Origin of the sequence: Aeromonas sp. QDB54 (assembly GCF_027707385.1) — a bacterium.
Classification (GTDB): domain Bacteria; phylum Pseudomonadota; class Gammaproteobacteria; order Enterobacterales; family Aeromonadaceae; genus Aeromonas; species Aeromonas hydrophila.
Genome location: NZ_JAPCIT010000010.1, coordinates 115343 through 169336, shown reverse-complemented (window position 1 = coordinate 169336; position 53994 = coordinate 115343). Strand labels below are relative to the sequence as shown.

43 protein-coding genes, 3 tRNA genes and 2 pseudogenes are annotated in these 53994 nt (G+C 59.4%); 21 read left to right on the top strand and 27 right to left on the bottom strand.

Annotation, left to right across the window (positions count from 1 at the left end; all coding sequences use genetic code 11):
- Positions 1 to 180: 180 nt before the first annotated feature.
- Positions 181 to 399, bottom strand: a pseudogene (locus tag PG881_RS12390) (DUF6444 domain-containing protein); the annotation flags it as partial.
- 259 nt (positions 400 to 658) lie between these two features.
- Here PG881_RS12390 and PG881_RS12385 point away from each other — a divergent pair.
- From PG881_RS12385 to PG881_RS12370, 4 genes are all read left to right on the top strand, one after another.
- Entirely contained in the window at positions 659 to 1786 is a 1128-nt protein-coding gene (locus tag PG881_RS12385; protein ID WP_270800297.1) for a hypothetical protein, read from the top strand.
- 87 nt (positions 1787 to 1873) lie between these two features.
- Positions 1874 to 3037: a site-specific integrase gene (locus tag PG881_RS12380; protein ID WP_270800295.1), complete on the top strand. Its 1164-nt coding sequence runs from the start codon at positions 1874 to 1876 to the stop codon at positions 3035 to 3037.
- Positions 3038 to 3390: 353 nt separating this feature from the next.
- Positions 3391 to 3846, top strand: coding sequence for a hypothetical protein (locus tag PG881_RS12375; protein ID WP_270800293.1), 456 nt, complete (start codon positions 3391 to 3393; stop codon positions 3844 to 3846).
- Positions 3847 to 3905: 59 nt separating this feature from the next.
- Positions 3906 to 6794, top strand: a complete 2889-nt coding sequence (locus PG881_RS12370) for a hypothetical protein (protein WP_270800287.1) — start codon at positions 3906 to 3908, stop codon at positions 6792 to 6794.
- Positions 6795 to 6901: 107 nt separating this feature from the next.
- Here PG881_RS12370 and PG881_RS24040 read toward each other — a convergent pair whose 3' ends face one another.
- From PG881_RS24040 to PG881_RS12280, 19 genes and pseudogenes are all read right to left on the bottom strand, one after another.
- Complete coding sequence (locus tag PG881_RS24040; RefSeq protein WP_418133783.1) at positions 6902 to 8248, bottom strand: helicase-related protein; 1347 nt, start codon at positions 8246 to 8248, stop codon at positions 6902 to 6904.
- Between the two features lie 453 nt (positions 8249 to 8701).
- Positions 8702 to 9301, bottom strand: a pseudogene (locus tag PG881_RS24035) (DEAD/DEAH box helicase); the annotation flags it as partial.
- Between the two features lie 421 nt (positions 9302 to 9722).
- Positions 9723 to 11648: a hypothetical protein gene (locus PG881_RS12360; protein ID WP_270800282.1), complete on the bottom strand. Its 1926-nt coding sequence runs from the start codon at positions 11646 to 11648 to the stop codon at positions 9723 to 9725.
- Positions 11649 to 12446: 798 nt separating this feature from the next.
- Positions 12447 to 12866 (bottom strand): DUF2787 family protein, encoded by a 420-nt coding sequence (locus PG881_RS12355; RefSeq protein ID WP_042014322.1) that lies wholly within the window; start codon positions 12864 to 12866, stop codon positions 12447 to 12449.
- A gap of 62 nt (positions 12867 to 12928) precedes the next feature.
- Complete coding sequence (locus PG881_RS12350) at positions 12929 to 13534, bottom strand: hypothetical protein (protein WP_106886410.1); 606 nt, start codon at positions 13532 to 13534, stop codon at positions 12929 to 12931.
- 122 nt (positions 13535 to 13656) lie between these two features.
- Positions 13657 to 13959 (bottom strand): YkvA family protein, encoded by a 303-nt coding sequence (locus PG881_RS12345; RefSeq protein WP_025201450.1) that lies wholly within the window; start codon positions 13957 to 13959, stop codon positions 13657 to 13659.
- Positions 13952 to 14308, bottom strand: a complete 357-nt coding sequence (locus tag PG881_RS12340; protein WP_042014323.1) for a hypothetical protein — start codon at positions 14306 to 14308, stop codon at positions 13952 to 13954. The genes PG881_RS12345 and PG881_RS12340 overlap by 8 nt, the downstream gene beginning before the upstream one ends.
- 147 nt (positions 14309 to 14455) lie before the next feature.
- Positions 14456 to 15661, bottom strand: coding sequence for a tyrosine-type recombinase/integrase (locus PG881_RS12335; protein WP_270800275.1), 1206 nt, complete (start codon positions 15659 to 15661; stop codon positions 14456 to 14458).
- A gap of 351 nt (positions 15662 to 16012) precedes the next feature.
- Positions 16013 to 16099, bottom strand: a tRNA-Leu gene (locus PG881_RS12330).
- A gap of 41 nt (positions 16100 to 16140) precedes the next feature.
- Positions 16141 to 16214 (bottom strand) — tRNA-Cys (locus PG881_RS12325).
- A 34-nt stretch (positions 16215 to 16248) separates the two neighbouring features.
- Positions 16249 to 16324, bottom strand: a tRNA-Gly gene (locus PG881_RS12320).
- A 181-nt stretch (positions 16325 to 16505) separates the two neighbouring features.
- Entirely contained in the window at positions 16506 to 17060 is a 555-nt protein-coding gene (pgsA, locus tag PG881_RS12315; protein ID WP_011706577.1) for a CDP-diacylglycerol--glycerol-3-phosphate 3-phosphatidyltransferase, read from the bottom strand.
- Between the two features lie 303 nt (positions 17061 to 17363).
- On the bottom strand, positions 17364 to 19214 hold the full coding sequence (uvrC, locus tag PG881_RS12310; protein WP_118880880.1) for an excinuclease ABC subunit UvrC: 1851 nt from the start codon (positions 19212 to 19214) through the stop codon (positions 17364 to 17366).
- Positions 19215 to 19402: 188 nt separating this feature from the next.
- Positions 19403 to 20047, bottom strand: a complete 645-nt coding sequence (uvrY, locus tag PG881_RS12305; protein WP_011706579.1) for a UvrY/SirA/GacA family response regulator transcription factor — start codon at positions 20045 to 20047, stop codon at positions 19403 to 19405.
- A 212-nt stretch (positions 20048 to 20259) separates the two neighbouring features.
- Positions 20260 to 21021, bottom strand: a complete 762-nt coding sequence (gene kdsB, locus PG881_RS12300) for a 3-deoxy-manno-octulosonate cytidylyltransferase (RefSeq protein WP_024944871.1) — start codon at positions 21019 to 21021, stop codon at positions 20260 to 20262.
- On the bottom strand, positions 21018 to 21206 hold the full coding sequence (locus PG881_RS12295; RefSeq protein ID WP_011706581.1) for a Trm112 family protein: 189 nt from the start codon (positions 21204 to 21206) through the stop codon (positions 21018 to 21020). Before PG881_RS12295 ends, kdsB begins: the two co-directional genes overlap by 4 nt.
- Positions 21207 to 21327: 121 nt before the next feature.
- A complete protein-coding gene (gene lpxK, locus PG881_RS12290; protein ID WP_118880879.1) occupies positions 21328 to 22329 on the bottom strand; it encodes a tetraacyldisaccharide 4'-kinase in 1002 nt (333 codons plus the stop codon).
- The gene (gene msbA / locus PG881_RS12285) at positions 22329 to 24098 is read right to left on the bottom strand and encodes a lipid A ABC transporter ATP-binding protein/permease MsbA (RefSeq protein WP_118880878.1); all 1770 of its coding nucleotides are present in this window, start codon (positions 24096 to 24098) and stop codon (positions 22329 to 22331) included. Before msbA ends, lpxK begins: the two co-directional genes overlap by 1 nt.
- A gap of 198 nt (positions 24099 to 24296) precedes the next feature.
- Positions 24297 to 26588 carry a DNA internalization-related competence protein ComEC/Rec2 gene (locus tag PG881_RS12280; protein ID WP_205421755.1) on the bottom strand — a complete coding sequence of 764 codons (2292 nt, stop codon included), beginning with the start codon at positions 26586 to 26588 and terminating at the stop codon, positions 24297 to 24299.
- On the opposite strand from PG881_RS12280, the gene PG881_RS12275 reads away from it, so the two are divergent.
- From PG881_RS12275 to PG881_RS12265, 3 genes are all read left to right on the top strand, one after another.
- Complete coding sequence (locus tag PG881_RS12275; protein ID WP_011706585.1) at positions 26526 to 27044, top strand: DUF2062 domain-containing protein; 519 nt, start codon at positions 26526 to 26528, stop codon at positions 27042 to 27044. The two genes, PG881_RS12280 and PG881_RS12275, sit on opposite strands and share 63 nt — an antisense overlap.
- A complete protein-coding gene (locus tag PG881_RS12270; protein ID WP_045527395.1) occupies positions 27038 to 27532 on the top strand; it encodes a DUF2062 domain-containing protein in 495 nt (164 codons plus the stop codon). The genes PG881_RS12275 and PG881_RS12270 overlap by 7 nt, the downstream gene beginning before the upstream one ends.
- Before the next feature lie 122 nt (positions 27533 to 27654).
- The gene (locus PG881_RS12265; RefSeq protein WP_118880877.1) at positions 27655 to 29163 is read left to right on the top strand and encodes a helicase HerA-like domain-containing protein; all 1509 of its coding nucleotides are present in this window, start codon (positions 27655 to 27657) and stop codon (positions 29161 to 29163) included.
- Positions 29164 to 29240: 77 nt separating this feature from the next.
- Here PG881_RS12265 and PG881_RS12260 read toward each other — a convergent pair whose 3' ends face one another.
- From PG881_RS12260 to PG881_RS12250, 3 genes are all read right to left on the bottom strand, one after another.
- Complete coding sequence (locus PG881_RS12260; protein WP_106552881.1) at positions 29241 to 30431, bottom strand: amino acid aminotransferase; 1191 nt, start codon at positions 30429 to 30431, stop codon at positions 29241 to 29243.
- Positions 30432 to 30606: 175 nt separating this feature from the next.
- Positions 30607 to 31548 carry a hypothetical protein gene (locus tag PG881_RS12255; RefSeq protein WP_162901871.1) on the bottom strand — a complete coding sequence of 314 codons (942 nt, stop codon included), beginning with the start codon at positions 31546 to 31548 and terminating at the stop codon, positions 30607 to 30609.
- Positions 31549 to 31778: 230 nt separating this feature from the next.
- A complete protein-coding gene (locus tag PG881_RS12250) occupies positions 31779 to 32831 on the bottom strand; it encodes a porin (protein WP_043165869.1) in 1053 nt (350 codons plus the stop codon).
- Between the two features lie 381 nt (positions 32832 to 33212).
- On the opposite strand from PG881_RS12250, the gene dinG reads away from it, so the two are divergent.
- The 3 genes from dinG to PG881_RS12235 all read left to right on the top strand — a co-directional run bounded on the left by dinG (position 33213) and on the right by PG881_RS12235 (position 37099).
- Positions 33213 to 35285 carry an ATP-dependent DNA helicase DinG gene (dinG, locus tag PG881_RS12245; protein WP_270800261.1) on the top strand — a complete coding sequence of 691 codons (2073 nt, stop codon included), beginning with the start codon at positions 33213 to 33215 and terminating at the stop codon, positions 35283 to 35285.
- Positions 35286 to 35458: 173 nt separating this feature from the next.
- The gene (locus PG881_RS12240) at positions 35459 to 36118 is read left to right on the top strand and encodes a YccT family protein (RefSeq protein ID WP_065478240.1); all 660 of its coding nucleotides are present in this window, start codon (positions 35459 to 35461) and stop codon (positions 36116 to 36118) included.
- 84 nt (positions 36119 to 36202) lie between these two features.
- Complete coding sequence (locus PG881_RS12235) at positions 36203 to 37099, top strand: histone deacetylase family protein (RefSeq protein ID WP_162901869.1); 897 nt, start codon at positions 36203 to 36205, stop codon at positions 37097 to 37099.
- Positions 37100 to 37277: 178 nt separating this feature from the next.
- On the opposite strand, the gene PG881_RS12230 is transcribed toward PG881_RS12235, so the two are convergent.
- On the bottom strand, positions 37278 to 38426 hold the full coding sequence (locus PG881_RS12230; protein WP_118880874.1) for an MFS transporter: 1149 nt from the start codon (positions 38424 to 38426) through the stop codon (positions 37278 to 37280).
- A 400-nt stretch (positions 38427 to 38826) separates the two neighbouring features.
- Positions 38827 to 39777 (bottom strand): ribosome biogenesis GTPase YlqF, encoded by a 951-nt coding sequence (ylqF, locus tag PG881_RS12225; RefSeq protein WP_016351290.1) that lies wholly within the window; start codon positions 39775 to 39777, stop codon positions 38827 to 38829.
- Between the two features lie 332 nt (positions 39778 to 40109).
- On the opposite strand from ylqF, the gene PG881_RS12220 reads away from it, so the two are divergent.
- From PG881_RS12220 to PG881_RS12185, 8 genes are all read left to right on the top strand, one after another.
- Positions 40110 to 41501: an alkaline phosphatase gene (locus PG881_RS12220; RefSeq protein ID WP_118880873.1), complete on the top strand. Its 1392-nt coding sequence runs from the start codon at positions 40110 to 40112 to the stop codon at positions 41499 to 41501.
- 11 nt (positions 41502 to 41512) lie between these two features.
- Positions 41513 to 42919 (top strand): alkaline phosphatase, encoded by a 1407-nt coding sequence (locus tag PG881_RS12215; protein ID WP_118880872.1) that lies wholly within the window; start codon positions 41513 to 41515, stop codon positions 42917 to 42919.
- 52 nt (positions 42920 to 42971) lie between these two features.
- Positions 42972 to 43652, top strand: coding sequence for a hypothetical protein (locus PG881_RS12210; protein ID WP_118880871.1), 681 nt, complete (start codon positions 42972 to 42974; stop codon positions 43650 to 43652).
- A gap of 53 nt (positions 43653 to 43705) precedes the next feature.
- The gene (locus PG881_RS12205; protein WP_118880870.1) at positions 43706 to 44464 is read left to right on the top strand and encodes a substrate-binding periplasmic protein; all 759 of its coding nucleotides are present in this window, start codon (positions 43706 to 43708) and stop codon (positions 44462 to 44464) included.
- A gap of 231 nt (positions 44465 to 44695) precedes the next feature.
- Positions 44696 to 45091 carry a nucleoside diphosphate kinase regulator gene (rnk, locus tag PG881_RS12200; protein ID WP_011706600.1) on the top strand — a complete coding sequence of 132 codons (396 nt, stop codon included), beginning with the start codon at positions 44696 to 44698 and terminating at the stop codon, positions 45089 to 45091.
- 190 nt (positions 45092 to 45281) lie between these two features.
- Positions 45282 to 45872 carry a transcriptional regulator UhpA gene (uhpA, locus tag PG881_RS12195; protein WP_011706601.1) on the top strand — a complete coding sequence of 197 codons (591 nt, stop codon included), beginning with the start codon at positions 45282 to 45284 and terminating at the stop codon, positions 45870 to 45872.
- Positions 45869 to 47389 carry a signal transduction histidine-protein kinase/phosphatase UhpB gene (gene uhpB, locus PG881_RS12190; protein WP_029303961.1) on the top strand — a complete coding sequence of 507 codons (1521 nt, stop codon included), beginning with the start codon at positions 45869 to 45871 and terminating at the stop codon, positions 47387 to 47389. The genes uhpA and uhpB overlap by 4 nt, the downstream gene beginning before the upstream one ends.
- Before the next feature lie 27 nt (positions 47390 to 47416).
- A complete protein-coding gene (locus PG881_RS12185; protein WP_118880869.1) occupies positions 47417 to 48745 on the top strand; it encodes an MFS transporter in 1329 nt (442 codons plus the stop codon).
- Between the two features lie 4 nt (positions 48746 to 48749).
- Here the strand turns inward: PG881_RS12185 and PG881_RS12180 are convergent, their stop codons facing one another.
- The gene (locus PG881_RS12180) at positions 48750 to 49889 is read right to left on the bottom strand and encodes a GGDEF domain-containing protein (RefSeq protein WP_118880868.1); all 1140 of its coding nucleotides are present in this window, start codon (positions 49887 to 49889) and stop codon (positions 48750 to 48752) included.
- A gap of 501 nt (positions 49890 to 50390) precedes the next feature.
- Between PG881_RS12180 and PG881_RS12175 the strand changes: the two genes are divergently transcribed.
- From PG881_RS12175 to PG881_RS12165, 3 genes are all read left to right on the top strand, one after another.
- Positions 50391 to 51179, top strand: a complete 789-nt coding sequence (locus tag PG881_RS12175; RefSeq protein WP_162901867.1) for a transporter substrate-binding domain-containing protein — start codon at positions 50391 to 50393, stop codon at positions 51177 to 51179.
- A 90-nt stretch (positions 51180 to 51269) separates the two neighbouring features.
- Positions 51270 to 52229: an amino acid ABC transporter permease gene (locus PG881_RS12170; protein WP_016351299.1), complete on the top strand. Its 960-nt coding sequence runs from the start codon at positions 51270 to 51272 to the stop codon at positions 52227 to 52229.
- Positions 52213 to 52956, top strand: coding sequence for an amino acid ABC transporter ATP-binding protein (locus PG881_RS12165; RefSeq protein WP_011706607.1), 744 nt, complete (start codon positions 52213 to 52215; stop codon positions 52954 to 52956). The genes PG881_RS12170 and PG881_RS12165 overlap by 17 nt, the downstream gene beginning before the upstream one ends.
- 103 nt (positions 52957 to 53059) lie before the next feature.
- Here PG881_RS12165 and PG881_RS12160 read toward each other — a convergent pair whose 3' ends face one another.
- The gene (locus PG881_RS12160; protein ID WP_118880866.1) at positions 53060 to 53827 is read right to left on the bottom strand and encodes a substrate-binding periplasmic protein; all 768 of its coding nucleotides are present in this window, start codon (positions 53825 to 53827) and stop codon (positions 53060 to 53062) included.
- Between the last annotated feature and the right edge of the window lie 167 nt (positions 53828 to 53994).

The following is a 53994-nucleotide window of genomic DNA, read 5'->3' as shown; positions in this document are numbered from 1 at the left end:
ACTCATGATGAACCCTGTTCCATGGCTCCAGATGACAAACATGATCTCATATCAGGGACTTGTTCGCACCTTCCCTATCCCTCTGGTTGGAGAGACCAACGAAGAAGCCCACCGTACTGGTGGGCCTAGATAATCAAGCGCTTGAAGATTCGGTCCATCGTGGAATTTGAGTCAAAAGAGGCCGGGTTGGGCTCCGCGCTTCTTGCCGGAAGCAGGCCGCTTGCGAACAGGCGGAACAACCTCAGGACCATCGCTTGAAGGCGGCTTGGAAGAGTTGCCACTGTTCTGTTTGAGGCGATCCTCCAGTTCGGCAACACTATCGAGGAGCTTGCCAATCAGTTCGTTGGCCTGCTCCTGGGTGGATGGTACGCCTGATGGAGGTATGGTGATTTTGCTCATAGATGCAGCGTGCCTGACGGACGGGATCAAGCAAGCAGGTAAGTGGGATCAAGAGACGATCGTCCCACTTTTTGTTGTGTCAACGCGGTCTCGGTGAACGCTTACGAACTAGGTGGATGTCCTGAGGGATGATTTAGGAAGCAACGTCATGGTAGCTGCTTACCCTTCAATGCTATACCAGCTCTTGCAGCGATTTGAGGATCATGGATAATCAGGAAAAATACTATTAGAAGCTGTTATTCTCACCTTAGGATTTTTTATGCAGCACAAATATCTAATTGATGATAACGACCCAGATATCGCATATGTTCTTGAAAATCACCCTGATTATTCACCTGATCTCGTATTTGACGTCACTGGCGATAACGTTACGTTAAAAAAGCAGTCCATATATATTTACTCTAAAAGTAAAACTTCTCGTCTAGAACAATACTACAACTTAGAGCTACTTAGTAAATACCTGCACTACCTTCATGCCGAAAGTGTTAAAAAGACTAATGTGCAGGCAAAAACTCTCGAAAATTTAATTTCTTTTTGCTTAAGCCTTTTTGGAAAAACTGACGTAAGAGAAAGTTTAACTGGAGAAACTAAACGCTTGTACGTTGCACTATTAGATGAGTTTGAAAAGTGCGACCAAGTTTATAAATCAACAACGGATGCCTATTATTATCCTGAGCATAATGAACTCACCGAATACGCAACAAACCTTTCCACCCTGCTGATATCACTCTTAGATAGAGTAGACATTCCCTCATATATTAAAATTAAAAGTGATCAAACAAAGAGAATGAAAATAAAAGCGCACTTTGCTCGAGGACTGTTTATTGAGCATGCGATTCGTGTGCTAGCTAAGATAGATGTAAACACTTCCACTGCCTACGCAATTGATAAAGCCGGGTTTATAGGAACGGTTTTTAGCATCGCAGCTTTCCAGGTTCTGACAAAAATCGCCGATGTTGGGAAACTTCAAGACCACAGGTCGCGGATTAAATCCCCTGATGCATATGCAATTTCAAACATGAGGAACGAGCGATTCCATGGAACAAAAATACCCAACAGTGCCGTTCGAACCATCACAAGAAACCTATACATCAAGTTAGTCATATATTATTTGGAAAGAAATTGGGATCACGTCTCCGCACTATACAGTACGCCGGGGAAGCCCTTTACATACACTATAAACAACCTATTACTTGTTTTGATAAGCATTTGTGATGATGTTTTTACTTGTCATGGTGCCCCACTAATCGACCCATCTACTAGACCGAAACTAGAAAGCCTTGCAACCAAGCATGAAAAAAGAGTGATGCTACGCACCCTTAATAAGATTATCGGAAAAGATGGACCGCTCCTGTCTGAGCCGACAAATAATGAGAATGCTACTTAACAAAAATAGCATTTCCTGAATGCATGTGATGTCAATGATGTAACCACCCCAATGACCTAGCATCCTCCTTTTTCTGAAGGAGGACCTATGTCCATTACTAATCTGAAACTGACAAAACGAGCACTTGAGACCCTACCACCGCCAGCCAATGGCAAGCAGCAGGTATATCGTGATGCTGACGTAAGGCAGCTATACGTGTACCGGTACGCTCTATCTACGTCTTTCGTCTTCGACACAACCCATCGTTACAAACGGGTCTTCGAGACCATTGGCCCCTATCCGCAGATCTCCATACAAGAGGCCAGGGATGAGGTACATGCGAGGCTCCATAAACTTGCCCGCAATACGTATCCCCTGGGGCAAAACAAAACCCTCCAAGAGATCTTTGAAACCGCCTACCTCGACGATCTGCAGCTGCATAAGCGCAATACGCAGTCAGAGCTGTCCAAGGTCAGAAAACACATTCTGCCAGAGTTTGGAAGCCGTCGTCTAAAAACACTGGATCGCCAAACCATTGTGGCCTTCCAAAGGCGACTTGCTGAACACCTCAAGCCTGCCACTGTGAACAAGATCTTGTCTGCCCTGTCGAGGATGCTGACCTTGGCCGTGGAGCACGGATACCTCTCTGTCTCACCGATGAATGGGTTACGGCAACTCAAGGAAAATAATGAACGCAAGCGGATCCTGAGCCTTGATGAACGGTCACGTTTTATCGATGCATGTTATGCCCAAAACTCGGAAGCAAGTCGGTCGCTATTACTGTCTCTCTACACAGGGATGCGAATTGGGGAGGTGTGCTCCATAGAACAAGCCCACTTGCACCTCGATGAGGCTTACCTGATCCTGCCTACGACCAAGAATGGATTACCTCACCAAGTGGCCCTGACGTCTCATGCCATCAGGCTCATCGAAACACAGCAATTACTGGTCAACAAACAGAGGTTTCTTTTCCCCTCCTCCCAATCCTCTTCAGGGTACATGAGCTACCCACGGCATGCCTTTCAGCGGATTTGTGCTACAGCAGGGATCAGTGACCTTTGCATTCATGATCTCCGCCGAACCTTTGCCACGGAACTGATGCTACAGACGGGTGACATTGCCATGGTTGCACAGGCCCTGAACCACTCATCACTACAGATGGCGATGCGATATCAGCAACGCACCACGACCCACTTACTCCCTCATATCAATGCCACTCAACAGCAATGGCTCTCTGAAGACATACCACTGCCCACAGCGTGTTGCAGTTGAGTTGCGCGGAACATCATTAAGACCCATTAGAAACCAAAACACACAAAATTCCGCAATGCATGTGTTGTCAATGCTTTGGGGGGTCAACTTCTGAATACTGCAATCCAGTCGCACGAACAGGCAAACGAGAGGTAGTGATGGACGGTGTACATATGTTGACACGAAGCGAGTTAGCGCTGCGGTGGCGCATCTCAAAAAGCTGGCTGGACAAGCAAATGATCATCGCACCCGAGACACTACCCGCATTTGTCACCATCGGGCGGCAAACCCGGTTCCCACTAAGTGAAGTGGAGAAGTGGGAACGTAAACAACTGCAAAACCTAAATTAACAACCCTAACTACAGGAGGCTCTCATGAGCACAAATAGCACTCAACACACCGCTACCTATCAAATCGTAGGTGCATTCATCAAAGTGAACGATGGTTTGACGAACCTCGGCACGATCAGCCGCGTTGCACACATGCAGCTCAATGATCCCGACCAGCCACATGCGCTGATGGCATGGTCCGACAGCAACTCATACCCGGCCATTATGTACAGGAGCAGTGACCGACAAGAAATCGAGGAGCGCTTCAAAGAGGTCTCTAGTCTCGTGCTCAAGCGAAAGAAGCGCAAGTTCATCCGAACCAAGAAGTTACTGGTCGCAACAGACCTGATTGCCGGTTGCACCCCGATCGTAAAAGACGCCAATGTCTGGATCAGTATTTCCCTTCTGTTGCCGGACACCAAGCCCCTGTGGGTTACATGCGACTCTAAAGAAGAACTTGATGAGGACATGGAGGCTATCGAACGCCAGCTAAGCGCCTAACCGTATTCCTCTTCAATAAAGGGTCTCCAAGGAGGCCCTTTTTTTACGAGCCAACACACATGAAAAGACAAGAAAAACCTACACATAATGCTGGAGACACGGCGGTGAGCTTTCCCTACGCAGATACCGACCTGCTGCCGGAGCTTAATAACAGCCCCCTTCCCGATGACTACGGCATGCTCAACGACGAGCAACACCAGAGTGCATTGGCGCTCGCGATTGAAAGCGCACTCGACCCCTGCCAGTACATGAATGCTCCCTCACGCCTTCCTGACTGGATGATAGATGGCCTGAGTTCTGATGTGATTGCGGGAGACCCCGACATACCTGATTACCTGCTACCCGTGCAGGAGAATTCTACCAACAAGGCACTGCGGTTACGCACTCAGCATTATCTCAAACCGGGAGAGACAGTAACCCCGGCCAAAGGGGCTAGGCTCCATATCGGCATAGACAGCGAATACGTTTACAATCCCGCGACAAAGCGTAACGACATTCTCTCCTACCAGTTCTTTGCTATGACAGAGAAAGGAGAACATTCAGACATCATTTACCCCGCATCCAATCGGACATCTGATCGCCTGAGTTTCGATAAATTCCTCGGCCACATCGTAGTGGTATGTAAGGAAAAAGGGATACTCACGGAGTGGCCCAAACATGTCTTTGTGTATGCCCATTTCCTAAGAGCAGACCTTGCCTCATTTGGCGACTTCTGGCGGTTCAAAACCCAGGTTAATGGCATTCGCCGAACAGTGGCGTCAGTAAACAATGCCTATGGCATCGATCTTGAGAACGTCTTGCACCGTCAAGCAAAACCGGCCCCGCTGATTTTGCGAGACAAGCAGCGTAAAGCACAAAGAACCTTGATCACCTTTGTCGATACTATGTTACACACCCCTGGTGGTGCGGGCCTTGCAGCCGTTGGTGAACTCATTGGCTTACCCAAATTGTCTCTCCCTGCGGGTCAGTCTATTGATCGCATGGATGAACTACTTGCCAGCAACAAGGCAGCCTTTGAAGCTTATGCCCTGCGCGATGCCGAAATTGCAGTCAAATATGGCCTTCAACTCCATGCATTCGCTAAGACACTGGGGCTTTCATCCCTGCCAAAGACGATTGGAGGCTGTGCCACATCGGTGTTCCTGAAACATCTGCGCGAAACGGGCCAAGACCGGGATCAGCTATTTGGAACTCATGAGGTGGTGCAAACTGGATGGAACAAGAATGCATCCAGACCTGTGACCAAGAAGGCCCGGGAAATGGCCCCTGAAGCAAAGCTATTCGAGGGTTTTGCCATCGATTGCTACCACGGTGGACGAAATGAATGCTTTTGGGGTGGCCCGACCCCACTATCGCTCTTCAACGATTTTGACCTCAGCGGAGCCTATACCACAGGGCTTGTTGACCTTTTTCCCCTTGATTATGAGCGAGGGCGAATGACCACCAACACAGCCGAGTTCTGTGGCCATGTCTTTGGTCTTGCTCGCGTTAAATATAGATTTCCATACGGGACACGTTATCCCAGCCTACCGGTGCGTACTGAAATTGGCCTGCTGTTTCCCCTCACTGGTGAATCTTTCTGTACCGCACCAGAGATCGAGGTCGCACTCCGCATGGGTTGCCAGATTGAGATACATCAGGGTGTCATCATCCCTTGGGCAGATACGACGCAGCGCCTGTTTGAGCCCTTTGTCTCGCAGGTTCGGGAAAAACGCCAATCGTATGTGAAGAAATCCTTCGAAGAGCTGCTTTGGAAAGAAATTGGTAACTCTCTCTATGGCAAGCTGGCACAAGGTCTGAGGGGCAAGTCAGCCTTCGATACATCCAGTGGATTGAGCAAGCCCATTGAGCGCTCCGCCATCACCAACGCATTCTTTGCCGCGCATACGACCGGCCTGATCCGTGCCGTACTCGGAGAAGTCTTGGCCTCCATCCCCGCTCACCGAACAGTGGTGAGCGTCACGACAGATGGCTTCCTCACCGATGCTACATATGACGAACTTGTGTTGACTGGCCCGATATGCCGCCGCTTTCAGGAACTGGGCGAGCGACTGGATGGCCCTGGCTTTCGGATGCTGGAGCAAAAACATCAGGTTAAACAGGTCATCGCGATGAAGACTCGTGGTCAACTCACCTCAGAAGGCGTTGAGGGTCAGCCCCAGATCCTGGCCAAGGCTGGGGTTAAGCCCCCCTGCACTAAGGAGCTGCATCAGGCGTACATGCTTGACCTGTATCTGAATCGTGCCCCCGGCCAAAAAGTCGATAGTGACCATTTAATATCTACGACTGAAATGTGGATCAATGAACGCGATCTCGTATCCGTGAGCAGGTCAAAGACCCTGAATCTTGAGTTCGACTTCAAGCGGCAACCCATGCTGCCATCAATGCAGAGTGTGCTAGGCACCGAGCATATTTGTTTTGATACACGCCCCTGGTCGACGGTAGCTGCCGCTATGGAGCAACGTGTGGTATTCGATAACTGGCGGCGAACGAACTGCCTGAAGACCCTCAATGACTGGGAGAGCTGGGAGGATTACTTCGTCTGCAAGACGTCGATAAAAGGATTGCCAATGCGTGTGACGGATGAAGGTTCGCTTGGCATCCTAAAGCGGGTTTTCCTGCGTGCTTATACCCAGTCCGCTTTCGGTATGACGAAAACGATGGGGTACGATGAGCTGGCCGAATGGCTGACCATCAATGGCTGCCCAACCAGTGTTGATGACTGTAAGTCCGCCAAACGCGCCAAGCTGGTCGGGCAGTGTGTACCGGTGACGACACGCACCGTCCGCCTGGTGCGGGTGATCCTGCAAGAGTGTCCGGGGTTAGATCTGGGGGCGATGTTCAAGCCCGAGGACATACTTCAGCTCCAAGACAGACTGAACAGAGCCAAGGCAAGGATGGCGCAAATCACGCAGGATGCGCCGAGCCATGAAATGATAACTGATTGATTTATATATTAATATCTGGCTGGTGTAATAAAGCGATTGGGGAAACAACATAGTGGTTGCTTCCCCCTTCTCTTTACGTGGCACTGATAAGATGCACTACAGATTCCTTAAATCGTCCAGCCGGCGCTGGCCCATTGCAGGCTTTCCGGAATTATGTAGCGGTTACTGACATTGGCGAGCCGTTGATTGACGGCACTTTCAGCATCTGCAAACAGCGCCTTGCAGTGCTCTGACATCGGTTTTAGCTCGGCAGGTTGCGCTGGCTGCAGCAACCACTGCCCAATGGCTTCGGTATTCAACTGCGCGCCCCCCTCATTGACCTGAATGGTCACGAACTCCTGGCGCATACGTTTTCCCTGCAATCCTTGCCAGCGCAGCATGGCACCAAACAGCGCTCCTTCACCTAGCTCATCTCCCTGCACCACTGCAGCCAGGCCACCAAAGTCGTAGTCACGTGCCTTGTTGAGCAGGTACTGCATGAGTGGCGAGTTGAGATCGAGCATTTGGGTATCCGGCCGATGGGCCGCTAGCTCGCGATCCAGGGTGACATCCATACGCGGTGACGCCTTGGACGACATGCCTAGCTCGCGCATCACTAGCTCCGGCAAGCGGATACGCAGCATCTTGCTCTTGTGGGTGCGTTCGACGACGTCTATACCTAGCTGATAACACATACCCAGCACGAAGCTGAGCAGGTGTTCTTGAGTGATTTCCAGCTCATCACGCAACTCGTTAGCATCACTTCTGGCCGCATACTCGAACAGTTCACGCTGCTTGGCGATTGCTGTATGCGCTTGGTGCAGGGCTTCATCAATGCGCTCGCGAGTGCGCTCGATCCCCTGCAGTGTGGCCGCCTGCAGGATATCCTCGACATCAATGAGCTCAGCCAGTTCCCCGAGGATCTCGTCTTTCAGGCCCTCGTTGAATTCATCTTTCTGTACCACAGCCATGTCATGAACCACAGAGTCGATGCGGTCGTACAACAGGTCGATGATCTGCTGATCCATGGTGTCAGGCTGGTGGATGTTGAAGACCACTACCTTTTTCTTCTGGCCGTAGCGATAGAGGCGACCGATCCGCTGAACTAGACGCATGGGGTTCCAGGGTAGATCGAAGTTAATCATGATATGGCATTGTCGCTGCAGGTTGATACCTTCGCCACCGGCCTCGGTGGAGATCAAGAACTGGCCTTGATCCTCAAATCGGGTAATGGCCTCTCGGCGCTCAGTATGCCCCATCGAGCCATTTATAAGCTCGACTTTGTCTGCGCCGAAATGACACCGCAAGGTCTCGCACAGGTAATCTTGTGTCGTGCGGTACTCGGTGAAGATCAACACCTTTTCTACGGGGTTGGCTGCAAGAATCTTGCGGATGACCTCATCGATGAAGAGCTGGAGTTTGCGGTCGTTATGCTTGAGCTGTTCAGCTTCCTCGATCAGATCATTTAGCAGCATAATTTCCCCGGCGAAGAACTCCTTGGCGTTTGTTGCCAGCTGCTCTTCCCATTCGCCGAAGTAGCGCTCGTCGACCGGCTCATCTGTTCCATGCTCGCCGTTGAGTTTCTTTTCCAAGCGAGCCAGGCGATTGCAGAGCGCGTTGAGGATTGCCGCCGAGCTGGATGCAGCCAGCTTGCGATAGACCGTCATCACGAAGCCGATAGCGTTACCTGTGCGCCCCATCTCCACACTAGCTGCGTAGCCACGGCGTAAGTAATCCTGCAGGCCCTTATCAAAAGTCTGTGATTCCTCGCTAGCAGGCACTTTCATCGCGCGCGTGATCTTCCCTTGGAAGATGAAGTTACCCTCAGCATCGGTCACATCCGCTTTGTGGTTGCGGTAGACCATGTCATGGAGGATTTCCGGTTTGAGGTTGAGCATCAGCAGCTCGCGACGACGCTTGGGACGCAACAGTTCGAGCAAGGCGATGAACTTGTCCTGCATGCCCTGGTGAGGCGTGGCACTAAGCAGCAACATATGCTCAGTTTTTCCGCGCAGACTGGCTGCCAACGAGTAACGATCAGAACTGTCGAGCTTTTGCCCGTACTGGCGGCGACTGAGGCGATGCCCTTCATCGAAAATGATCAGGTCCCAATCCTCGGCCTGCAGCAGACTTGCCAAGTGGTCTTCCTGCTTGAAGCGATCCATGGAGCCGATCACGTGGTCATGCATCTTCCACTGACGCGGCTCGTTGATGGAGAAGTCTTCTCCGTAGATCTCGAACTCATCCAGCTTGAACTTGTCGTAGAGCTCCTCCTGCCATTGTTTGGTCAGCCCAGCTGGAGTTATCAGCAGAACCCGCTTGATCTGTCGACGCTGATGCAAGGCATGCAAGAGCATGCCGGTTTCGATGGTTTTACCGAGCCCCACGTCATCGGCAATCAGCCAGTTGAAATTGCCTGAGGCCAAGATGTGGTGAACCAAGTTGATCTGGTGTGGTAAGGGCTCGATATCCAGATGCGAGAGCGCCCCTGTGTTCTCGTTCCAGGTCTCGATGGCATGCGCGAGCATGCGCAAGCGCATGCGCTCTGCATCCAGTTCCTTGCCTGTGGCTGCTGTGATAAAGCGGTGCTTGGCGCCTTTCACTTGGCGCAGGTGCTGATAGGGCAACCAGTGCCGCTCTCCACTCTCCGGAAAATCGACCAGCACTTGCTGAGAGCCCGCCAGGATACGCTGCTGCATGATGCTGCCAATACCCAGCGAGCGCACACCTGTACCGGGAGTCGCATCCTGAACATCCATGCCGTTCTGGAAACCAGAGCCAACCAAGCTGGCGTCAACCATGCCTTGGGAGCGCTCAGGCATGAACCAACTCACCTGCAATTGGGAGCCACTGTCTCCGTGAGCCATCTTGACCATGCCGTAACGGTACTTTTCGCCGCTGGGCAGGGGTTGGCTAACCCAGCAGCCGGTAACATGGGTAAGACTTTGATCAGACATCGATTGAGATCTCCTTGCTCGTTTGCGTGGCCATTGAATACGCATCTACAGGAATGGGCTTGTCACTCGCATAGCAGCTAGGTTCCTGGGGGTGTTTGGTTTGAAACACACCGTAAGCACGTAGCTTGGTTGTCTGTTCGATCACCAGCAGATCACTAATCCCAAGGTCGCTGTACTCCTCGACAGGTAATTCATGAGGACTGCAAAAGTTGAATGGCAGACTGGCGGGTAAACAGCCAGGTAGGTTACAAATCCGAAACCAGAGGAAACGGTTGAACGAGCGGAATGCTCGACGGAGGCTAGACCTGTCGTACCAGTACTCAAACAACGATTCGATGAACTGCTCGATTTCCTCTATTTGCGGCAATGATTCAAAGGCTCGAATCAGCATCAAGGCTGTCGGCCATGACATAACATACTGTGACAAGTTGCTTGAACCGTTCCTGTCATAGGCAATCCAGTAGTAGTCATTCTCAGCCCAAAGTGCTTTCACATGAGCAGCCAGGATCAGCTCATCTGGGCTCATACCTTTGTCAATTTCTCGCTCCAATGCTAGCCGAGTGGCACCCCACCCGTTCATCACAAAAATCTGCTGAACTAAGGGAAGCATCGATAATGACCAGCCCGCTCGGCTAATCAGCTCTACTGCTTTCTGCAGAGCTCGATCTTCACGGCTAAGTCTTTCATCAAACAGCTCAGTATCAGAATCGAAGCTACCTTGGCTGTCATACACGTCGTCGGGATCAAAGGCATAAGCCGCAAATTCGTCGTCATTTTGGTCATCATGAATGTCAAGTTCATCAGCTACACCAAAATAGAGATCATCCTGCTCGACCAATATCTCATCATTGTCGAAGAAGTCATCCTCAGGCTCATAACTATCAGGCTGATTGACTTGATACCCTTCAAAATCGAGGGCGAATTCATGTGGATCGCAAAAATCTATACCACCAACCAACTCTTGAATATGGCTATCGCTGTAGTAGCTCTCTGAACCAGAAGGCCACTGATAATCAATTATTGCTTCCTTAGGTGTCTGAGGCAGTTGAGGGATTGCTTCACAGAGAACGTCGTCCACCGTTACAGATACCTGTGTTGAGTGTGACGGGACTACTTTGAAGTGGGGGGCATGGCTCACTAAGGTCTTGGGCCCCTGCGCCGTTGACGCCACATCCACAGGCTTACATGTACGAGCTAAGGATAGGGTTTCGCGCTCATTGGCAGAAATAACTCGCGTATCCTCAGTTACTGACAATGGAACCGGCAAAATAACCGTTTCATAGACTTCGTCCCGCAAACAGGGGAAGGGGTCTAGCCCGACAAAAACACTGGCATCAGCGGTAATGTATTCCAAATCAGTAGCTGTGATCGTCTCATCATCCCTCTCTGAGACGACATCGACTTCTGGAGACAGATCAAGAAAGGCGCTCTGTTGCCTTTTCGCCAGAAAAGCCTGTTGCATCAAAGCCGCCGCCTGCTTTGGACGGCTCTGTAGTATGTAGACTCGTCCTAAGAGATCTAGCAGCTCAGGATCTTCGTTTTCAGCAAGTTCTTCTTCAAGCAACTCTTCTGCGGCAACTAGCTTTCCGGAGCTCACCAGGACGTTGACTGATTGAAGCAGTTGTTCACGGTTGCGGGTTTTGTGAGCTGGCAAATGAGCAGCCTTGTGACGATCGCATAGGCTTTTCAGCTCAAGATTTCTAATAATGTCTAGTAGATCCGGATGGTCTCGCAGAATATCGCAGGCCACAATCTTGGCCTGATCCAGTTGCCAATCATCTAGGGTCTGACCACGCGAGTACAACTCATTATCGGTTGTACGCTCCTTCAACAGATCCAGAACATGTTTTTCCGACTCTGTGCTGCCACGTTGAGCCAGCAAGTCCCTCAGGCTATGCAGCAGGTCTTCCCAATCCATCAACAACTCCAAATGACCCTTAGCCTTATGGACAATGCAAACCTCAGTCTATGGACCGCTCTTGTTATCCGTTCGAAACAGACTATGGCAATTCTGTGGTCTCCAGTAGCCAGATACCGAGCAGTGCCACACGTATTTACGTTGGCGGATGCCATATAGTATGAGCGCCCCAAACACGCTTCATACTTATGCAATGCAATGCAATGCAATGCAATGCACGATCTCGTTGCTCTAATGTGGCAATCAACGCTGCCATCCTGGCTGTCGCTACCAGATTGCTCAGACCTCAGGTTGTGACAAACACTAACTCATGATGCGAGGGAGTCCTACCTTATCACCTCATTGAGCTGATGGACATTTGCGGCCATCACACAATGAGAAGATGCTCGAACTTTCTTTGTTGTCGACGTTCAATGGACAGAGACGCTTTGGGACTGACTGCGCAGCCGCCCCCTGTTGCATAAGATGATGACCACATAACTAACTGATAATTAATGTAAATCAGGCTTGGTGGAATAACGCTATTGGGGATACACACATATCTGTCTTTCTCCCTCCCCGCCGATGACAAAAAAACAAGCCTCCCAGCCACAGGCCGGGGGATACTTGTTTTGGGGATGGTGGCTGAGAGAGACACCTGAAGCAGCCGAAGGATGGACTAACCTACTGAGCCGCTGACCGGTTTCGTGTTGGGTTAGTCCATGGCTCTTTGCCCCGCATGGAAAGGTAAACACAGCAGCACCGCTGCCAGAACCAAACCGCCGCTGATTCCTGTTCCTCTCCTGTCCGGTGCGACGGTTACGCAGCCACTGAGACGGTAAACACGCCCATCTGGTAGTAACTGACGAAGTTCGACTCCCACATCGTATAGAGCTCCCTGGCCGACGCGGGTCCCATCTGGCCGTAACGGAGCAGGTAGTATTCTTCGCTCAAAAAGTTGAAGTCGATCTCTTTGACCAGCTCCGCCATATCCTCCGGCCCCTGATAGCTAAAGTCCGTCACGTAATCGAACTGCCACTGGTCTTTACGCTTTAGCAGCCGTATTTCTACCGGATGGAACCCACCACGAACCGGGCCGTAATCCGGGTCTCGGAAGTTGAAGACCAGACTGGATTTTCCCTTCAGCACCATTCCAGATCTAACCAGTTCCTGATCCAGAATACTCATCAACGCCTGACTGACAGGCAGGGCAAAATCGCCCGCAAATGGGATCGTCATAATCACCTCAGATTGGTTGTTTGGGGGGGCTCACCCTTGGGCAGGTGAGCACTATGCAGGGGTTATTCGATGGTAGAAGTTACGGTACAGAGCTCATTGGTTAGCGAACCCAAGCGCTCAAGGTAATCAGGCACCAGTTCGTGCAGCATCGGATTGCCGTCTGCCTTCTGGATCAACTTCAGACCATCCGAACGCAGAATGGCTGATAAGAATCCGGCGTTATTGGCGCTGCCACCATTAAACAGTCGCTTCATGACGCTGGATTTAAACGGCTTGTCTGCGGGCAAGGAGCGCAACACATCGTCAATCGCCGACAGCGCAATCCACTCCTTGCTATGCAGACCCCCACCCTGATTGCCTGTAATTTTCAGGAACAGCTCGCCACTCTCTTCATGACGACCGATGGCATAGAAAATCAGCCCTTCTGATCGGGCACTGAGTTTCTCGGCGGTATGGTTGAGCAAGGCGTGTATGGGGGCAGGACCGCCGGGCACGGAGTCTGCGGTGTCGCCGGGTCCAGGCCTGGCCTTGTCGGCGTCAGCCGCAAGGGCTGGCGAGAGAGGCTCGGCGCAGCCGCTTGCTCCAGATGTGAGAGGGCTCTCGTCGGCTGGCGTGGTGCTGGCGGGTTTAGGGGTCTCTTCAACGCGGTGTTTACGGGGTCTTGCCATGATAGTTTCCTTACAACGTCGTTAGATAACCGGAGATTGCGATCTCCAGTTCATCGGTAGATGGGTCATAGATAAAGGGTCATAGAAAACGCGATAGCGCGATAGGACCGACTCCATCACTGTCACAGTGATCTCATCCGATCCTTGGCAGATTGACGGTGATGTGACTTAACCGGTAATGCGGCTAATGCCGAGGTGATGACTGATAAGTCATCCAGATAACCGGCAAATGGAATGGGGTCTGGTACCACGTCGAACGGGTTTACCAGATAAGCCAGCGCACCGATGATGAGCGCATAGCACCAGACCGGCAGATCGCCATCCGTGAGCAGGACATACAAGAGCACGGCCTTCTCCAGCAGCTCCTTAATCCCCTTGATCTCTTTTAACTTGCGCATGATGTCGCTATGGCTGGGATTACTCATGGTGCATCACCTCCAGGGTGGGAAGCAGCGGTGCATTTGAGTGGATCAGCAGGTAAATCCCCGCCCCCTCATCGTTGAGAATGGCCAGCAGCAGGCGCCAGTCTTCGGATATGGCGAATTCTTGCTCCGGGTAACGCAAACCGAACATCACCTGATTCTGGGTATGCTGTGGCATGGCCTGGAACTCATTCACCGAGTCCGTCATCTCGATAATGACCAGACTACAACCGGTCGTGTCCCAGAATGCCCTCGCCTCCTCTACTGATGAAAAGGGCTCGATAATTTGCTCCATGACCAGTGAGTAAATGTCCGGGTAGGCCGCGAGCAATGTCTCCTCCGGCCATTCCATACAAGTTTTCATCGTGTTTCTCTCCAACTAAAAGGCCCTTAAGCTCAGATGAACTTAAGGGCCTGGGAACTGTGACATGTGGACCAACAGCCGATGTGACAGCGCTGTCTGGTTATTAATATCTGTTTATAAACAATACCTTTTCGGTCACTCCGCCTGGATCATAGACGAGAGACCTTCGCTGATATTGCGACTGCGCTCAGAGGTCAGCTTTGCATACCGCTGGGAGGATTGAATGCTGGCGTGGGCTAGTTGTGCCTTGACGTCATACAGGCTGTATTGCCCGGAAGAGACCAAGGCACTGGCGACCGAATGGCGAGCTGTATGGAAGCAGACCTCATCGCGGTCTTCGATACCGGCTTTCTGCAACACCCGTTCATAGGCACATCTGGGTTCACCGATGGGCTTGCCCTGACATCGAATATGCTGGCTCGCGAATACATAGGGATTACCGGCTATTCTGGGGAGCTTCTCCAGAATATCGATAGCCAATGTGCTCAGGTAAATGATCCGGCTCTTGCCATTCTTGGTCAGGGGTACGAACAGCGTCTTATCCTCCCAGTTCACATGTTCCCATTTAGCGAGTAACACCTCTGACTTTCTCGCCCCCGTCAGGTAGAGCATCGCGATGAAGCTGCCTGCGGCTTGATTGCGATCCTGCAATGCCACCTCAATGACCCGTTTCATCTCTTCAATCGATAGGAAACGCGTCCTGGCATTGTCCTCCTTCAACAGCTTGATCTTGGCCGCCTCGTTGGTGTCCAGAATGCCCCAGCGCACCGCATAGCTGCCCATGGTCTTTAACTGGGCCAATACCCTGTTGGCGGTACTCGGCGCGTAGGCCGTCTGCTGAGGGTTGTTAGGGTGAACCATCTCCGATTGCAACTGCAGGACATCCATCGCCTTGAGCTGTCGGTAACGCATGGCCCCAAAGCGTGGTTCTATGTTGTGTTTGAACCGCTGAATGTCACTGTTGATCGACCGCTTGCCGATGGTCTTGAGGTGCGGCAAAAAGGTCTGCCAGAAGAACTCCGAAAGGGTGGGCTCAGTTTTGTAGCTATCCCGCTCTGCTACCGGGTCGATGCCTTCTGCCAGCATCGCCTTGTACTTGCGGGCAATGGTCCTGGCTTGGCTCACATCGATATCGCCGAATCGTCCCAAAGCGATGCTGCGCTTCTTGCCCTGGAGGGTATAGCGCAGTAGGAAACGCTTACTGCCCTGGCTTTTTCCTGACAAGAGTTTTAAGCCAATGAGCTCTGTATCGGAGAACTCCAGTTCAGTAGCGCCTGCGTCTCGTTGTTGTGCGGGCAAAGCCTTGATGGCTGCATTGGTAAAGCGAAATTTGGTCTGCATAGATACCTCCGATGATGGGTTAGATCATGGGATTAATATCTGTTTCAAAGAGGATTCAATGCGGGTTTAGGAGGGGGTGAAGCGGAAGGGGTAACGGTGAGCGGCACTTGTGTCAGCACCAGAGACAGACCCCGGAAAGGCCCGGAGCGCAGGCTAACCACGTGTCCTTGGCTATGTTGGGGCGAAGCGCAGGTTGTTCGCAACAAGTCGCAGGAAGTAGTAAGTCGCTTAGACAAGAAATGGACAAGAAAGGAAAAGTTGGAGAGAAATCTTGGAGAGAGTTAAAAACAAAAACGACGCAATAAAGCGTCGTATCTGTTTAATCTGAAAGGCTTTTTTCTTTAATCTTAATGGTGCCCGAGGCCGGAATCGAACCGGCACGACGCGAACGTCGAGGGATTTTAAATCCCTTGTGTCTACCGATTTCACCACTCGGGCACCGTAATCGGTATCAAGCTCGCGCCGCGGGCTTGTCAATATGGAGGCACGTTCCGGAGTCGAACCGGACTAAACGGATTTGCAATCCGCTGCATAACCGCTTTGCTAACGCGCCATGCAAAAGAGAGAAGCTCTCTATTGTCTGAATTTGGAGCGGGAAACGAGACTCGAACTCGCGACCCCGACCTTGGCAAGGTCGTGCTCTACCAACTGAGCTATTCCCGCAATGGTCTGGCTGACTGCCTGACTACGAGGACGCATTCTAGCGATGTTCCTCGCCCAGTCAACCAAAAATGTTTAATACCCTGATCGTTCGAGTGTTTTTTGCCCTTTTCCTGCATTTTCAACGTTCACGACCGTTTCCCTGCCCCAAGTGCGGGGAAACGGTGCTTAGTACAAACGCAGACTAGAAGCGGGAGTGGTAGGTCAGATCGCCCCAGGCGGCTTTCATGTACTGGAACATGGACCAGAAGGTGAGCACGGTGGCCACATAGAGCAGCACATAGGCCAGCCACACCATCCAGATGTCGTACTGCCAGATGAGACCGGTGAGCGACACCATCTGGATCATGGTCTTCCATTTGCCAATCCAGCTGACCGCCACCGAGGAGCGCTTGCCAAGCTCGGCCATCCACTCGCGCAGGGCGGAGATGATGATCTCGCGGCCAATCATGGTCATGGCAGGAATGGTCACCCAGATGGTGTTGTAGTGCTCGACGATCACCACCAGCGCCGCCGCCACCATGATCTTGTCGGCCACCGGATCGAGGAAAGCGCCGAAGGCAGTGGACTGGTTCAGCTTGCGGGCAAGGTAGCCGTCAAACCAGTCAGTCGCCGCCGCCAGGATGAAGACGATGGCCGCCGCCAGATAGGACCACTGATAGGGAAGGTAGAACAGGATGACGAAGACGGGGATGAGCAAGATCCGAAAAAACGTCAGCAGATTAGGAATATTTGTCATTATTTTCAGCCACTTCTTGTATGCCGCTACATGGTAGCCCCAAGCCGATCACGGATGCAACCGGACAGGCGCCCGCCTTGGTCTATGAATCCATCAACAACCTCAGGATGCGGGCCATTATGGCATTTACGGCCCCCCTGCGTCACGGCTCTTGTGTGCCGGGATCCCCGAAGTGAATGAACCCAGAGTGAATGATGTGACTCAACTCGCCCCTTGCCGATACCTTGGGCGACAACCCCTGTTCGCCATCAGGGCAAACAGGGGCAACATGGAGGCGCATTCACCCCGTCTCGGCTACCAATGCTAGAGCGAGTGCAGGGCGTCGTGGATGGACTGGGCCAGCTCCTGGCTGATGCCGGGCACCTTGGCGAGCTCCTCCACCCCGGCTTTTTTCACCTCCTGCAGCCCACCCAGGTACTTGAGCAGCGCCTGCCGCCGTTTCGGCCCCACCCCCGGAATGTCCTCCAGGGTACTGGTGGTGCGGGCTTTCGCCCGTCTGGCGCGGTGGCCGGTGATGGCAAAACGGTGGGATTCATCGCGAATGTGCTGAATCAGGTGCAAGGCGGGCATATCTGCCGGCAAATGCAGCTCTTCGTGGCTCTCCCCCAGGATCAGGGTCTCCAGCCCCGCCTTGCGGGTCACCCCCTTGGCGATGCCCACCAGCAGCGGATATTTGCCCCCCAGAAACTCCAGCTGACGGGCCAGGATCTCCTCGGCGCGGCGCAGTTGGCCAAGGCCGCCATCGATAAACAGCACGTCAGGCACCTTGTCCGGCTCCTGCTGCTTGCCAAAGCGACGCTCCAGCGCCTGCTCCATGGCGGCGTAGTCATCCCCGCCGGTGATACCGTCGATGTTGAAGCGGCGGTATTCCGAGGAGAGCGGCCCTTCCCGGTTGAACACCACGCAGGAGGCCACGGTGCGCTCCCCCATGGTGTGGGAGATATCGAAGCACTCCATGCGGGCGATGGGGCGCTCCAGCTCCAGCAGCTCCTCCAGCTGGTCATAGCGGGCGGTGGTGGTGCTCTTGTGGGCGAGCCGCGAGCGCAGCGCGGTCTGGGCGTTGATGGAGGCAAGCTTGATGAAGCGGGCCCGTTCGGCGCGGGTACGACTCACCACCCGCACCTTGTAGCCGGCGGTCTGGGTCAAGGTCTCGGCGATGACGTTCTCGTCTTCGAGCGCCACGTCGAGCAATACCTCGCTCGGGATCTGCCGCCCCCCCTGCCCCGACAGATAGAACTGCAGCAGGAAGGATTGCACCACCTCGTCGAGCTGGGTATCGGCCGGCACTTTCGGGAAGTAGCTGCGCGAGCCCAGCACCTTGCCCTGGCGGATGAAGAGCACGTGGATGCAGGCGGTCCCCTGCTCGAAGGCCACCCCCACCACGTCGAGCTCGTCCAGCACGTTGCCGCTCACCGACTGCTGCTCGGTCACCCGGCGCAGCGCCTGGATCTGATCCCGGTAGCGGGCCGCCTCCTCGAAACGCAGATCGCCGCTGGCGGACTCCATCTTGCCCACCAATTCGCCTATCACCTGCTGGTTCTTGCCCGCCAGAAACAGCTTGGCCAGCTCCACCTGCTGGGCATACTCGGCCTCGCTCACCAGCCCGGCCACGCAGGGGCCGGCGCAGCGCTTGAGCTGGTAGAGCAGGCAGGGGCGGCTGCGGTTGGCATAGACCGCATCCTCGCACTGACGCACCGGGAAGATCTTCTGCATCAGGTGCAGGCTCTCGCGCACCGCACCGCCGGAGGGGTACGGGCCGAAGTACTCCCCCTTCACCTTGCGGGCACCGCGATGAACACCGATGCGCGGGTGCTGGTGCGCGGTGATGATGATCCAGGGGTAGGATTTGTCGTCGCGCAGCAGCACGTTGTAGCGAGGCTGGTACTGCTTGATGAGGTTGTGCTCGAGGATCAGCGCCTCAGTTTCGGTGTGGGTGACCGTCACCTGCACGTCGGCGATCTGGCGCACCAGGGTGCGGGTCTTGATGCTGTCGACGTTGGCCCGAAAGTAGGAGGCGAGCCGTTTTTTCAGATCCTTGGCCTTGCCCACGTAGATGACGGTGCCGCCGCTGTCATACATGCGGTAGACGCCGCTCTGGTGGGTGACGGCACTGAGAAACGCCTTGCTGTCGAAGAGAGGTTCAGACGAGGTCATGCTGGCTCCGGCAACGGGGATCGAGGTGCTGGATCTGGGGGATCGCGGCAAACGGAAGATCGAAAGAGAGGCTCATCGGCAACTCGGCTCAACGGATGAAAGCAGAAGACGGCACAGAGCATACTGCGCCAGACCGGCAAAAAGCAAAAAGGCGGCACAGGCCGCCTTTGATGGCTACACGCCGCCCGTTACAGGGTATCGGCATCCAGCATGCCATAGCGAATGGCCAGATGGGTAAGCTCCACATCGCCATTGATGTTGAGCTTGCTGAACAGCCGATAGCGGTAGCTGTTGACCGTCTTTGGGCTCAGGTTGAGCTGTTCGGAAATATCGGTCACCTTCTGCCCCTTGGTGATCATCATCATGATCTGCAGCTCGCGCTCGGAGAGGGACTTGAAGGGGTTCTCGTCGGCCGAGGCAAACTGGCTCAGGGCCATCTGCTGGGCGATCTCCGGGGAGATGTAACGCTGACCGGAGTGGACCAGGCGAATGGCGTGGATCATCTCGTCCGGCGCAGCGCCCTTGGTGAGATAGCCGGCGGCACCCGCCTGCATCACCTTGGTCGGGAACGGATTTTCTGAATGAATGGTCAGCACTATGATACGCACATCGGGCCGGATCCGCAGGATCTTGCGGGTCGCCTCCAGGCCGCCGATGCCCGGCATGTTCATGTCCATCAGGATCACGTCGGGATGGTGCTGACGACAGAAAGTGACTGCGGTTTCCCCGCTCTGCGCCTCGCCCACCACCTTGATCCCGCGGACATCTTCCAGAATGCGTCTTATCCCTGTACGCACCAACTCATGATCATCGACCAGGAATACATTAATCACCCAAACACCCCGTTTTTTATCTCGTTATATGCCAGTTAGGGTTAACACGGCGTCTTGCATCATAACCAAACTCGCTGATTTGGCAAACCATGGCCGGGAAAAGTTTGAAAGTGCTCATAAATGGTGTTTTGAATCAAATAATTATATAAAGATTAAACACAAAAAACGGCGCCCGCAGGCACCGTTCAGAGTCATTTTTGCTGTTGTCGGCATCAGTTCGCCAGCAGCGCGCGCACCTTGTCCAGATCGGCCTGGGTATCCACCCCGACCGGCGGCGCCTCGAGCGCCTGGGCCACGTGGATCTTCTCCCCGTACCAGAGCACCCGCAGCTGCTCCAGCGCCTCGATCTGCTCGAGCAGGCTCGGCGCCCAGTCCACGTAACGCTGGATGAAGCCGGCGCGATAGGCGTAGATGCCGATGTGGCGCTGGTAGTGATCGCCAATCTGCTCGCGATTCGCGGCAAAGCGATCCCGATCCCAGGGAATGGAGGCGCGACTGAAGTAGAGGGCGTAGCCCTCCTGGTCGGTCACTACCTTGACGGCGTTCGGGTTGAACACCTCTTCGGCGTCCTGGATCGGCACCGACAGGGTCGCCATGGGCGCCGTGGCGGCGGCCAGGTTGTCCGCCACCTGACGGATGATGACCGGCGGAATGAGCGGCTCATCCCCCTGCACATTGACCACTATGGTGTCGGCGGCAAAGCCGTAGTGACGGCACACCTCGGCCAAGCGCTCGGTGCCGGACTGGTGATCCTTAGAGGTCATGCACACCTCGAAACCGGCCTGCCCGGCGCAGGCGGCCAGCGCCTGCTGCACCCGCTCGTCATCGGTGGCGACGATCACCCGATCGGCGCCCGACTGCAGGGCTTTTTCCACCACGTGCTGCACCATGGGCTTGCCGTGGATGTCGGCCAGCGGCTTGCCCGGCAGCCGGGTGGAGGCGTAGCGGGCCGGAATGACGACGACGAAGCTCATGACGACAGCTCGTCGCTGCTGAGCGGACGGGCGCGGTTCTCCAGCAGCACCGGGATCCCCTCCTCCAGCGGATAGGCCAGCTTGTCGAAGCGGCAGACCAGCTCATGCACGGCCTTGTTGTAGTGCAGCTTGCCCTTGCAGACCGGGCAGGCAATGATGTCGAGCAACTTGATGTCCAAAGCCAAAACGATACTCCTTCAACGATGTCGCACCGGCGGTTTCATCACGCCGGCGATGGATGTCGAGCAACCAGATATACCATGCGGGGCATGATAAGCCCCTGCTCCCCCACGCGGGCGAGAGAGATTAACCTTGTGCCTGGGTTGCGCCTTGCCCCTTCCCGCTCGTCCCCAGCTTGTGCAGCAGGGTATCGAGCAGGGAGGCGGGCAACTCGGCGCTGACCGGCAGATACCACCAGTTGTCGAGGGCAAAGGAGCGGCACTTGACCGCATCCTTCTCGGTCATCAACAGCGGCTTGCCGGCAAAGCGGCCCACCAGCTCGTCCCGACCGAAGGGGTGGTGATCGCCGTAGGCCACCCGCTGATCCAGCTGGTAGCCGAGCCCTTCGAGGGTGGCGAAGAAACGGGGCGGATGACCAATTCCCGCCAGCGCATCGACCGGGCCCGCCAGCGGCGTGGCCAGCGGGGCCTCGTCGCACACCCGGCGGGGAGCGTCAGCCACCAGCCTCATGGGATACTCTCCCCGCCCCGGCTCGCCGCCGTTGCAGATGATGGCGTCCACCCGCTTGAGCCGGGTGACCGGCTCGCGCAGCGGCCCCATGGGCAACAGGCAGGCGTTGCCGAAACGACGCGCCCCATCCACCACCACCAGCTCGATGTCCCGGGCCAGCGCATAGTGCTGCAGGCCGTCGTCGGTGATGATGATGTCCACTTCGCCGCTCTGCTCCAGCAGACGTACCGCATCGGCCCGTTTCGGGGCAACCACCACCGGGCAGCCGCAGCGCCGGGCAATCAGTACCGGTTCATCCCCCGCCTGCGCCGTGGTGCTGGCGGCATTGAGCCGGTACGGGTAATGGGGCGCCTTGCCACCATAGCCGCGGCTCACCACCCCCGGGCGATAGCCGCGGGCCTGCAACTGCTCCACCAGCCAGACCACTACCGGGGTCTTGCCATTGCCACCCACCGAGATATTGCCCACGACGATGACCGGCACAGAGGCACGATAGCCCTTGCACCAGCCATGACGATAGGCGTAACGGCGGGTACCGCTGATGACGGCGAACAGTAGGGCAAAGGGGGCCAGCAACCAGCGCCAGCCACTCTTTGCATACCAGAGCCGCTCCAGCATCAGGCGTTGCCACCTGCGGTGGCATGGCCGAACTGGATGGCGCGCAGCTGGGCATAGGTGCCCTGCTGGGCCATCAGCGCCGCGTGGTTGCCGCGCTCGACGATATGGCCTTCATCGATCACCAGGATCTCGTCCGCCTTCTCGATGGTGGAGAGGCGGTGAGCGATCACCAGCGAGGTGCGCGCCTTGCACAGCTCGTCGATGGCTGCCTGGATGTGGCGCTCGGACTCGGTATCCAGCGCCGAGGTAGCCTCGTCCAGCAGCAGAACCGGCGCATCACGCAGCAGGGCACGGGCGATGGCGATGCGCTGACGCTGACCGCCGGAAAGCGACGCACCGTTCTCGCCAACCACGGTTTCATAACCGTTGCTCATCTTGCTGACGAACTCGTCGGCGTGGGCGATGCGGGCCGCCTGCTTGATCTCGTCGAGGCTATATTTCTCTTCCGCGGCGTAGGCGATGTTGCTCGCCACCGTGTCGTTGAACAGGTGGACATGCTGGGAGACCAGGGCGTACTGCTTGCGCAGCTCGCTCAGGCGGTAATCGCGGATATTGACGCCGTCCAGCAGGATCTCCCCCTGTTCGATGTCGTAGAAGCGGGTCAACAGGCTGGCGATGGTGCTCTTGCCGGAGCCGGAACGCCCCACCAGCGCCACCGATTTACCCGCCTCCACCTTGAAACTGACGTTGTGCAGCGCCGGGGTGTCCTTGGTCGGGTAGGTGAAGGTGACGTTGCGAAACTCGATCTCGCCGCGGGCGCGCTCCAGGGTACGGGTACCGGTATCCTGTTCCGGCTCGGTGTCGAGCAGGCCAAACAGGCTGTGGCAGGCGGTGATGGCGCGCTGGAACTGGTTGTTGACGTCGGTCAGGCTTTTCAGCGGCTTGAGCAGCATCATCATGGAGGTGATCATGACGGTGAAGGTACCGGCAGTCAGCTCGCTGCGCACGCTGTCGATGGTGGCCACATAGAGGAAGGCCGCCAGCGCGATGGAGGCAACCATCTGCACCACCGGGCTGCCGATCGCATCGGCGGCGACCATCTTCATGGTCTGCTGGCGCATGTTGTTGCTGACCTTGAAGAAGCGCTTCTCTTCCACCTTCTGGCCACCGAACATCAGCACCTCTTTGTGCCCCTTGAGCATCTGCTCGGTGGAGGTGGTGATGTCACCCACCGCCTGCTGGATGTGGCGGCTGATCTGACGGAAACGACGGCTGATGAGGCCGATGATGATGCCCACCACGGGCCCCACCACCAGGAAGATCACCGACAGCTGCCAGGAGTGCCAGAACATCAGGCCGAGCAGGCCGACCACGGTCGCCCCTTCCCGCACCAGGGTGACCAAGGTGGTACTCGCCGCCGAGGAGACTTGGCTAGCGTCATAGGTCACCTTGGAGAGTAGGTGACCGGTGTTTTGGCGGTCGAAGAAGCTCATCGGCATCGCCACCATATGATTGAACACCTGCTGCTGCAGACGCATCACCACGTGGTTGCCGACCCAGGCCATGCAGTAGTTGGAGAGGAAGTTGGCGACGCCGCGCAGGGCCACGATGCCCAGTACGAAGAAGGGCATCCACTTGAGCACGGTCGGATCGTTGCCGTTGATCCCCTGGTCGATCAGCGGCTTGATGGAATAGACGAAGGTGGTATCCACGGCGGCGTAGCCCAGCATGCCGATGATGCCGCCGATCAGGCCAAGCTTGCGGTCACGGACATAGCCGAGCAGACGCTTGAAGACAGGCCAGCTGTCTTGTGAGATTTCTTGTTGCATGAATAGCCGTTAATAAGGGAAATGACGGGCTATTCTAGCCAAAGCGCTGGATTACACCAAGCGGTGCCCATCACCAAGGCGGGAAATCACCGCCGTTATCCCAGCCAAAGCGCAGGATTACACCAAGCATCGCCAGCGCATGTCCCTCGCCAAGACAGGAAATGACGGCCGTTATCCCAGCCACAGCCGGGTTTACGCTCAGCGATCAGGCCAGAATGCAGGCCGCCACCAGTCACCCTTGCGGCGAAACCAGGGGCCCTGCTCCCGTTCGGCCCGGATCCACAGCCCACCCGGCGCAGGCTCGACCAGAATTTCTCCGTCCAGCCCGGTGACCCATTGCTGCGCCTCCTGGTAGCGGGCCACCACCTCGGGGCGGGGAAAGCCCCACTGGTTCATGAAGCCGGCGCTGTGCACCACATAGCGGGGGGCCACCGCCGCCACGAAGGGTGCCGTGGAGGAGGTGCGGCTGCCGTGATGGGGGCTCACCAGCAGGGTGCTGGCAAGCCCCTCCCCTTCCAGCGCCAGCAGCCGCTGCTCTGCCTGCCGCTCGATGTCGGCACTGAGCAGGATGCGCCGTTCCCCGTCGCGGATCTGCAACACACAGCCGTCGTTGTTGTGACCAGGCCCCGGTTGCTGCGGCCAGAGCACCGCCATCTCGAGCCCCTGCCAGCGCCACTGCTGGCCACGCCGACACAGGGTAGTGAAGCGGCCGAAGTCGAATGACGAGAGCTCGTGGCGCACCGGCAGAGCCTGCAGGATGGCGCGCCGATTGCCGGCGTGATCCCTGTCCTTGTGGCTGATGACCAGATAATCCAGCACCCGCACATCGAGCCGGTTCAGCAAGGGCAGGATCACGGCATCCGCCATGTTGTAGCCGCCCGGGTAGCGATCGCCGGTGTCGAAGAGGATGCCACGCTCGCCCCGGGTGATCAGCACCGCCAGCCCCTGCCCCACGTCCAGCACCCTCAGTTGCCAGTGGCTCGGCGCCGGCCAGGCCGCCAGCAGCAGGGCCACGCCCCCTGGCAACAGCAGCGGACGGCCGCCCGGCACATGCCAGGCGCACCAGAGCAGGGTCAGCAGCGCCGTGAGCGGCAGTACCCAGCCCGGCACCGGCCACCAGAGCTGCCACTGACTGGCCAGCCGGGCCAACGCCCACAACACCCACTGCAGGCCGACATCGGCCAGCCAGAACAGCAGGTGGGCCAGCTCCCCTGAAAGCGGCGCCAGCAGCACCCCGATGAGCGCCAGCGGTATGATGCCGATACAAAAGAGCGGCAATGCCAGCAGATTGAGCAGCAGCGACAGCGGGGCAATCCCCTCGAACAGCGCCAGTTGCAGCGGCAGCAGCCCCAGCAGCAACAAGCCCTGCAGACGAATGAGCCCGGGTTTTGCCTCCAGCAGGCTCGCCACCAGCAGCAGAGCCACCGCCAGGAAGGAGAGCCAGAATCCGGCCGAATAGAGGGCAAAGGGATCCCAGAGCGTGAGCACCACGAAGGCCCACAACCAGATGCGATGGGCTGGCCACTCCCGCCGTCGCCAGCGCAGCAGACTCCACACCAGCACCATGATGAGGGCCCGTTCGGTGGCCACCGCAAAACCGGCCAGCCAGCTGTAGAGGGCGGCAAACAGCAGGGCGACCAGAATCGCTCCCCGCAGCCCGAACAGTCGCCCCAGCCACCAGCCGAGCACCGCCACCAGCGCGATATGCTGCCCCGAGATGGCGATGATGTGGGTCAGCCCGCAGCCTCGAAACAAGCTCCACTGCTCATCCGTGATACCGCCCTGTTCGCCGAAGGTGAGCGCCGCCAGCAGCGGGCCCTGGCTCAGATCCTGCCAGCTGGCGGCGGCCCGGGCCAGCCAGCGCTCGCGCAGCCCCGTCTGCGCCGGCTCAATCTGGATCACCCGGCGCAGGTTGCCGGTGGCGGTGATCCCCTTGCCGAGCAGCAGGCGCCGCCCATCCATCCCCGCCTCGTTGGCCAGGCCGTGGGCCGGTTTGAGAGAGACCACCAGAGTGAGGCGACTACCTGCCGTCATGGCGGGCAGCGCCTGGTAGGCATTGATGCGCACCAGCGGCGCCGGAGTGAGCGCCTGCTCGTCGAGCCTGTTTACCCGCAGCACCAGCCGGATAAATTTATCGCCCTCGGGTTCTGCACTTTGCAGCTGTGCGGTTATGATGTGGCTCGTTTTTTTGCCGAGCTGATCCAGCCAGGCAAGCCGGTAGTGCAAACTCCCCTGCATCCAGAGGATGCCGCACAGCAGAAACAGCAGCCGCCAGCAGCGGTAACCGGCCAGGGGGAACGCGAGCAGCAGCATCAGGCCACCCCATTCCCATGAAGGCAACCATGGCCAAAGCAGTGAGGAGCTTGCCCCGAGGGCAAACGACAACAGACGCAGATCCATGGTGCAAGTATTTAGCAAGGTTTCAATATGCCCAAACGACTCATACAACGCTGGCTGCCTGATCCGGCGACACTCAAGGAACACAAGCACTTGCGGCTGTTTGGCAAGCTGCTGCTGGATGCCAACCTGTGGCACCTCAATCGGCGCTCGGCGGCCGGTGCCTTCGCGGTGGGGCTGTTCATGGCCTGGGTGCCGCTTCCCTGCCAGATGTTGCTGGCGGCCGGCGGCGCCATCGCCTGCCGGGTCAACCTGCCGCTCTCGGTAGCCCTGGTCTGGCTCTCCAACCCCTTTACCATGCCGCCACTGTTCTACGGCGCCTATCTGACCGGCTGCCAGCTGCTGGGGCAATCCTCCCAGCACATCGAGATCGAGTTCACCTGGGCCTGGCTGGTGTCGGTGTTCGAGACCGTGGCCCCGCCGCTGCTGCTGGGTTCGCTGGTGCTGGCCCTGCTCAGCTCCCTCATCGGCTACGCCCTCATTCGTACCTGCTGGCGCATCAGCACCGTGCGCCAGTGGCAGAAACGCAAGGTGGCCCGCGCATGCTGAATCGCTGGTTCGCCCGCTTCAAGATTGACCCCGATACCCTGCGCCAGCAGAAGTGGTTCTCCCTGTTTGGCGAGCGCCTGCTCGCCCCCGCCCTCTGGCAAGGGGGGCCGCGCGCCCTGAGCGGGGCGGTGGCGGCCGGCATCTTCGCCTGCTGGTTTCCCATCCCCATGCATTCACTCATCGCGGTCGGGCTGGCGCTGGCGTTCAGCCTCAACCTGCCGCTGGCGCTGCTGGCGGTCTGGTTCAACAACCCGCTGACCCTGCCCTTCATGTACCTCTACGCCTATCGCACCGGTTGTCTGGTGCTGCACAAGACGCCGGAACCGTTTCACCTCAGCTGGACCCTGCACTGGCTGGAGCACGAGGCGGCCACCCTGGTGCCCCCCTTCCTGCTCGGCAGCCTGCTGCTGGCGGTGCTGACCGCCGCTACCGGCGGCCTCCTCACCCTGCTGCTGTTGCGCCTCGGCAAGCTGGTCCGCAGTCGCTAGCCCGCCCACCTCGTCAGCCTCTGGCGCGCTGACGAGGCACTGCCTTGCCATCCCCGGATCCTGCCACCACACTCCTTGTAACCCGTTGTTTTTCGTCCCCCATTTGCCACAAGGAGCCCACCATGGCCGAACCGCTCACGCTGGCCCATGCCAATGGTCATCCCCTCTCCCTGCTGCCAGCCATGGCCAATCGCCACGGCCTCATCACCGGCGCCACCGGGACCGGCAAGACCGTCACCCTGCAGGTGCTGGCGGAGGGGTTCTCCCGCCTCGGCGTACCAGTCTTTCTGGCCGACGTGAAGGGGGATCTGAGCGGACTGGGCGCCGCCGGGGCGGGCTCGGCCAAGCTCGACGCCAGGCTGGCCCAGCTCGGCATTCCGGCCCCCGCCTTTGCCGCCAGCCCCGCTCTGTTCTGGGATCTGTTTGCCGAACAGGGCCACCCGGTGCGGGCCACCGTCTCCGACATGGGCCCCCTGCTGCTCGCCCGCCTGCTCGGCCTCAACGATACCCAGAGCGGGGTGCTGGAGCTGGTGTTCAAGGTAGCGGACGACGAGGGACTGCTGCTGCTCGATCTGAAAGACCTGCGCGCCATGGTGCAGTTTGCCGGCGACAACGCCAAATCCCTCACCACCCGTTACGGCAACGTCTCCACCGCCTCCATCGGCGCCATCCTGCGCAACCTGCTCACCCTGGAGAGTGCGGGCGGCGATCACTTTTTCGGCGAACCCATGCTGGAGATTCAGGATCTGCTGCAGACCGATGAGGCTGGCCACGGCCATATCAATGTGCTGGCCGCCAGCAAGCTGACCCAATCCAGCCGCCTCTATGCCTGCTTCCTGCTCTGGCTGCTCTCCGAGCTGTTCGAGCAGTTGCCGGAGGTTGGGGATCCCGACAAGCCGGTGCTGGTGTTCTTCTTCGACGAGGCGCACCTGCTGTTCAACGACGCCCCCAAGGCGCTGCTGGAGAAGATCGAACTGGTGGTGCGGCTCATCCGCTCAAAGGGGGTCGGCGTCTACTTCGTGACCCAGAGCCCGGCCGATATCCCCGACAGCGTGCTGGGGCAGCTTGGCAACCGGGTGCAGCACGCCCTGCGCGCCTTTACCCCGAGTGACCAGAAGGCAGTGCGGATCGCTGCCAACACCCTGCGGGCCAACCCCGCCTTCGATGCCGCCGGCGTCATCACCGAACTCGGTGTCGGCGAGGCGCTGGTCTCTCTGCTCGACGAGAAGGGACGGCCCAGCATGGTGGAGCGCGCCTTCATCGCCCCGCCGGCCAGCCGCATCGGCCCCTTGAGCGACGCCGAGCGGCAGACGCTCATTCAGCGCTCCCTGCTGCGCGGCCGCTACGAGACGCCGGAGGATCGCGAGTCTGCTTTCGAGCGGCTCAACGGCGGCAAGGTGACAACCACTGGCAAGCAAGGCAACGAGCCGTCATCCAGCGGGGAAGGCGGCCTGCTCGATGCCCTCAATGGCATCCTGTTTGGCCGCACCGGCCCCCGTGGCGGCCAGCACGACGGCGTGGTGCAGACCGCAGCCAAGAGCGTGGCCCGTACCATCGGCAGCGAGGTGGGTCGCCAGCTGGTACGCGGCGTCCTCGGCTCCCTGCTGGGGGGCGGCAAACGCCGCCGCTGAGACCAGCACCTGGAAATGAAAAAGCCCGCCGGGTCTCCCCGGCGGGCTTTTTACTGAACAGATGCCGATGGCGGTGCTTACAACACCTTGGCGATCGCATCGCACAGCGGGTCTATGTTGGCACGGGTGATACCGGCCACGCTGATCCGGCCGGAGCCGACGATGTAGATGGCAAACTCACTCTTGAGGCGCTCCACCTGATCCTTGGAGAGTCCGGAGAAGGAGAACATGCCGTTCTGCTCACGGATAAAGCTGAAGTCCTGGTTCACGCCGCGCGCCGCCAGTTTCTCCACCAGCAGCTCCCGCATCTCACGAATGCGCACCCGCATGGCCGCCACTTCTTCCACCCATTCGGCATAGAGGGCCGGATCGCTCACCACGGCGGTGACGACGGCGGCACCGTGTGACGGCGGGTTGGAGTAGTTGGCGCGAATGACGGTCTTGACCTGGGTGAAGGCCACGTCGGCAATCTCCTTGGTCGCACTGACTAGAGTGAAGGCGCCGACCCGCTCGTTGTAGAGGCCAAAGTTCTTGGAGAAGGAGCTCGCCACCAGCAGCTCGTCGTGGCACTCGGCGAAGATGCGCAGACCTTCGGCATCCTCTTCGATACCGCGGGCAAAGCCCTGATAGGCAAAGTCAAACAGCGGCAGCCAGCCGGCGGCAGCACTCTGCTTGGCCAGTGCGCGCCACTGATCAGCGGTGGGGTCGATACCGGTCGGGTTGTGGCAGCAGCCGTGCAGCAGCACCAGATCGCCTGCCTGCACTTCAGCCAGAGAGGCCTGCATGGCGGCAAAGTCGAGGCCCTTGCTGGCCGCATCGTAGTACTTGTACCACTTGACGGAAAGGCCGGCAGCCTGGAACACGCTGACGTGGTTGGCCCAGGTGGGATCGGAGATCCAGATAGTCTTGGCCAGGCCGTTACGCACCACGAACTCGGCGGCGATGCGCAGGGCACCGGTACCGCCCGGCGCCTGAGCAGTCTTGGCCCGGCCGCTGGCGACCAGTGCAGAATCTTGCCCGAACAGCAGTTGCTGCACGATGCGGCCATATTCGATATTGCCTTCGATACCGAGGTAATTCTTGGTCTTCTCGTCGGTCAAGAGCTTCTGCTCGGCTTTCTTGACGCAGTGGAGAATGGGGGTGGCACCGGTCTCATCCTTGTAGATCCCGACCCCCAGGTTGATCTTGTGGCTGCGAGAGTCAGCACGGAAGGCTTCGGTCAGGCCCAGGATCGGATCCGCTGGGGCGGCAACAACCTTTTCAAACATGGTATTCCCTGTATTCCGTTGAGTTCGTTGGCTGGCAAAGCGTGTTGGCACACCGTCCGTGACACGCAAAACACGTGGCAAACAAAAGCGCCCATCTGGCGAGCGCTTCGTCAACTCTTTATATCACCGTGCAGAGTGGGGGCAAACCGCTTTTTCGGCCGGATCTGCGGCAATCTCAACCGATAGCATGCCACTGCGGCGCCAACGCGCACACCTCGGCAGACAAGCCACCATTGGACTCAACCAAACCGCTACAAACTGCTAACAATGACTTGGGGATCCGGCTCGGCTCCCAGGGACGGGAATCGGTCAGCGGCAGGGCATAGGCCACCATGATGGGAGCCAGTGCAGTGGGCAGCCACCAGCTGGCCGGACGGCCCAGACGCTGGGCCAGGGTCAGCACCCGATCCACCCCGCTCGGATCGAGAGAGGTAAGATGACTCCACTGCACCTGGGGTGGCAGAGCGGCGATCACTTGCTGCAGCGCCTGCTGTGCCGAGGCGGGAGCCCAGACCAGCAGTGTCCCCGCTGGCAGCACCAGCTCGGCAAAGGCACCGACGCTGTCGGTGGTGATCACCCGCAGCAGCTCCCCCTCCCCCCACAGGATCTTGCCAAGGCCGGCCAGGGTACGCTCAGGCAGCGCCACCTCGCCGAGCGCCTGCAACCAGGGGGCGGCATCGAGCAGGGTGCCGCCGCTGAAAAAGAGGCTGAACGGCTCAGAGGCGCGCAGGCGCAGCAGCTGATCGGCACAGAGCCGGATCCCCTTGTCTTCAAAATCGATCTGCTCGTTGGGGGAAAAGCTCACCTCGCTCTTGCGATAGAGCGCCGCAAGCACCCGCTCGTTGACCTGTTCCGCCAGCTGCCACCCCTGCCCATGAAGCCACTCCTCCGGGGTCGGTGGTGCCGTGGCGATCTCGGCCAGCGTCAGTTCACGGGTCAGGTAGCGGCGGCCAGCGGGTGTCAGCTCATAGTGGTGATTGCCCAGCGCCAGCAGCAGCTGGTTGTCCTTGAGCAGGCCCAGCAGCGGTTGCCACTGACGGGCGCGGACCACCGAGGTGGGGTTGTCCAGCAGCTGGCGGGCCAGCTCCCGCCACTGCGGGTGACTAAAGTCAATCAAGCGTCATCCTTCCCTGTCTGCCGAACATCCTGCAACGAGCTGAATAATCTAGCGATTCGCTGACCGGGAGCCAAGTACAGAAAAGAGACAACGTGAACTAGCGCAAGCCAAACAGGAGAAGGAAAGGATGCTCAACAGAGGGGAAGAGAGATAATCAGGTGGGAAGCAGATAAAACAAAACGGCCAAGCAAGCTTGGCCGTTTATCAACTAAATCAGCGCAGGGGCTGGATTAGAAGTTGTATTGCAGGGCAACGGTCCAGTCATCGTCCTTGCCGCTAACACCGTTGATCTTGTACTCGGTGTAGGCTTTCAGCTTGGAGGTGAAGGAGTACTGCACGCCCAGCAGGGTAGCATCCATCAGGTCTTCGTAAGAAGAACCGCTCAGGTTGGCATTCTTTTTACCTTCTTTGAAGTTGTAGCCAGCCAGGAAGGTCCAGGCATCAACGTTGTAGGTAGCAGCCAGCTCGTAACCACGGCCTTCATCTTTATAGCCAGTGGTGTCGTTCTTAACTTCAGCCTGGGTGTAGACACCGGCAAAGTTGAAACCGTTGATGGCGTAGTGTGCGCCCAGAGCCCACTCGGACTTCTCACCTTCAGCACTGCTGGTTTTGCTTTCCAGGTCGGAGTAAGCATAACCACCGTTGAAGCCCAGACCAAAGTCGAAGTCATAACCGGCAGCAACAGCATAACCATAGTTACGCTTCACGTCGGTGAATACGGTTTTCTTGATACCACCAGCTACGTCAGTAATTTTCTCAACGGTATCATCGTTGGTCTGGTAGGACACTTTGCCCTTGAAACCACCGATAGCGTTGGAGTAGATGATCTGGCCCTCTTGACGACCGTCATAGAAGTTACCTTCGCTGCCCCACTCGTTGAATATATCGGTCGGTTCCAGCACGTCGTAGAACGCGGTATCGGTCTGACCGAAGATGATCTTGCCGTACTGGGTGCCGTCGAAACCAACGTAGATGTGACGGGAGTCAAACTTATTATCGGAGTTTTCAGCAGAAACCTGCCACTCGGTCTTGGCGATACCGGACCAGGTGTTGTTCAGGGCAATCTTGCCAGACCAACCCAGACGAGAAGCGCCAATCAGCTCTGCATCAACATCTTTGTATGCAGCAGCAGTGTCGTCCCATTTGTTGGTGTCACCGTAGTAGTTAGCCTGAACACGGCCGTATACGTCAAAAGTGGTACCGTCTTTGTCATAAACCACTGCAGCGTTAGCTGCAGATGCAAACAGAGCCGGGATAGCAATAGCCAGAATTGTCTTTTTCATAGTTTCCAATGCCTACTGTAATTAAACACTAAGTCGTTGTTATTCCCTGTGTTAGCGATGTACTTTGCATCACTATGGCGCCGAGACTAGCACCGGGTTTTCCAATCCGCAATGAAAAAACTTGGAACTTTTTACGAAAAGCATAGTCATAGCGGAAAAATTGTGACCTGAATCCCACATTGTTTGCACGTCATGGGAAAACGTTTACAGTGATAACCGCTGGTATTATTCGGTCAGATTGGTGATTTATCACACAATAGCGGTGCCACGCCCTATATAAAGAAGAGGAGGTCGGATCTGTGCGTTGCCACATGCCTCGACCCGGGTTGCCAGTTGCAGGTATCCTGTTCCCCTTCACCCTGTGCAACGGTCATTTTTTTCATGCTGTCTACCCGTCTCAAAACCACCATTCGCAATACCTATCGACAAATTGCCGATGGCTTACCCGGTTTTGTGCCGCGCAAGGAGCAGAATTTTCTGGTGGCCGAGATAGCCAAGACACTGACCGGGGAATATGACAAACAGCGTCGTATCCTGGTAGCCGAAGCCGGCACCGGCATCGGCAAGTCCCTCTCCTATGCCCAGGGGGCCATCCCGGTGGCACGGCTCACCCAGAAGAAGCTGGTGATCTCCACCGCCACCGTGGCGCTGCAGGAACAGCTGATCCACAAGGACCTCCCCTTCTACCACCGCCACAGCGAGCTGCCGTTTCGCTTCATGCTGGTCAAGGGGCGCCAGCGTTACTGCTGCGAGCACCTGCTGGAACAGGCCGCAAGCGGCAGCGAGATGGCCAACTTCGAGCTCGACTTCGGCAGCCTCAGCAAGCACAAGCCGTCAGAATCCGACAAGAGTTGCTATCAGGCGCTGTGGCAAGCCTACACCGACGGCAAATGGGATGGCGATCGGGACAACTGGCCCAAACCCATCACCGATCTCTGCTGGGATCGCATCGCCGCCGACCGCCACACCTGCAACAAGGCGCTGAGCCATCATCAGCACTGCCCCTTCCACCGTGCCCGCAACGACATGGATGCGGCCGATGTGCTGGTGGTCAACCACGCCCTGCTGCTCTCCGACCTCACCATGGGGGGCGGCATCATACTGCCGCCGCCGGACGAGTGTATCTATGTGCTGGACGAAGCCCATCACCTGCCCACCATCGCCCGCGATCACGGCGCCTCCTCGGCCAGCGTCAAGGGTTCGCGCCGCTGGCTGGAGAAGCTAGCACAAGGTGCCGGCAAGCTGGCCAGAACCCTCAACAAGGAGAGCCTGCTCGATCCCCAGCTCAAGCTGCAGGATGCGCTGGCTTCCCTGCAGCCGGATCTGAAGGCGCTGGAGCAGTGGCTCGCCGCCAACGACCGGCTGTTCAATGAGGAAAAACACTATCGCTTCGCCGATGGCGTCTTGCCCGACCCTCTGCCGATGCTGGCGGAGAACCTCAAGGAGGCGAGCAAGAAGGCGCTGCGGGCGCTGGACAGAATGCAGGGCGCCATTGGCGAGGCGTTGAAGGATGGCGAGATCCGCCGCAAGGAGGCAGAACCTCTGCTGGCGGAGAGCGGCTTCTATCTGCAGCGGCTGGAGGGTTTTTGTGCCCTGTGGGAGATGTTGGGGCGCCATGTGCCCGAGGGCAAGACGCCATTGGCCCGCTGGATGGTCAAGAGCGATGACGGCGACATCTGGCTGCATGCCTCCCCCATCGAAGTCGGCTATCTGCTGGAAGAGTGGCTCTGGTCCAGGTGTCTTGGCGCCGTGCTGGTGTCGGCGACCCTGACCGCCCTCTCCTCCTTCAGCTATTTCCGCCACCAGGTGGGGCTCAAAGAGCACGATGGTACCCGCTATCTGCGCCTGCGCTCCCCCTTCGATTACCAGAAGGCCGAGCTCTATCTGCCCAAAATGGAACACGAGCCCAGCGCCCCCGCCTTCACCCAGGAGCTCATCAGCACCCTGCCCCGCCTGCTGGCCGGCAAGGAGGCGAGCCTGGTGTTGTTCTCCTCCTACCGGCAGATGAATGAGGTGGCGGTGGGTCTGCGGGCCAAGGGACTCTCCCTGCTGGTGCAGGGCGAAGCCTCCCGCAATGCCCTGCTCACCCTGCACAAACAAAAATGCGATGGCGGCCAGGCCAGCATCCTGTTCGGTACCGGCAGCTTCTCGGAAGGGCTGGATCTGCCCGGTCACTACCTCACCAACCTGGTGATCACCAAGCTGCCATTTGCGGTGCCCAACTCGCCAGTGGAAGAGGCCACCGCCGAGTGGGTCGAGAAACGGGGCGGCAACCCCTTCCTGCAGCTGACGGTACCTGAGGCCTCCCGCAAGCTCATCCAGGCCTGTGGTCGCCTCATCCGCAAGGAGGCGGACAGAGGCCGGGTCACCATCCTCGACCGACGTCTATTGACCAAGCGTTATGGCAAGGGGCTGCTCGACGCGCTGCCCCCTTTCAGCCGTCGGATTGAGTAAGACAAGGGTCGATTGGCTCGGTCAGAACCCGTGCCGTGGCTCGCGTTCGCTTTAAACATCGGGGCCTAGAGGCAGCCCAGGCGCCATAAACGCCTATTGCTGCCCTTGGGCAAACCTGTAAAAATGAGCCCCTGTTTTTCAGTGGGCACTCGCCGACTGTTCAAGGAGATGAAATGAAACTGACTGTTCTGGTGCCGGCCCTGGCTGGTCTGTTGTGGGCAGGTAGTGCCCTGGCCGATGCCCAATTGGAAGTGACCAACCCCTACGTCGTACAGCTGATCGATGGCCAATCCATCAATCCCAAGCTGCTCGACAAGACCAACACCTTTCCCCTCAAGGCCGGCAAGCACCAGCTGGTCGTCGCCTTCGAAGGCAACTTCTCCAGCCGCAGCGATATCAAGCTGGTCACCGCCGAGCCGCTGGTGATCAACTTCACCGCCGCCGACAACCAGAAGCTGGTGCTGGACTACAAGAAGCCGCGCAACGAAGCTGAAGCCAAGCTGTTCGTCAAAGAGCAGAAAGTCGCGCTGAAAGACAAGAGCAGCAACCAGGTCGTCGCCAGCGAGCAGTTCGTGCTGCCGAAAGTCGAAGGCTTCCAGCTGACCCGTGACTATCAGCAAGAGCTGCTGAACATGGGCAAGGCCTTCAACCAGCCAGCCACTGTTGCCGTCTCCACCGCCGCCGTCATGGCCGCCAACAGCGCCCCGGTGCAAGTAGCCCCGAGCAAGGCTCAGAGCAACCCGGAAGCCCTGACCCAGCTGCAAAACTGGTACAACAAGGCCGATGCGGAAACTCGCAAAGCCTTCCAGATCTGGGTGATCCAGCAGCAGTAATGGCGCGCGAGCACTCGTTTCGTGCGACAAGGGGAGCCTGGCTCCCCTTTTTCATATCTGCCTCTCCAGCAAGGCCCTGCCGTCATGTCACTGCGCATCTTCTATCACCCCCTCTACTCCGCCCTGGCCCTGCCAGCGCACCATCGCTTCCCGCTGGCCAAGTACCAGGCGCTGTTCGAGCGGCTCGGCAGCCTCGGCTATCCGCTGGCAGAAGCCGCCCCCGCCACCCCTGAGCAGATCAAACGGGTGCACGATGCCGCCTATGTGGAGGCAGCCCTCGCCGGCACCCTTGATGTCGGCGCCATTCGCCAGCTCGGTTTTCCCTGGTCTCCCCTGTTGATGGAGCGCACCCTGCGCTCGGTGGGGGCTACCCTGGCCGCCAGCCGCCATGCCCTCGAGCAGGGTTGCGGCCTGCAGATCTCCGGCGGCTATCACCACGCCCACCGGGATGTTGGCAGCGGCTTTTGCCTCTTCAACGATCTGGTGATCGCCGCCCAGATGTGCCTGGACGAAGGGCGCTGTGAGCAGGTATTGATCGTCGATCTCGATGTCCATCAAGGGGATGGCAGTGCTGCACTGTGCCAGGGGCGGCGCGACATCATCACCCTCTCCCTGCACGGGGAGCACAACTTCCCCCGCCACAAGCCCGCCTCCCACATGGATTTTCCCCTGCCAAGCGGCATGGCGGACGATGCCTATCTGACCACGCTGGCAGAGGCGCTCAACCTGGCGCTGCGGCTCTACACCCCCGACCTCATCCTCTATCAGGCCGGGGTCGATGTGCATAAGGACGACGAGCTTGGCTATCTCGCCTTGAGCGATAAAGGGGTCCGCCAGCGCGATGCCATGGTTTTTGACTGCGCACTGCGGCACGGGCTGCCCATCGCCGCCGTGCCGGGAGGCGGTTATCGGCGTGACTGGCAGCAGTTGATCCCGCTGCATATGTCCTTGTTTGAAGAGGCGAAAAAGCGTTACGACTAGCCGTTTATCTCTTCGTCAATCTCTCCTCTCCATGAATCTCTAACTGGCAACCGTTGCAAACAACGAGGCGGCCCTGGGGCCGCCTCTTCTTTATACCCGGTACCCTATTGCTATCGGGCACCCTAGCGCCGTCTTGCCCCCTTGTCGGGAAGCGGGGCTGGGATCCTACCACCCCCGTTCAGGCGTGGGCCACCGGCGTCGGGTGTTCACCCAGCTTGCGCAGCAACATCAGCAGATAAACGCACGACACGCCGGCGATCACGATGAACAGCTGATTGTCAGAGTAGTGCTGCATCAACAGCGCGGTACAGGCCGGGCCCAGCAGGCTGCCGATGGTGTAGCTCAGCAGCAGTGCCTGATTCATCGCCACCAGCTGATGGTGCTCGACCTTCTCGCAGGCCCATGCCATGGCCACCGGGTAGAGGGTGAAACCGGCGGCGCCCAGCACAAACAGCGCCGGGCCCATCGCCACGCCGCCGAGCATAGCGCAACACCCCAGGATCACCACCAGCACCTGCACCCGCAGCACCGGCAAGCGCCCAAACCGATCCGCCAGACGGCCCACCGGCCACTGCCCCAGGATGCCCGCGCTCACCATCACCGCCATCCAGTAGCCAATGCCGGCATCGCTCACCCCGCGGTGGTTCAGATAAAGCGGCATCAGGCCGTACAGCGACCCCAATACCATGCCGGAGATGATGCAGCCATCGACCCCGAGCCGCGCCTGCCGCAGTCGCAGCATCGGCCAGACCCGGGTGCTCCCTTGCTGCTCATTGCGCTCACTGACGATGCGGGCGAACAACAGCGGCAGGATAGCCGCCAATATCAGCCCGGTCGCCCAGGGCAGTACCTCCATCAGGCCGGTCGGCAGCTTGCTGACCAGCAGTTGCCCAAGCACGGTCCCCAGGTAGTAGACCATCATGTAGGCGGCCAGCAGGCGCCCTCGATTGCGCGCGTTGCCGCTGCACATCAGCGCGCTCTCCACCACCACCCAGATCATGGCGCAGCCGATGCCGGCGAGGAACCGCCAGCCGAGCCAGCTCCAGAAACCAAGGGTAATGCCGAGCCCGACACAGCCAGCGGCAAAGAGGGCGGAGGCCAGGTAGTAGCTGCGGTTGAACCCGTAGCGTTTGATCAGCGCCCCCGCCAGCAGGGTGCCCAGCAGGTTGCCGCTGAAATAGGAGGAGCTGACCATGCCCACCTGCCAGGTCGGCAGATTGTCATGGGCCAACCAGAGCGGCACCAGGGTGTTCAACACCGCGATGGCCAGCGTCAGCAGCAGCAGGCCGCAGAGCAACAACAGCACTGGCCGGGTGTAGGTGGTCATGGGTAATACCGTGCGGAGAGTCAAAATGCGAGCGCATCATGCCACCGCCAATGCCATTGTCAATCGGCGTTAATTGGCGTTAATTGGCGTTAATTGGCGCAGGGGATGTTTTTTTCACGCCGGCAATAAAACCTCATTTGGCACAGATCTGCACTTGCTCGGCTGCCCGGCTCATCCCCTTGATTAACGGGTAGTTTGGCGGCCTTGGTGAGGACATGGCCGGTCGATCACCCCCATCGACCTTGCGCGGCGCCATGAACATGATGGCGGGCGGCGGGCAGCGGCACACAAAAGTACGCGACCGCAGTGGCCAAGCCGCCCCGTCACCGATGCTCAGTCCCCCAAAAACGAAGAGGCGACCCCAGGGTCGCCTCTTTGTTAGTACCAGGCACAATGCCGGTTAGCGCTGACGCTTCTTGGCGTACTTGCGACGCGCCCGTGCCTGACGTTCCTCTTCCCGCTCCGCCTTCTCCTTGGCCTTCTGTTCGGCCTCGGCCTCGGCTTCCACAATCTCGACGCTCACCATCGCCGGGGTCTCCAGCGAGATGCGGCCCAACAAGCCTGAGCGGAACTCGTTGACCAGGATCTCGGAGGCCTTGTGCAGATCGGCCAGGCCGCCCTTGCGCATGAAGCCGCGCTGGCGGGCGATGAGCTCCAGCAGCTCGATCTCGGTTTCCGGCAGCTCGCTCAGCTGATAGCGCGCCTGGATCCGCTCCGGGTAGGCCTTGATGAAGTAATCGGCGGCAAACATGGCGATGTCGGCGTAGTCAAATACCGTGTCCTTGATGGCGGCCGTGATCGCCAAGCGGTAGCCGCAGGAGGGCGGGTTGAGCTTGGGCCAGAGGAAACCCGGGGTATCGGTCAGGATGACGTTGTTGTCCAGCTTGATCCGCTGCTGGGACTTGGTCACCCCCGCCTCGTTGCCGGTGCGGGCGATGATGCGCCCGGCCAGGGTGTTGATCAGGGTGGATTTGCCCACGTTGGGAATGCCCATGATCATGGCACGCACGCCGCGCAGCTCCAGATTGCGCTCCGGCAGCATCTCGTGGCAGAGGGTCAGCAGTTGCTTGATCTTCTCCGGCTCCTGCTGGGTCAGGGGCAACGCCTTGATCCCCTTCTCCTGCTCCATGTGGGCCACCCACAGCTCGGTGATCTCGGGGTCGGCGAGATCCGCCTTGTTGAGCACCTTGATCACCGGAGTATCGCCGCGCAGCTCGGGCACCAGCGGGTTTTCGCTGGAGAAGGGGATGCGGGCATCGAGCATCTCGATGATGACATCGACCTGGGGCATGACCTCGGCAATCTCTTTGCGGGCCTTGTGCATGTGGCCGGGGAACCAGTTGATGGACATATCCGTTACTCTCATCTAGGGACTGCGGGCGCTGGCTTGCGGTGGTGCGAGCGGCGAGCGGTGGCGGACGCAGGGCGTCGCAAGGGGGCGCATTTTACCTGCACACGCCCTGATTTGACAGGCCATTCTAGCCGCCGGCCCGCAATCCAGCCAGATTCTCCCCCACCCGGCCCCCTCGCCCACCGGCGTCCCGTGCTCCGGCTGCATTAATATAAGCTATTGATACAACATAACATTCACGTAACACCTTCATCGGATTGTCATCCCGTTTCACTAAAAGTGTCATCTGCGACCTCTAGGCTGCGCTCAGGTTTTACAAGGAGCGAACCCCAATGAGAAAGATGGCAGGACTTGCATTGATGATCGGCGCCGCCCTGGCCGCCGGCTGCAACTCCAACAACGACAGCAGCGCGCCCGCCCCCGGCGCCAAGAACGTGATCTTCTTCCTCGGCGACGGCATGGGTCTCAATACCCTGACCGCCGCCCGCATCTACGGTGTCGGTGAAGAGGGCAGCCTCACCATCGATACCCTGCCGGAGACGGCCTTCATCAAGACCTTCTCCCACGACGCCCAGGTGACCGACTCGGCCCCCTCCATGTCCGCCTACATGACCGGGGTCAAGAGCAACAATGGCGTCATCAGCATGGACAGCGACGCCACCCAGGAGAGCAACTGCAGCAAGAGCGCCGGCAAGCCGGTCACCACCTTGCTGGAGCTGGCCAAGGCCGCCGGCCGCGGCACCGGCGTGGTCACCACCACCCGGGTGACTCACGCCACCCCGGCCGCCACCTATGCCCACCTCTGCAACCGGGATCTGGAGGCCGACATCGCCGCCCAGCTGGTGCCCGGCGGCGTGGGTTACAACAGCGCCCTCAAAGAGGGGGTGGACGTGGTACTCGGCGGCGGCAGCAGCTTCTTCTTACCCAAGGCAGACAAGGGCAAGCGCGAGGATGGCCGCAACCTCATCGATGAGATGAAGGCCAAGGGCTACCAGTTTGCTGGCAATCTGGAGGAGCTGAACAAGGCCGAGGCGGGCAAGCCGCTGCTGGGGCTGTTTGGCTCAAGCCACATGAAATATGACCTGGACCGGCCCGCCAGCGAGCCTTCCCTGGCCCAGATGACCCTGGCCGCCATCAAGCAGCTCAAAGACCAGAAACAGGGCTACTTCCTGATGGTGGAAGGGGGTCGCATCGACCACGCCCTGCACGACACCAACGCCAAGCGTGCCCTGCAGGACACCCTCGCCTTCGACAACGCCATCAAGGCGACCATCGACGAGGTGAAGAAAACCGATCCCGAGCTGAAAAACACCCTGATCGTGGTCACCGCCGACCATGACCACACGTTAGTCCTGAATGGTTATGCCAAGCGCACCGGCAAGACCACCGCCGACAACCCCGGCGTGCTCGGGCTGGTGAAGAACTACGAAACCGGCGAGCCGAGCAAGGATGCCGATGGCATGCCCTACACCATCATCGGCTTTGGCAACGGCTACAACCGGGTGGACGGGCCGCGCAGCAGCGTGGCGCCGCTGGACGACGCCACCGTCTCCGCCAACGACTATCACCAGGAGGTGGTGGTCAAGGTGGGCGAAATCGGCAATGAAACCCACGGCGGCACCGACGTTTTCCTCGGCGCCATCGGCCAGGGAGCGGATAGCTTCCACGGCTCACTCGACAACACCGCCGTGTTCGGCAAGGTCAAGGCTGCGGCCGGGCTGTAAGGAGCATTCCCATGAAAAGAGCCATCAACCAATCCATGAAGCAGAACCTGCATAAAACCTTGGTCAGCACGGCCCTGCTGGCTGCCCTCGGCGGCGCGGCCCAGGCACAGGCCAGCGATGCCAAGAACGTCATCCTGTTTATCGGTGACGGCATGGGCCCCACCGTGCTCACCGCCACCCGCCTCTACAAGGTGGGAGAAGAGGGCAATCTGGAGATGATGAAGCTGGCCCGCAGCGCCCGCATCAAGACCTTCTCCAACGATGCCCAGACCACCGATTCGGCCCCCTCCATGGCGGCCTACACCACCGGGGTCAAGATGAACAACGAGGTGATCGCCATGAGCAGCGACACCAAGGCCGTCGCGCCCGGCAAAGACGCCAACGGCAACAAGGGCGTCAACAACTGCGCCAGCGACAACGGCAAGCCGGTGCCCACCCTTCTCGAGCTGGCCAAGGCGGCGGGCAAGTCGGTGGGGGCCGTCACCACCACCGAGCTGACCCATGCCACCCCGGCCGCCACCTACTCCCACATCTGCCATCGGGATGCCGCCTACGCCATCGCCGCGCAGGCGGTACCGGGCGGTGCCGGCTTCAACCAGGCGCTGGGGGACGGGGTCGACGTGCTGATGGGGGGCGGCGCCAACCACTGGACGCCCTACAACAGCACCAGCAACAAGGGTGGCCGCGCCGACGGGCGGGATCTCACCGCCGAGCTGACCGCTCAGGGCTATCGCTACGTCACCACCAAAGATGATCTGGCTGGCGTCAACTCGGGCAAGGTGCTTGGCCTGTTCAGCGCCAAATCCCACCTCGACTACGAGCTGGACCGCGTCGCCAAGGGGGCGGCCAGTACCCAGCCGTCACTCTCCGAGATGACCGCCAAGGCGATCGATCTGCTCAGCCAGAACAGCCAGGGTTACTTCCTGATGGTAGAAGGGGGCCGCATTGACCACGCCCTGCACGGCACCAATGCCAAGCGCTCGCTCACCGACGCAGTGGCGCTGGACGATGCGGTCAAGACGGCGCTCGGCAAGGTGGATCTGAAAGATACCCTGATCGTGGTCACCGCCGACCATGACCACACCATGACCATCAACGGCTACTCCGCCAAGGGCAACAAGGTGCTGGATCTGGTGAAAAATGGCGATGGCTCGACCCAGAACGACGTGGATGGCAAGCCGTTCACCACCCTGGTGTTCGGCAACGGCCCCAACCGCCCCGACGTGCGTCCCACCCTCACCAGCGATCAGGTGATGGCGGACGACTACCTGCAGGAGACCGGGGTCAAGCTCGGCTCCGAGACCCACGGCGGCGGCGACGTCATGCTGTTCGCCGACGGCGCAGGCAGCAGCCGCTTCAAGGGGACGCTGGACAACACCCGGGTGTTCGGCAAGCTGAAGGAGGCGCTCGGCCTGTAAACGGCAGGGCCCGGCAGGGTGCCGGGCCCTGCTCGTTCGAGCGATCACCCATATGCGACTGTTACTTCCGTTGTGGCTGCTCGCCAGCAGCCTCTCTTTTCCCCTCCTGGCCGATGAAGTCCCCGATCTGGCCGCCCGCATCCGCTATCAGGACCGGGTCACCAGCAGCGACGGCATCAGCAAGGAGAGCCAGTGGCAGGAGAAGTGGCTGCGGGTTGGCGATCAGGTGTGGAGCCAGCGGCTCATCCCGCTGCCCCTTGCCCGCGCCTATCACGCCACCCACGATGCCACCCCGGGCCACAAGCACTTCACCCACCAGATGGCGGCGCGCTGGGTGACCCGCGACCCGCAGGGGGGGCTGCAACTGCGCTACGCCGACAACTGGCACAACCAGCTGGTGGAGGTACCTGAAGAGGAGTACGGTCAGGTGGCTTTCAAACCCGACTGGCCGCGGATCCGCCATCTCATCAACCCGGCCCTGTTGCAGGAGATGACGCCCCTCGACGAGGCGGCCCCCGAACAGGCGCGCTGGTATGAAAAACGCGAGGGCAACCAGCGCACCCGCATCCTCTGGTCGCACCGCTGGCAGCTGCCGCTGGTTGTGGAGTCGGCGAGCCTCGACGGTTATCGCAGCTACCGGATGGAGGTGACTCTCAAGCCCCTGCCAAAGAGCCTGCCCTGGCAGCAGCTGGACGGCTACCAGACCCTTGATCTGCGGGATTTCTTCGACTGACGGGACGCCCCGAATGGGGTGAGCTGATTTGTGCTGACGGGATGTTACACTCTGTGTACTCATCCCAAATCCGGCCAGCCATGCGAACTTCCCTGCTCTTGCTGCTTTGCACCCTGCTCTTCCCCGCCGCCCAGGCCCAGGCCGTGGTGGTCATCGCCGCCGAGATCCCCCCCTATGTCATCCGCTCCTATCAGGGCGCCCCGAGCGGCATGGCCATCGAAGTGCTGGAGGAGGCGGCCCGCCGCCTCAAGGAACCGCTGACCATCGAGCTGATGCCGCTGGCCCGCGCCCTCAGCCAGACCCGCCACCGCCAGGACGTGCTGCTGGTGCCGCCGGTGCGCAGCCCCCAGCGCGAGCCGCAGTTCCTGTGGATTGCCCCGCTACTGGATGAGGCCTTCGTGCTGGTCAGCCATCGCCAGTACCACCCGGCCCCCATCACCAGCAAAGAGCTGCCCGGCCTCACTGTCGGCGTGATGCGCGGCTCCTATGGCCAGAGCCTGCTGCAGCCCTACCCGCAAGTGAAACAGGCGCTGGTGGCCGAGGAGATCCACAACGCCAGCAAGCTGGCACTGGGCCGCATCCAGGGCTGGGCGGTGGCCTGGAACAGCGCCCGCTACAACCAGCAGCAGGCCGGCCTGCCGCTGGCGGATCTGGTGCGCGGCGACACCCTGCAGCGGGCCTCGCTCTATCTGGCCGCCAGCCCCCGTTTCCCGGCCGCCGAGGCGACCCGCTGGCGCAAAATCATCGCCACCATGCACGACGATGGCAGCCTGGCGCGCATCATCAAGCAGTACGATTACCAGGCCCCCTGACAAGCTTGTCAGGATAATTGCCAAAGCAGTCCAGAATGGTTATGGTATCCCCATGAAAGCGCTCATTATTTTATCAAGCCAGCTCACACCCCGTTGAGCCCCCGCCCTCGCCTCCGACAGCGAGTCGTTCGGGGGCATCGCATTCCCGATCTGTTTTTTCGTATCGCACACTCTTTTTCGACCAGCTTGCCCGTCATCCTGGTCCTTTAACCCATTGATAAGGAATATCTTATGAAACAGCCTCATCTCGTGATCTCCAGCCTGGATCTCGACCGCATCGAGCAGCTGCTCGGCAACCATCCCCAGCACCTGGCCCTGCAGGAGGAGCTGGATCGCGCCGAGATGCGCGAGCCGGCCGACATGCCGCCGGACGTGGTCACCATGAACAGCACGGTGCGCTTCAAGATGCCGAGCAGCGGCAACGAGTTCTGCCTGACCCTGGTCTACCCCAAGGACGTGCAGGGTGATGAGTCGAAGATCTCCGTGCTGGCACCGGTCGGCAGCGCCCTGCTCGGCCTGAAGGTAGGCGACAGCATCGCCTGGCCCGGCCCGGCCGGTCGCACCATCGAGGTGGAGATCCTGGAAGTGGTCTATCAGCCGGAGCGGGCCGGCGAGCTGCATCGCTAATCCTCCCGGGTACGTGCCAAGCGGCGGCCCCAGGCCCTGTGCACGTACCCGCCCCTGATCCCGATCAAGCTTTGCCACAGAAGCGCCGCCGATCCCGCTCACCTGCCCTGCTTTCTCTTGAGCCCGGACGAGGCGGCAGGTATCTTGTTGGCCGCGCCAGCACCCTGGCCGCAGATTTCAGGCTGACAACATGATAAAGATTGCCCTCATCGACGATCACCAGATCGTCCGCTCCGGCTTTGCTCAACTGCTCAATCTCGAACCCGACCTGCGGGTGGTGGCCGAATTCGGCTCCGCCGCCGAGGCGCTGGCGGGACTGCCCGGCAGCGGCGTGCAACTGTGCGTGTGCGACATCTCCATGCCGGACCAGTCCGGGCTGGATCTGCTCAAGCGCCTCCCTTCCGGCCTCGCCGTGGTGATGCTGTCGGTGCACGACAGCCCGGCGTTGATAGAGCAGGCATTGCAGGCCGGCGCCAAGGGGTTCCTCTCCAAGCGCTGCAGCCCGGACGAACTGATCGCCGCAGTGCGCACCGCCGCCCACGGCGGCTGCTACCTCACCCCGGACATTGCCCACAAGCTGGCCTGCAACAGCCAGGATCCGCTCACCAACCGGGAACGGGAAGTGGCCCAGCTGCTGGCGCGGGGACTGGAGGTGAAGGCCATCGCCGAGCAGCTTGGTCTCTCTCCCAAGACGGTGCACGTGCACCGCGCCAACCTGATGGACAAACTCAAGGTCAGCAACAACGTGGAGCTGGCCCACCGCATGCTGGACAGCTGGTGATCCCCCGTCTTGCCAGCTATGTCGCCATCTCGCTGGCGGCCTGTTTCATCTTTGCTGCCGGCTGGTTCTGCCTGTGGAGCATCGGCCTGCACCTGGCGGGATCGCCCATGCTGGCGGCCCTGCTGTTCCCCTTCGGCCTGCGTCTGGGGCTGCTGCTGCAAAGCCCGCTCTCCTACTGGCCGCCGCTGCTGCTGTGCGAATCCCTGCTGCTCTACTGGCTCAATCAGGAGGTGGGCCTGCCGCTGTGGCCGCTCATTCAGGCTGGCAGCCTGCTGACCTTGCTGCCGCTGCTCATCGCCCGCCGCCAGCCGGTGCGCAACGACTGGCAGCAGCTGCTGGTGCTGCTGGCCACCGTCACGGTGGCGGCGGGGCTGCAATCCCTGCTCTGGCATCTGGCTGGCGAGGATGGCCTCACCGCGCTGCTGCTCACCCTCACCGGCGGGCTGACCCTGACCTCCACCTGCATGCTGATCTGGCACTATCTCACCCGCGCTACCTGGGTGCCGCTCGGGCCGACCCTGGTGGATCAACCGGTGGACTGGCGTTTTCGCCATCTGGTCTGGTATCTGCTGCTGTTCGTGCTGAGCCTCTGGCTGCAGCTCGGCCTGCCGGACTCGCTGGTGCGCTTCACTCCGTTTTGTCTGGCCATCCCCATCATGGCCATGGCCTGGCGTTACGGCTGGCAGGGGGCGCTGCTCGCCACCCTGATGAACACGGTGGCGCTGATGGCCGGCCAGGCCTGGCACGATCATCCGCTCGATCTGCTGCTCTCCCTGCTGGCCCAGAGCCTCACCGGCCTGCTGCTGGGGGCCGGCATCCAGCGCCAGCGCGAGCTCAACCAGGCGCTGACCCGCCAGCTCGCCCACAATCGCCAGCTCACCGAGCGGCTGCTGGAGACCGAAGAGAGCATCCGCAAGGAGGTGGCGCGCGAGCTGCACGACGACATCGGCCAGACCATCACCGCCATCCGTACCCAGGCCGGCATCGTGCGCCGGCTCGCCCCGGACAATGCCGGGGTCGGCCAGAGCAGCGCCCTCATCGAGACGCTGTCGCTGGGCATCTACGACGCGGTGCGCGGCCTGCTCGGCCGGCTGCGCCCCCGCCAGCTCGACGACATGAGTCTGGAGCAGGCGGTACGCGGCCTGCTGCGGGAGCTGGAGCTGGAGCGCCGCGGCATCGTCACCCGGCTCGAGTGGCAGCTGGCGGACGCCGGCCTCTCCGATGCCCAGCGGGTCACCCTGTTTCGGGTCTGTCAGGAGGGGCTCAACAACGTGGTGAAACACGCCAATGCCAGCTCGGTCACCATCCGGGCCCACCGCCAGGGCGAGCGACTGACCCTGCTGCTGGAAGACGATGGCTGCGGCCTGCCGGAACACCGCACGCCCCAGGGCTACGGCCTGCTCGGCATCCGCGAGCGGGTGCAGGCGCTGGGAGGCGCATTGCAGCTCTCCTGCGTGCACGGCACCCAGCTGACCGTGACCCTGCCCGGCCGCAAACGGGAGGAGAGTCATGAGTAACACCCAGCCGCAGGGGAGAACCGCCTGATGCTCAGTTTCATGAGAAGCGCACCGCCCCAGCCCCTCATCCGCGATCAGGCCGAGATCGACGCCTGTTATCGCCACTGGCGGCTGCACATCCTGCTGACCATGTATCTGGGCTACGCGGTGTTCTACTTCACCCGCAAGAGCTTCAACTTCGCCATGCCGGACATGCTGGCCAGCGGCATGCTGAACAAGGCCGACATCGGCATGCTGTGGACCCTGTTCTACATCACCTACGGCTGCTCCAAGTTCTTCTCCGGCATCATCAGCGACCGCGCCAACCCGCGCTACTTCATGGGCCTCGGGTTGATGGCGACCGGCGTCATCAACATACTGTTCGGGCTCTCGTCGTCGCTGTGGCTGTTCGCCGCCCTCTGGGTGGTCAACGCCTTCTTCCAGGGCTGGGGCTGGCCCCCCTGCTCCAAGCTGCTCACCAGCTGGTACTCGCGCAGCGAACGCGGCTTCTGGTGGTCGGCCTGGAACACGGCCCACAACGTGGGCGGCGCGCTCATTCCCCTCATCGTCAGCACCCTGGCCCTGCAGCACGGCTGGCGCTACGGCATGATAGTGCCCGGCCTTATCGCCATCCTGGCGGGGTTGTTCCTCTGCTGGCGTCTGCGCGATGCCCCGAGCGCCATGGGACTGCCCACGGTGGGCGAGTGGCGCAACGATGCCATGGAGCTGGCCCAGCAGACCCAGGATGCCGGCCTCTCCCATCGCCAGATCCTGCGCAAATACGTGCTCGGCAACCCCTATATCTGGCTGCTGGCCTGCTGCTACGTGCTGGTCTACGTGGTACGCACCGCCATCAACGACTGGGGCAATCTCTACATGACCGAGCAGCGCGGCTTCAATCTGATGAGCGCCAACTCGGCCATCTCCATGTTCGAGGTGGGCGGCTTTATCGGTGCCCTGGTGGCGGGCTGGGGATCGGACAAGCTGTTCAACGGCAACCGCGGGCCGATGAACCTCATCTTCGCGGTGGGCATATTGCTGGCGGTGGGATCGCTCTGGCTGATGCCCTTCTTCAGCTATGTGATGCAGGCGGCCTGTTTCTTCACCATCGGCTTCTTCGTATTCGGCCCCCAGATGCTGATCGGCATGGCGGCGGCGGAGTGCTCCCACAAGAATTCGGCGGGGGCCGCCACCGGCTTCGTCGGCCTGTTTGCCTACATGGGGGCGGCACTCTCTGGTTATCCGCTGGCGAGGGTGCTGGAGATCTGGCACTGGCAGGGCTTCTTCGTGGTGATCTCGGTGGCCGCCGGCGTCTCCGCCCTGTTGCTGCTCCCCTTCCTCAAGGCGCAGGCGCCGCGCCCCCGCGACGCCGATTGACCGGCTAGGCTTGCGCCAGCCGGCAGACCCGGTTCTTGCCCTCCCGCTTGGCCTGATAGAGGGCTCGATCCGCCTGGCTGAACAGGGTGTCGAAGTGCCAGCTGTGCTGGCAGCGCACCAGCCCCATGCTGACGGTGATGCCGATCCCGTGCATGTCCTGCGCCGCCAGAGAGCGGATGATCTGCTCGCAGCGCTGCTGCTGCGCCGTTTCATCCTCCTGCGGCAACAGCAACACGAACTCCTCGCCGCCAAAGCGACTGGCCACCAACTCCTGCTGAGCACCGAGATAGGCCCCCACCGCGGCCAGCACCCGATCCCCCATCTCATGACCATGGCGATCGTTGATCTGCTTGAAGTCATCGAGATCCAGCACTGCCAGGGCGCCGAACTCGGTCATCCGGCGCCGGGCCATCAGCTCCATGAAGCCGCGCCGGTTGAGCAGACCGGTGAGCGGATCGTGGCTCGCCTGCTGGCGCAGGGCCAGCGCCCGGTACTGGGTGCAGAGCAGCAGCACCCCGAAGGTGGAGAGGTAGCTGCCCATCAGCATGGAGAGGAAGGGCAGCACGTTGACACCGCTCTGATCCATCAAGACTCTGGCGTCCCCCTGCAGCAGAAATGCCATGCGCAGCAGGTTGAAGCCATAGAGCAGGATATTGACCACGGTGAACACCAGTACGGCGGGCAGATAGGAGGGATAGCCGTGCCGCCAGATGAGAAAGACGATCACCGCCCCCAGCACCATGTAGCTCAGGCAGGCCAGCAGCACCCGAGGAGCCATCTGATCGTTGAAGGCAATGCTCCAGCTCAGGATCAGCACATAGATCAGCATGAACCAGCCGCTGGCAGACCAGCTGAGGGGCTGGCCGAAGAAACGCTGCAGCGCCAGCGGCATCAGGGCGATGCAGACGGTGATCAGCAGATTGGCCAGCCAGATCCCCGCCAGACTCGGCATGAAGGCCTGCAGGGTAAAGAGGCTCTGGGCCACCAGTGCGAACAGACTGGACCACCACCAGTATCCGAGTCCGGGGATCTCCCTGTGGGTCGACCAGATGATGGAGAGAGTGATGAAACCGAGGCTGTAGCCACCCAGCGCCATGATCATCAGGGTGAATACATCCAGCTTGAGCAGTATTGAGGCGTCCATACCAGTGCCACTAAACGAAGGTAACTGAGTATATTTGAAGCGCAAAACAAGACCCAGCGGTGTCTGACTAAATCCTCAATTAAAAACCATTTAGTGGGCGGCAATCGCACACACTAAATTCATTCGAATCTGTTTTTTGGCGCTTGGCGGCCAGGTGAGCAACAATTGACACTACTGATGGCGGGCTGGCTTGTAACAAAATGTGCTGAATACATTTTTGGCTTGAACCTGCCTCATTAGATAGATATGTTGTTTTCGTGTGATTTTATGAGTGTCGCCACGGGGAAAAAGCGCCACTAACCTATTGAGTCATCTGGCACAATCGGAATTTGGTACATTTTTCACTCAGTCGGTAGCAAATAGAATCTCATATGGGGCTTTTGCCTCAATCAAGACAATAATCCTGTCTTGCCCTGTTGCCGGATGCAGCAGTCTCTTGTGCCACGGAGTCGCACGGGATCAGGTTCAAGGCCGAACACACTTTTGACAGAGACGTCACTTATGATCAAAAAACTCATTCTTTCTATCCTGCTGCTGTGCGGGCTGGCCAACGCCGCGCCCACTTCCACCCTGGATGCCGTGCTGGAGCGCGGCGTGCTGCGGGTCGGTTTCGACGCCGGCTATCAACCCTTCGAAATGACCAACAAGCAGGGCCAATACATCGGCTTTGACGTGGATCTGGCCAAGATGGTCGCCAAGGAGATGGGCGTGAAGGTCGAGTTCGTCAACACCGCCTGGGATGGCATCATTCCGGCCCTTTTGACCGACAAGTTCGACGTCATCATGGGCGGCATGACCGTCACCCCCCAGCGCAACCTGCGCGTCAACTTTGCCGACCCCTATATCGTGGTTGGGCAGACCATCGTCCTGCGCAAGGACAAGGCTGGCGAGATCAAATCCTTCACCGACCTCAACGACCCCAAATACAAGATCGCGGTCAAGCTCGGCACCACCGGCGAGCAGGCGGTCAAGCGTCTGATCCCGAAAGCCACCCTGCTGCAGTTTGAAACCCAGGATGACGCCAAGCTGGAAGTGATCAACGGCAAGGTCGATGCTTTCGTCTACGACCTGCCCTACAACGCCATCTTCGCCACCCAGAACAAGGGGGCCGTGGTGCACCTCGACAAGCCGTTCACCTTCGAACCGCTGGCCTGGGCCATCCGCAAGGGCGACCAGGACACCCTCAACTGGTTCAACAACTACCTGCGCCAAATCAAGGGCGACGGCAGCTACGACCGCCTCTACCAGAAGTGGTTTGAGTCCACCGCCTGGCTGAACCAGCTCAAGTAACCTCGCAAGGGGCGGCCCGCCGCCCCTTCACGCAGATCCCCACACAATAACTACAACGAGGTTGCGACAGTGCACAACCCAACAAGACAGATGGAAAAACAACCCAATCAACTGCTCTGGCACGGGATCTTCCTGCTGATCGTGCTGGCCGCCATCTTTGGCATCTACAAGGCCGTGCAATCAGTGGATTACACCTGGCGCTGGGAGCGGATCCCCCAGTACATCGCCTATCAGGCGGAACAGAAAAACTACGCCGAATTTGACGGTACCGTGGTCGCCGGCACCACCGAGACCGACAAGGGCAAGCTGTTTTTGCAAAACGACCTCGATCCCAACCAGCGCCAAGCCATCGCCATCAGCGGCGGCCAGGTAGCGGAAGGAGACACCGTCTTTCGCGGCGACACCCTCGACACCCAGCTGAGCTGGACTGCCGGCCCCATCGCCTGGGGCGTCTGGGTCACGGTCAAACTCTCGCTGGTGGCGGGCATCTTCGCCATTCTGCTCGGCACCCTGGCCGGGCTGGCCCGACTCTCCCCCAACCCCGCCCTGCGCAACCTGGCGGTTACCTACGTGGAGCTCATCCGCGGCACCCCGCTGCTGGTGCAGATCTTCATCGTCTACTTCTTCATCGGTACCGTGCTGAACCTCGACCGATTCACCGCCGGGGTGGCGGCACTGGCGGTCTTTACCGGCGCCTACGTGGCGGAAATCGTCCGTGCCGGCATCAGCTCCATCCACAAGGGGCAGATGGAAGCGGGCAGAAGCCTCGGCATGACCTCGGCCCAGACCATGCGCTACGTCATCCTGCCGCAGGCCTTCAAACGGGTGCTGCCGCCGCTGGCCGGCCAGTTCATCAACCTTATCAAGGACTCCTCGCTGGTCTCTGTCATCTCCATCACCGATCTCACCAAGGCGGGGCGCGAGGTGGTGAGCTCCACCTTCAGTCCGTTCGAGGTGTGGTTCACCGTGGCCCTGCTCTATCTGGTGCTGACTGGCACTCTCTCCTTCCTGGTGCGTCGTCTGGAGGTGAAATATGCGCGCAGCAACTGATCCCATTATCAAGGCCAGCGGTGTAGAAAAGTTCTACGGCACCGAAGTGCACGCCCTCAAGAACGTCAGTACCCAGGTCGCCGAGGGGGAAGTGGTGGTGATCGTCGGCCCCAGCGGCTCCGGCAAGTCCACCTTCCTGCGCACCCTCAATCAGCTGGAGACCATCAACGACGGCAATATCGTGGTGGATGGCATCAGCCTGACCGAGCCGGGAGACGTCAACAAATTGCGGGAAGAGGTGGGCATGGTGTTCCAGTCCTTCAACCTCTTCCCCCATCTGAACGTGCTGGACAACATCTGCCTCGCCCCGCAGAAGGTGCGCGGGCTGTCGCGTCGCGATGCCGAGGACAGAGCCAAGGCCCTGCTGCTCAAAGTCGGCCTGTCGGCCAAGGCCGAGAGCTACCCCTCCCAGCTCTCCGGCGGCCAGCAGCAGCGGGTGGCCATTGCCCGGGCGCTCGCCATGCAGCCACGCATCATGCTGTTTGACGAGCCCACCAGCGCGCTCGACCCCGAGATGGTGGGCGAGGTGCTGGACGTGATGAAGGGACTGGCCCGCGAGGGGATGACCATGGTGGTGGTCACCCACGAGATGGGCTTTGCCCGTGAGGTGGCAGATCGCGTGCTCTTTATGGAGAGCGGCGAGCTGCTGGTAGACGAGAAGCCGACGGACTTTTTCGACAATCCCCCCTCCCCGCGCCTGCGCCAGTTCCTGAGCCAAGTGCTGTAATAGCGCCGGCGATAAAAAGAAGAAGAGGGAGCCCATGGCTCCCTCTTTTTCTTAGCCGAAACCCTGTGTTTATCGGCTGAATCTGACTGGCTCCCTTATCAGTTCAGCGCGGGGACTTTCCCAGATAACGCTCCACTATGGTTCGGATCCCGTCCCGCTTCTTGAGCTCGTAGAGCCGCTTGTCGAACTGCTCGGCAAAGTCCTCCTTGAAGTCGAACTCCCCCTTGCGGCTGTAACCGAGGAACCCCTGCTCCTTGCTGAGCACCGGCCCTTGCTTGAGCTGGGACATGTCGGCCACCGCCAGCTGGTTGCCCTTGATCATGTTGAGCAGCTCATAGAGCAGAGAGAGGCGGTCGTTGACGGTACAGTCGACCCGGCCGCGCACAATCTTGAGCAGGTTCTCCCGGTTGCTCTTCACCTCCTCCAACCCGATCTTCTGCTGCTGGACCGCCTGCCAGAAGGGGGCACCACCTATGGTGAAACCGGCATTCATGCCAAAGCGCAGCCCATAGTAGTCGGTCGGGAACTGCGCCTGCGGGGTATTGGCCGCCACCCCGGCGCCGCACATCACCACCAGCTCCTCGTCGAGCAGGGGTTGGGAGTAAGGCCACATCCAGGGGCGGCTGTCGGGCTGATAGTAGGGTGGAAAGATGGCGAAGGCACTGCCCTGTTCCACCATGCTGAGACCCCGCCGCCAGGGCATGGCCTTGAGCACCACCTCGTACTCATCCATGGAGGCCGTCACGCTGCGCACTATGTCGGCATAGATCCCCTTCACCTCCTCCCCCTCCTGCCAGGAGTAGGGTGGATAGTTGGCATCGGCCAGGATCTCGACCCGGGTCTTGGCCTGCGCCAGCAGGCAGACTCCCATCAACAAACAACACCACAGCCGCATCATCTGCCACTCCAGAGGTAGAAAACCTCATCAAGCATAGTCACTGCGCCATGGCTCAGAGGGCCATCACGCCCTTTCATGGCCCTGCACTTGCGGGCTCCCGCCGCCAGCGTCAGATGGCGATGGCCATCGGGTGAAAATTG

Bases quoted from the DNA above. Each gene is read 5' to 3' on its own strand.
- PG881_RS12265 (WP_118880877.1), top strand. From the start codon at position 27,655: ATGGCCGAACCGCTCACGCTGGCCCATGCCAATGGTCATCCCCTCTCC.
- dinG (WP_270800261.1), top strand. From the start codon at position 33,213: ATGCTGTCTACCCGTCTCAAAACCACCATTCGCAATACCTATCGACAA.
- PG881_RS12380 (WP_270800295.1), top strand. From the start codon at position 1,874: ATGTCCATTACTAATCTGAAACTGACAAAACGAGCACTTGAGACCCTA.
- PG881_RS12170 (WP_016351299.1), top strand. From the start codon at position 51,270: ATGGAAAAACAACCCAATCAACTGCTCTGGCACGGGATCTTCCTGCTG.
- PG881_RS12240 (WP_065478240.1), top strand. From the start codon at position 35,459: ATGAAACTGACTGTTCTGGTGCCGGCCCTGGCTGGTCTGTTGTGGGCA.
- PG881_RS12180 (WP_118880868.1), bottom strand. From the start codon at position 49,889: ATGGACGCCTCAATACTGCTCAAGCTGGATGTATTCACCCTGATGATC.
- PG881_RS12270 (WP_045527395.1), top strand. From the start codon at position 27,038: ATGCTGAATCGCTGGTTCGCCCGCTTCAAGATTGACCCCGATACCCTG.
- PG881_RS24040 (WP_418133783.1), bottom strand. From the start codon at position 8,248: ATGCTGCTAAATGATCTGATCGAGGAAGCTGAACAGCTCAAGCATAAC.
- PG881_RS12260 (WP_106552881.1), bottom strand. From the start codon at position 30,431: ATGTTTGAAAAGGTTGTTGCCGCCCCAGCGGATCCGATCCTGGGCCTG.
- PG881_RS12220 (WP_118880873.1), top strand. From the start codon at position 40,110: ATGAGAAAGATGGCAGGACTTGCATTGATGATCGGCGCCGCCCTGGCC.
- PG881_RS12375 (WP_270800293.1), top strand. From the start codon at position 3,391: ATGAGCACAAATAGCACTCAACACACCGCTACCTATCAAATCGTAGGT.
- PG881_RS12335 (WP_270800275.1), bottom strand. From the start codon at position 15,661: ATGCAGACCAAATTTCGCTTTACCAATGCAGCCATCAAGGCTTTGCCC.
- PG881_RS12230 (WP_118880874.1), bottom strand. From the start codon at position 38,426: ATGACCACCTACACCCGGCCAGTGCTGTTGTTGCTCTGCGGCCTGCTG.
- PG881_RS12360 (WP_270800282.1), bottom strand. From the start codon at position 11,648: ATGGATTGGGAAGACCTGCTGCATAGCCTGAGGGACTTGCTGGCTCAA.
- PG881_RS12215 (WP_118880872.1), top strand. From the start codon at position 41,513: ATGAAAAGAGCCATCAACCAATCCATGAAGCAGAACCTGCATAAAACC.
- PG881_RS12370 (WP_270800287.1), top strand. From the start codon at position 3,906: ATGAAAAGACAAGAAAAACCTACACATAATGCTGGAGACACGGCGGTG.
- PG881_RS12210 (WP_118880871.1), top strand. From the start codon at position 42,972: ATGCGACTGTTACTTCCGTTGTGGCTGCTCGCCAGCAGCCTCTCTTTT.
- lpxK (WP_118880879.1), bottom strand. From the start codon at position 22,329: ATGCTGGAGCGGCTCTGGTATGCAAAGAGTGGCTGGCGCTGGTTGCTG.
- PG881_RS12235 (WP_162901869.1), top strand. From the start codon at position 36,203: ATGTCACTGCGCATCTTCTATCACCCCCTCTACTCCGCCCTGGCCCTG.
- PG881_RS12350 (WP_106886410.1), bottom strand. From the start codon at position 13,534: ATGGCAAGACCCCGTAAACACCGCGTTGAAGAGACCCCTAAACCCGCC.
- kdsB (WP_024944871.1), bottom strand. From the start codon at position 21,021: ATGAGCTTCGTCGTCGTCATTCCGGCCCGCTACGCCTCCACCCGGCTG.
- PG881_RS12175 (WP_162901867.1), top strand. From the start codon at position 50,391: ATGATCAAAAAACTCATTCTTTCTATCCTGCTGCTGTGCGGGCTGGCC.
- uhpA (WP_011706601.1), top strand. From the start codon at position 45,282: ATGATAAAGATTGCCCTCATCGACGATCACCAGATCGTCCGCTCCGGC.
- PG881_RS12340 (WP_042014323.1), bottom strand. From the start codon at position 14,308: ATGGAATGGCCGGAGGAGACATTGCTCGCGGCCTACCCGGACATTTAC.
- uvrC (WP_118880880.1), bottom strand. From the start codon at position 19,214: ATGACCTCGTCTGAACCTCTCTTCGACAGCAAGGCGTTTCTCAGTGCC.
- PG881_RS12385 (WP_270800297.1), top strand. From the start codon at position 659: ATGCAGCACAAATATCTAATTGATGATAACGACCCAGATATCGCATAT.
- PG881_RS12160 (WP_118880866.1), bottom strand. From the start codon at position 53,827: ATGGGAGTCTGCCTGCTGGCGCAGGCCAAGACCCGGGTCGAGATCCTG.
- rnk (WP_011706600.1), top strand. From the start codon at position 44,696: ATGAAACAGCCTCATCTCGTGATCTCCAGCCTGGATCTCGACCGCATC.
- pgsA (WP_011706577.1), bottom strand. From the start codon at position 17,060: ATGACAAATATTCCTAATCTGCTGACGTTTTTTCGGATCTTGCTCATC.
- PG881_RS12165 (WP_011706607.1), top strand. From the start codon at position 52,213: ATGCGCGCAGCAACTGATCCCATTATCAAGGCCAGCGGTGTAGAAAAG.
- PG881_RS12250 (WP_043165869.1), bottom strand. From the start codon at position 32,831: ATGAAAAAGACAATTCTGGCTATTGCTATCCCGGCTCTGTTTGCATCT.
- ylqF (WP_016351290.1), bottom strand. From the start codon at position 39,777: ATGTCCATCAACTGGTTCCCCGGCCACATGCACAAGGCCCGCAAAGAG.
- msbA (WP_118880878.1), bottom strand. From the start codon at position 24,098: ATGCAACAAGAAATCTCACAAGACAGCTGGCCTGTCTTCAAGCGTCTG.
- PG881_RS12185 (WP_118880869.1), top strand. From the start codon at position 47,417: ATGCTCAGTTTCATGAGAAGCGCACCGCCCCAGCCCCTCATCCGCGAT.
- PG881_RS12355 (WP_042014322.1), bottom strand. From the start codon at position 12,866: ATGACGATCCCATTTGCGGGCGATTTTGCCCTGCCTGTCAGTCAGGCG.
- PG881_RS12275 (WP_011706585.1), top strand. From the start codon at position 26,526: ATGCCCAAACGACTCATACAACGCTGGCTGCCTGATCCGGCGACACTC.
- PG881_RS12345 (WP_025201450.1), bottom strand. From the start codon at position 13,959: ATGAGTAATCCCAGCCATAGCGACATCATGCGCAAGTTAAAAGAGATC.